At 70.8% G+C, this 57,427-nt stretch carries 52 protein-coding genes (1 of these 52 cut by a window edge); 28 read left to right on the forward strand and 24 right to left on the reverse strand.

Annotated elements, in window-relative coordinates:
• From CG723_RS25375 to glgB, 3 genes are all read left to right on the forward strand, one after another.
• The coding region (locus tag CG723_RS25375) for an alpha-glucosidase C-terminal domain-containing protein (RefSeq protein ID WP_199841891.1) at positions 1-184 on the forward strand (184 nt) is incomplete at its 5' end.
• Between the two features lie 152 nt (positions 185-336).
• A complete protein-coding gene (locus CG723_RS25380; RefSeq protein ID WP_159032544.1) occupies positions 337-1,764 on the forward strand; it encodes a maltokinase N-terminal cap-like domain-containing protein in 1,428 nt (475 codons plus the stop codon).
• Positions 1,761-4,001, forward strand: a complete 2,241-nt coding sequence (gene glgB / locus CG723_RS25385) for a 1,4-alpha-glucan branching enzyme (protein ID WP_100595796.1) — start codon at positions 1,761-1,763, stop codon at positions 3,999-4,001. Before CG723_RS25380 ends, glgB begins: the two co-directional genes overlap by 4 nt.
• Here glgB and CG723_RS25390 read toward each other — a convergent pair whose 3' ends face one another.
• The 4 genes from CG723_RS25390 to CG723_RS25405 all read right to left on the reverse strand — a co-directional run bounded on the left by CG723_RS25390 (position 4,002) and on the right by CG723_RS25405 (position 9,010).
• Positions 4,002-6,263 carry a HelD family protein gene (locus tag CG723_RS25390; protein WP_100595797.1) on the reverse strand — a complete coding sequence of 754 codons (2,262 nt, stop codon included), beginning with the start codon at positions 6,261-6,263 and terminating at the stop codon, positions 4,002-4,004. It abuts the gene before it with no gap.
• Positions 6,264-6,462: 199 nt separating this feature from the next.
• Entirely contained in the window at positions 6,463-6,789 is a 327-nt protein-coding gene (gene trxA, locus CG723_RS25395; protein WP_100595798.1) for a thioredoxin, read from the reverse strand.
• Position 6,790: 1 nt separating this feature from the next.
• On the reverse strand, positions 6,791-7,195 hold the full coding sequence (locus CG723_RS25400; RefSeq protein WP_100595799.1) for a MerR family transcriptional regulator: 405 nt from the start codon (positions 7,193-7,195) through the stop codon (positions 6,791-6,793).
• Positions 7,196-7,237: 42 nt separating this feature from the next.
• Positions 7,238-9,010, reverse strand: coding sequence for an MFS transporter (locus tag CG723_RS25405; RefSeq protein ID WP_100595800.1), 1,773 nt, complete (start codon positions 9,008-9,010; stop codon positions 7,238-7,240).
• A gap of 169 nt (positions 9,011-9,179) precedes the next feature.
• On the opposite strand from CG723_RS25405, the gene CG723_RS25410 reads away from it, so the two are divergent.
• The gene (locus CG723_RS25410; protein WP_234374511.1) at positions 9,180-9,776 is read left to right on the forward strand and encodes a TetR/AcrR family transcriptional regulator; all 597 of its coding nucleotides are present in this window, start codon (positions 9,180-9,182) and stop codon (positions 9,774-9,776) included.
• 79 nt (positions 9,777-9,855) lie between these two features.
• Here CG723_RS25410 and CG723_RS25415 read toward each other — a convergent pair whose 3' ends face one another.
• On the reverse strand, positions 9,856-11,283 hold the full coding sequence (locus tag CG723_RS25415; RefSeq protein ID WP_100595801.1) for a cation:dicarboxylate symporter family transporter: 1,428 nt from the start codon (positions 11,281-11,283) through the stop codon (positions 9,856-9,858).
• 145 nt (positions 11,284-11,428) lie between these two features.
• On the opposite strand from CG723_RS25415, the gene CG723_RS25420 reads away from it, so the two are divergent.
• From CG723_RS25420 to CG723_RS25440, 5 genes are all read left to right on the forward strand, one after another.
• Positions 11,429-13,060 (forward strand): sensor histidine kinase, encoded by a 1,632-nt coding sequence (locus tag CG723_RS25420; RefSeq protein ID WP_100595802.1) that lies wholly within the window; start codon positions 11,429-11,431, stop codon positions 13,058-13,060.
• Positions 13,057-13,755, forward strand: coding sequence for a response regulator (locus CG723_RS25425; RefSeq protein WP_234374512.1), 699 nt, complete (start codon positions 13,057-13,059; stop codon positions 13,753-13,755). Before CG723_RS25420 ends, CG723_RS25425 begins: the two co-directional genes overlap by 4 nt.
• A gap of 120 nt (positions 13,756-13,875) precedes the next feature.
• Positions 13,876-15,249 (forward strand): extracellular solute-binding protein, encoded by a 1,374-nt coding sequence (locus CG723_RS25430; RefSeq protein ID WP_199841892.1) that lies wholly within the window; start codon positions 13,876-13,878, stop codon positions 15,247-15,249.
• 47 nt (positions 15,250-15,296) lie between these two features.
• Positions 15,297-16,202, forward strand: a complete 906-nt coding sequence (locus tag CG723_RS25435; protein WP_442802589.1) for a carbohydrate ABC transporter permease — start codon at positions 15,297-15,299, stop codon at positions 16,200-16,202.
• Positions 16,203-17,033 carry a carbohydrate ABC transporter permease gene (locus tag CG723_RS25440; RefSeq protein ID WP_100595805.1) on the forward strand — a complete coding sequence of 277 codons (831 nt, stop codon included), beginning with the start codon at positions 16,203-16,205 and terminating at the stop codon, positions 17,031-17,033.
• Positions 17,034-17,085: 52 nt separating this feature from the next.
• On the opposite strand, the gene CG723_RS25445 is transcribed toward CG723_RS25440, so the two are convergent.
• Positions 17,086-17,772: a DUF2848 domain-containing protein gene (locus CG723_RS25445; RefSeq protein WP_100595806.1), complete on the reverse strand. Its 687-nt coding sequence runs from the start codon at positions 17,770-17,772 to the stop codon at positions 17,086-17,088.
• A gap of 135 nt (positions 17,773-17,907) precedes the next feature.
• Between CG723_RS25445 and CG723_RS25450 the strand changes: the two genes are divergently transcribed.
• Positions 17,908-19,263 (forward strand): MFS transporter, encoded by a 1,356-nt coding sequence (locus CG723_RS25450; RefSeq protein ID WP_199841893.1) that lies wholly within the window; start codon positions 17,908-17,910, stop codon positions 19,261-19,263.
• A gap of 47 nt (positions 19,264-19,310) precedes the next feature.
• The gene (locus tag CG723_RS25455; RefSeq protein WP_100595807.1) at positions 19,311-20,105 is read left to right on the forward strand and encodes a carbon-nitrogen hydrolase family protein; all 795 of its coding nucleotides are present in this window, start codon (positions 19,311-19,313) and stop codon (positions 20,103-20,105) included.
• 25 nt (positions 20,106-20,130) lie between these two features.
• Here the strand turns inward: CG723_RS25455 and CG723_RS25460 are convergent, their stop codons facing one another.
• Positions 20,131-20,757, reverse strand: coding sequence for a GntR family transcriptional regulator (locus CG723_RS25460; RefSeq protein ID WP_100595808.1), 627 nt, complete (start codon positions 20,755-20,757; stop codon positions 20,131-20,133).
• A gap of 129 nt (positions 20,758-20,886) precedes the next feature.
• Between CG723_RS25460 and CG723_RS25465 the strand changes: the two genes are divergently transcribed.
• Positions 20,887-21,582, forward strand: coding sequence for a helix-turn-helix domain-containing protein (locus tag CG723_RS25465; RefSeq protein ID WP_199841894.1), 696 nt, complete (start codon positions 20,887-20,889; stop codon positions 21,580-21,582).
• A gap of 14 nt (positions 21,583-21,596) precedes the next feature.
• Here the strand turns inward: CG723_RS25465 and CG723_RS25470 are convergent, their stop codons facing one another.
• Positions 21,597-22,622 (reverse strand): ATP-dependent 6-phosphofructokinase, encoded by a 1,026-nt coding sequence (locus CG723_RS25470; protein ID WP_100595810.1) that lies wholly within the window; start codon positions 22,620-22,622, stop codon positions 21,597-21,599.
• A 284-nt stretch (positions 22,623-22,906) separates the two neighbouring features.
• Here CG723_RS25470 and pta point away from each other — a divergent pair, with 284 nt between their 5' ends.
• The 3 genes from pta to pyk all read left to right on the forward strand — a co-directional run bounded on the left by pta (position 22,907) and on the right by pyk (position 27,743).
• Positions 22,907-24,982: a phosphate acetyltransferase gene (pta, locus tag CG723_RS25475; RefSeq protein WP_100595811.1), complete on the forward strand. Its 2,076-nt coding sequence runs from the start codon at positions 22,907-22,909 to the stop codon at positions 24,980-24,982.
• Between the two features lie 23 nt (positions 24,983-25,005).
• Positions 25,006-26,238, forward strand: a complete 1,233-nt coding sequence (locus tag CG723_RS25480; protein WP_100595812.1) for an acetate kinase — start codon at positions 25,006-25,008, stop codon at positions 26,236-26,238.
• Positions 26,239-26,312: 74 nt separating this feature from the next.
• Entirely contained in the window at positions 26,313-27,743 is a 1,431-nt protein-coding gene (gene pyk, locus CG723_RS25485; RefSeq protein WP_100595813.1) for a pyruvate kinase, read from the forward strand.
• Positions 27,744-27,859: 116 nt separating this feature from the next.
• Here pyk and CG723_RS25490 read toward each other — a convergent pair whose 3' ends face one another.
• The 4 genes from CG723_RS25490 to CG723_RS25505 all read right to left on the reverse strand — a co-directional run bounded on the left by CG723_RS25490 (position 27,860) and on the right by CG723_RS25505 (position 32,009).
• Positions 27,860-29,113: a hypothetical protein gene (locus CG723_RS25490; protein ID WP_100595814.1), complete on the reverse strand. Its 1,254-nt coding sequence runs from the start codon at positions 29,111-29,113 to the stop codon at positions 27,860-27,862.
• On the reverse strand, positions 29,103-29,660 hold the full coding sequence (locus CG723_RS25495) for a DUF6114 domain-containing protein (RefSeq protein WP_100595815.1): 558 nt from the start codon (positions 29,658-29,660) through the stop codon (positions 29,103-29,105). Before CG723_RS25495 ends, CG723_RS25490 begins: the two co-directional genes overlap by 11 nt.
• 136 nt (positions 29,661-29,796) lie before the next feature.
• On the reverse strand, positions 29,797-30,414 hold the full coding sequence (locus CG723_RS25500; RefSeq protein ID WP_100595816.1) for a DUF6230 family protein: 618 nt from the start codon (positions 30,412-30,414) through the stop codon (positions 29,797-29,799).
• A 626-nt stretch (positions 30,415-31,040) separates the two neighbouring features.
• Positions 31,041-32,009: a tetratricopeptide repeat protein gene (locus CG723_RS25505; protein ID WP_100595817.1), complete on the reverse strand. Its 969-nt coding sequence runs from the start codon at positions 32,007-32,009 to the stop codon at positions 31,041-31,043.
• A gap of 314 nt (positions 32,010-32,323) precedes the next feature.
• Between CG723_RS25505 and CG723_RS25510 the strand changes: the two genes are divergently transcribed.
• Entirely contained in the window at positions 32,324-32,950 is a 627-nt protein-coding gene (locus CG723_RS25510; protein ID WP_100595980.1) for a TetR/AcrR family transcriptional regulator, read from the forward strand.
• 17 nt (positions 32,951-32,967) lie between these two features.
• Here CG723_RS25510 and CG723_RS25515 read toward each other — a convergent pair whose 3' ends face one another.
• The 6 genes from CG723_RS25515 to CG723_RS25540 form a co-directional block, all read right to left on the reverse strand.
• A complete protein-coding gene (locus tag CG723_RS25515) occupies positions 32,968-34,056 on the reverse strand; it encodes an alpha/beta fold hydrolase (protein ID WP_234374513.1) in 1,089 nt (362 codons plus the stop codon).
• A gap of 100 nt (positions 34,057-34,156) precedes the next feature.
• A complete protein-coding gene (locus CG723_RS25520; RefSeq protein ID WP_100595818.1) occupies positions 34,157-35,857 on the reverse strand; it encodes an acyl-CoA mutase large subunit family protein in 1,701 nt (566 codons plus the stop codon).
• 93 nt (positions 35,858-35,950) lie between these two features.
• Positions 35,951-36,289, reverse strand: coding sequence for a DUF3817 domain-containing protein (locus tag CG723_RS25525; protein WP_100595819.1), 339 nt, complete (start codon positions 36,287-36,289; stop codon positions 35,951-35,953).
• A 43-nt stretch (positions 36,290-36,332) separates the two neighbouring features.
• Complete coding sequence (locus tag CG723_RS25530; protein ID WP_100595820.1) at positions 36,333-36,842, reverse strand: MarR family winged helix-turn-helix transcriptional regulator; 510 nt, start codon at positions 36,840-36,842, stop codon at positions 36,333-36,335.
• A 123-nt stretch (positions 36,843-36,965) separates the two neighbouring features.
• Positions 36,966-37,262, reverse strand: a complete 297-nt coding sequence (locus CG723_RS25535; RefSeq protein ID WP_100595821.1) for an MTH1187 family thiamine-binding protein — start codon at positions 37,260-37,262, stop codon at positions 36,966-36,968.
• Entirely contained in the window at positions 37,259-37,603 is a 345-nt protein-coding gene (locus tag CG723_RS25540) for a DUF3817 domain-containing protein (protein WP_100595822.1), read from the reverse strand. Before CG723_RS25540 ends, CG723_RS25535 begins: the two co-directional genes overlap by 4 nt.
• A 165-nt stretch (positions 37,604-37,768) precedes the next feature.
• Between CG723_RS25540 and CG723_RS25545 the strand changes: the two genes are divergently transcribed.
• From CG723_RS25545 to CG723_RS25560, 4 genes are all read left to right on the forward strand, one after another.
• A complete protein-coding gene (locus CG723_RS25545) occupies positions 37,769-38,407 on the forward strand; it encodes an AIM24 family protein (protein ID WP_100595823.1) in 639 nt (212 codons plus the stop codon).
• Position 38,408: 1 nt separating this feature from the next.
• On the forward strand, positions 38,409-39,059 hold the full coding sequence (locus tag CG723_RS25550) for an AIM24 family protein (protein WP_100595824.1): 651 nt from the start codon (positions 38,409-38,411) through the stop codon (positions 39,057-39,059).
• Positions 39,056-39,829 (forward strand): AIM24 family protein, encoded by a 774-nt coding sequence (locus CG723_RS25555; RefSeq protein WP_199841895.1) that lies wholly within the window; start codon positions 39,056-39,058, stop codon positions 39,827-39,829. The genes CG723_RS25550 and CG723_RS25555 overlap by 4 nt, the downstream gene beginning before the upstream one ends.
• Positions 39,830-39,945: 116 nt before the next feature.
• Positions 39,946-40,422: a MarR family winged helix-turn-helix transcriptional regulator gene (locus tag CG723_RS25560; protein WP_100595825.1), complete on the forward strand. Its 477-nt coding sequence runs from the start codon at positions 39,946-39,948 to the stop codon at positions 40,420-40,422.
• Between the two features lie 42 nt (positions 40,423-40,464).
• Here CG723_RS25560 and CG723_RS25565 read toward each other — a convergent pair whose 3' ends face one another.
• Both CG723_RS25565 and CG723_RS25570 read right to left on the reverse strand, forming a co-directional pair.
• On the reverse strand, positions 40,465-41,925 hold the full coding sequence (locus tag CG723_RS25565; RefSeq protein ID WP_100595826.1) for a sensor histidine kinase: 1,461 nt from the start codon (positions 41,923-41,925) through the stop codon (positions 40,465-40,467).
• Positions 41,922-42,587, reverse strand: a complete 666-nt coding sequence (locus CG723_RS25570; RefSeq protein WP_100595827.1) for a response regulator transcription factor — start codon at positions 42,585-42,587, stop codon at positions 41,922-41,924. Before CG723_RS25570 ends, CG723_RS25565 begins: the two co-directional genes overlap by 4 nt.
• A 140-nt stretch (positions 42,588-42,727) precedes the next feature.
• Here CG723_RS25570 and CG723_RS25575 point away from each other — a divergent pair, with 140 nt between their 5' ends.
• Positions 42,728-43,501, forward strand: a complete 774-nt coding sequence (locus CG723_RS25575; protein ID WP_100595828.1) for a PepSY domain-containing protein — start codon at positions 42,728-42,730, stop codon at positions 43,499-43,501.
• Positions 43,502-43,539: 38 nt separating this feature from the next.
• On the opposite strand, the gene CG723_RS25580 is transcribed toward CG723_RS25575, so the two are convergent.
• The 3 genes from CG723_RS25580 to CG723_RS25590 all read right to left on the reverse strand — a co-directional run bounded on the left by CG723_RS25580 (position 43,540) and on the right by CG723_RS25590 (position 47,232).
• Positions 43,540-44,793: an MFS transporter gene (locus tag CG723_RS25580; protein WP_100595829.1), complete on the reverse strand. Its 1,254-nt coding sequence runs from the start codon at positions 44,791-44,793 to the stop codon at positions 43,540-43,542.
• Positions 44,794-44,975: 182 nt separating this feature from the next.
• The gene (meaB, locus tag CG723_RS25585) at positions 44,976-45,932 is read right to left on the reverse strand and encodes a methylmalonyl Co-A mutase-associated GTPase MeaB (RefSeq protein WP_100595830.1); all 957 of its coding nucleotides are present in this window, start codon (positions 45,930-45,932) and stop codon (positions 44,976-44,978) included.
• A 97-nt stretch (positions 45,933-46,029) separates the two neighbouring features.
• Entirely contained in the window at positions 46,030-47,232 is a 1,203-nt protein-coding gene (locus CG723_RS25590) for an acetyl-CoA C-acetyltransferase (RefSeq protein ID WP_100595831.1), read from the reverse strand.
• Positions 47,233-47,369: 137 nt separating this feature from the next.
• Between CG723_RS25590 and mce the strand changes: the two genes are divergently transcribed.
• The 7 genes from mce to CG723_RS25625 all read left to right on the forward strand — a co-directional run bounded on the left by mce (position 47,370) and on the right by CG723_RS25625 (position 57,175).
• Positions 47,370-47,810, forward strand: a complete 441-nt coding sequence (gene mce / locus CG723_RS25595) for a methylmalonyl-CoA epimerase (protein WP_100595983.1) — start codon at positions 47,370-47,372, stop codon at positions 47,808-47,810.
• Between the two features lie 208 nt (positions 47,811-48,018).
• Entirely contained in the window at positions 48,019-52,053 is a 4,035-nt protein-coding gene (gene scy / locus CG723_RS25600; RefSeq protein ID WP_100595832.1) for a polarized growth protein Scy, read from the forward strand.
• Between the two features lie 183 nt (positions 52,054-52,236).
• Positions 52,237-53,172 (forward strand): cellulose-binding protein, encoded by a 936-nt coding sequence (locus CG723_RS25605; RefSeq protein WP_100595833.1) that lies wholly within the window; start codon positions 52,237-52,239, stop codon positions 53,170-53,172.
• A 74-nt stretch (positions 53,173-53,246) separates the two neighbouring features.
• Positions 53,247-54,248 (forward strand): ABC transporter ATP-binding protein, encoded by a 1,002-nt coding sequence (locus tag CG723_RS25610; protein ID WP_100595834.1) that lies wholly within the window; start codon positions 53,247-53,249, stop codon positions 54,246-54,248.
• A 3-nt stretch (positions 54,249-54,251) separates the two neighbouring features.
• Positions 54,252-55,022 carry an ABC transporter permease subunit gene (locus CG723_RS25615; protein ID WP_100595835.1) on the forward strand — a complete coding sequence of 257 codons (771 nt, stop codon included), beginning with the start codon at positions 54,252-54,254 and terminating at the stop codon, positions 55,020-55,022.
• A gap of 123 nt (positions 55,023-55,145) precedes the next feature.
• Positions 55,146-56,321 carry an ABC transporter ATP-binding protein gene (locus CG723_RS25620; RefSeq protein ID WP_100595836.1) on the forward strand — a complete coding sequence of 392 codons (1,176 nt, stop codon included), beginning with the start codon at positions 55,146-55,148 and terminating at the stop codon, positions 56,319-56,321.
• The gene (locus CG723_RS25625) at positions 56,318-57,175 is read left to right on the forward strand and encodes an ABC transporter permease (protein ID WP_100595837.1); all 858 of its coding nucleotides are present in this window, start codon (positions 56,318-56,320) and stop codon (positions 57,173-57,175) included. The genes CG723_RS25620 and CG723_RS25625 overlap by 4 nt, the downstream gene beginning before the upstream one ends.
• 14 nt (positions 57,176-57,189) lie before the next feature.
• On the opposite strand, the gene CG723_RS25630 is transcribed toward CG723_RS25625, so the two are convergent.
• Positions 57,190-57,427, reverse strand: partial view of an ATP/GTP-binding protein gene (locus CG723_RS25630; RefSeq protein ID WP_100595838.1) — the 3' portion only. Its footprint extends 104 nt past the window's final position; the window shows 238 of its 342 coding nt (coding positions 105-342); its start codon lies off the right edge, out of view — the gene reads right to left on this strand; its stop codon occupies positions 57,190-57,192.

Raw genomic sequence — 57,427 nt, forward strand, 5'->3', positions numbered from 1 at the left:
CCTGTGCGTGCACAACTTCTCGCGCTTCGCCCAGCCCACCGAACTCGACCTCCAGGCCTTCAGCGGCCGGCACCCGGTCGAGCTGATCGGCGGGGTGCGCTTTCCGGCCATCGGTGAACTGCCCTATCTCCTCACCCTCGCAGGTCACGGCTTCTACTGGTTCCGGCTGCGCAAGGACGCCTGAACGCCGCCCGGGGAGGGCCGGTTTCCGCCGCCCCTCCCTGGGCACCCATCACCACACACCCCGACACGTCCCGCTCGTTCTGCCTCTGCCGCATTTCCGGGACGCCGCCCCGCACCCAGTCGCGGCCCGCCCCGGGGAAAGGACGTGACGCCATGCCGGATGCCGTCACCCGAACCGGCTCGACCGCGCGACCCGAACTGCTCGCCTCGCTCGACCCGCTCCTGCGCGCGTGGCTGCCCCGGCAACGCTGGTTCGCGGGCAGAACGACACCCGCCCTCACCCTGCTCGCCGCGACGGACCTGCTGCCGGTCACGGCACGCCAGCCGGGCCTGATCCACGCCCTTCTGCGCGTCGAGCCCACCCAGGACACGTACCAACTCCTGCTGGGCGTGAGGGAGTCACTGCCCCCGTACCTGGCGCCGGCCCTCATCGGCCATGTCACGCAGGGTCCCCTCGCCGGACGCACGGTCTACGAGGCCCTGCTCGACCCCCGCCTGACGGACCTCCTCCTGGAGCGGCTGCGCCACCCGGGCCGCCTGGGCGGACTCCGCTTCGCGCACGACGGCGCGACCCCGATCCCGCCGGACCTCGCCCCACGCCCCCTCGACGCGGAGCAGTCCAACTCGTCGATCATTTACGGAGATACGTTCATCCTCAAGGTGTTCCGTCGTGTGACGCCGGGCCTCAATCCGGACCTGGAACTCCAGCGCGCGCTGGCCGACGAGGGCTGCGGTCGCGCGCTCGCCCCGGTGGCGTGGTTCGAGACGACGGACGACGATCCGCTCTCGCTGGGCCTGCTCCAGCCCTACCTCACGGGCGCGACGGACGGCTGGGACCTCGCGCTCGGCGAGCTGTCCAAGGGGCAGGACTTCCGCCACGAGGCCCGCGAACTGGGCCGCGCGACAGCGGAGATCCATCTCGCCCTGGCGCACGCCCTGCCGACGGTCACCCTGGGCCGCGCCCACACGGTGCAGCTGGCCCATTCGATGAAGGACCGCCTGGACAAGGCGGTCCAGGCCGTGCCCGCTCTCCATCCCTACGCGCCCGCGCTGCACACCGCCTTCGACGCCCTCGCGGCCGACACGACCCCCCGCACCGCCCAGCGCGTGCACGGGGACCTGCACCTGGGCCAGTGCCTGCGCTCGCCCGCCGGGGCCTGGTCGGTCATCGACTTCGAGGGCGAGCCGTCCCGCCCCCTGCCCGAACGCCGGCTGCCGCACCCGCCCGCCCGCGACGTGGCCGGCATGCTGCGCTCCTTCGACTACGCGGCCCGCACCAGCCGGCCCTGGGCGCCGGACTGGGCGCGCGGGTGCCGGGACGCCTACTGCGCGGGCTACGCGCAGGCCGCAGGCGACGATCCGCGGACGGACCCGGTCCTGCTGCGCGCCTACGAGACGGACAAGGCGGTCTACGAAGCCGTCTACGAGGCCCATCACCGCCCGGACTGGCTGTCGATCCCGCTGTCGGCGATCGACCGCCTCGCCACGGAGGCCTCCGGCATGCCGCGCCCCCGCACCGGAGACGCGGACGCGGCACCGCAGCACCCCATGTCGACCCCGAGCCAGGAGGCCACCCCGTGACGCACGACCCCTCCCGCTCCACACCGCCCACACCCGTCACCGCCGCCCCTTCCCCGACCTCCGCCGCCGACCGCGACCGCCTCCTCGCCGGCACCCACCACGACCCGCACTCCACCCTTGGCGCGCACACCACGCCCGCCGGGACGGCGTTCCGGGCGCTACGCCCATACGCCCGCGCGGTCACGGTCGTCGCGGACGGCCTCCGGGTCGTGCTGCACGACGACGGCGACGGCTTCTTCTCGGGCCTCGCCGACCTGCCCGCACCCCCGGCCGACTACCGCCTCCTGGTCACCTACGAGGGCGCAGCCGAGCACGAGACCCCGGACCCGTACGGGCTGCTGCCCGCGCTCTGCGAGTTCGACCTGCACCTGATCGGCGAGGGCCGGCACGAGCAGCTGTGGCAGGCGCTCGGCGCGCACCCCATGACGCACCAGGGCATCACCGGCACCCGCTTCACCGTCTGGGCGCCCAACGCCCAAGGGGTGCGCGTCGTGGGCGACTTCAACTACTGGAACGGCACGGGCTTCCCGATGCGCTCGCTCGGCTCCACGGGGATCTGGGAGCTCTTCGTCCCGGCCCTCGGCGAGGGTGAGCTGTACAAGTTCGAGATCACCCGCCCGGACGGCTCGAAGACGATGCGCGCGGACCCGCTGGCCCGCCGCACGGAGGTCCCGCCCGCCAACTCCTCGATCATCGACGCGTCGCACCACAGCTGGCACGACGCCGAGTGGATGGCCCGCCGCGGCACTCCGCCCGTGCACGAGGCCCCGTTCTCGGTCTACGAGATCCACCTCGCGTCCTGGCGGCCCGGCCTCACGTACCGTCAGCTGGCCGATCAACTGCCTTCGTACGTTGCCGACTTGGGGTTCACGCACGTAGAGCTGATGCCCGTGGCCGAGCACCCCTTCGGCGGGTCGTGGGGCTACCAGGTCACCGGCTTCTACGCCCCGACGGCCCGCATGGGCACGCCCGACGACTTCCGGCATCTGGTCGACGCGCTGCACCAGGCCGGCATCGGCGTCCTCATGGACTGGGTGCCGGCCCACTTCCCGCGCGACGACTGGGCGCTCGCCGAGTTCGACGGCCGCACCCTGTACGAGCACGAGGACCCGCTGCGCGCCGCCCACCCCGACTGGGGCACCCTCGAGTTCGACTACGGCCGCAAGGAGGTCCGCAACTTCCTGGTCGCCAACGCCGTGTACTGGTGCGAGGAGTTCCACATCGACGGCCTGCGCGTCGACGCCGTCGCCTCCATGCTGTACCTCGACTACTCGCGCGAGCACGGCCGGTGGACCCCGAACCAGTACGGCGGACGGGAGAACCTGGACGCGGTCGAGTTCCTCCAGGAGATGAACGCGACGCTGTACCGCAGGGTCCCCGGCGTCGTCACGATCGCCGAGGAGTCGACCGCGTGGGACGGCGTGACCCGGGCGACCCACCACATCGGACCGGGCGGCTTCGGGGGTCTCGGCTTCGGCCTGAAGTGGAACATGGGCTGGATGCACGACTCGCTCGGCTACGTGTCCCACGACCCGGTCCACCGCAGCTACCACCACGACGAGATGACGTTCTCGATGGTCTACGCGTACAGCGAGAACTACGTCCTGCCGATCTCGCACGACGAGGTGGTCCACGGCAAGAAGGCGCTGGTCTCCAAGATGCCCGGCGACTGGTGGCAGCAGCGGGCGACCCAACGCGCCTACCTGGGCTTCATGTGGTCCCACCCGGGCAAGCAACTCCTCTTCATGGGGCAGGAGTTCGCGCAGGGCGCGGAGTGGTCGGAGGCGCACGGCCCGGACTGGTGGCTGCTCGACCCGTCGTACCCGGCGGAGCCCGACCACCGCGGTGTCCGCGACCTCACCCGCGACCTGAACGCCGTCTACCGGAACGAACCGGCACTCTGGCAGCGCGACATGGACCCGGCGGGCTTCGAGTGGATCGTCGGTGACGCGGCGCAGGACAACGTCTTCGCGTTCCTGCGCCGCGCCGCCGACGGCAGCCCGCTCATGTCGGTGTCCAACTTCTCGCCGGTGGTGCGCCACGGGTACCGGCTCGGCGCCCCCGACGACGTACCGGCCTGGCACGAGGTCCTCAACACCGACGCCGCCCGCTACGGCGGCGGTGACGTCGGCAACCCGGACCCGGTCAAGCCGGACGCCCAGGGTGCCCATGGGCGTCCGGCCAGTGTCCGGCTCACGCTCCCGCCGCTCGCGACGGTGTGGCTCAGGCCCGCGTGATCAGGGCCTGTCCGGGGAACCCGGGACAGTCCTCAGCACGCCGCGCAGCGACTCGGGCAGCTCCCCGCCGTGCAAGACGCCGAGCGTCTGGGTGGCCCGGGTCAGCGCGACGTAGAGATCACTGACGCCGTACTCGCCCGGCTCCACGACCAGCACCCGGTCGAACTCGAGCCCCTTGGCCTGGCGGGGGTCGAGCAGCACCAGGTGCTTGGTGAGGTCGGGCTCGCCGCCCGCCACCACGTCCGGCAGCACGGCGGCGAGCGCCGCGTGCAGCCGGCGGGGGGCGATCACCGCGAGCCGCCCCTCCTCGGGAGTGGCGGCGACGGCCTCCTCGGCCACGGCCTTCACGACGTCGCCGGCCGCGCGCGCCCAGGGGCGCACTCCCGTCGAGCGGACCGAGGACGGCGGCTCGAAGCCGGGGTGCTCGGCGCGCAGCACCGCCGCCGCCACGTCCATGATCTCGGACGGCGTGCGGTAGTTGACGCCGAGCCGGGTGTGCTCCCAGCGGTCCGCGACGTACGGCGCGAGGATCTTCTCCCACGATCCGACGCCGGCCTCCTCGGCGGTCTGCGCGGGGTCGCCGACCAGCGTCATCGACCGCGTCGGCGAGCGGCGCATCAGCAGCCGCCACGCCATCGGCGACAGCTCCTGCGCCTCGTCGACGATGATGTGCCCGAACGCCCAGGTCCGGTCGGCGGCCGCGCGCTCGGCAGCGCTGCGGTGGTCCTCCTCCTCGTACCAGTCGGCGACCCGCTCGGCATCGACGATGTCGTGCGCGGCGAGGACCTCGGAGTCCTCCTCGTCCTCGAACTCGTATGTCTCGGAGCCGCGCGAGAGTTCGAGGACGCCCTGCGCGTAGGCGATCCGCTCCTGGCGAGCCGCCTCGGCCAGGGCGCGTTCGGCGCTGTCGTCGACGCCGATCAGCTCGGCGGCCTCGTCGAGAAGCGGAACGTCGGCGGGTGTCCAGTCCGCCGGCCCCGTCACGTCGCGCCGGATCGCCTTCGCGTCCTCGCCGGCCAGGTGCACAGGCTCGGCCAGGAAGTCCGCGACAAGGTCCTGCGGGGTGAGCCGGGGCCACAACTCCTCGATGGCGGCGTGCACTTCGGCGCTGGCGGCGACGCCCTTGCCGATCTGGGCGAGGTCGTCGGGGCCGAGGAAGTTGGGGCCGCCGTACGGGTCGGCGCCGATGCGCTCCGCGAGCTGGGCGGTGAGCGCGTCGATGATCCGGAAGGCGAAGTGGGGGCGGGCGAGGTTGTGCGGCAGGAGCGTGTCGCGGCCGGCCTGCCGGGCTTCGTAGGCGATCTCCCAGTCGAGGATGAGGTCACCGTCGTCGTGCCGGACGATCAACGGGGCGCCGGGCTCGGGGAGCTGCTGCCGGTCGCGGACGGCGAGCGCGAGCGCGTCCACCATGGCCTCGGCGCCCTTGACGGCGGCGGCGTGCGGGGTGTCCTCGGCGGTGGCGTGCACGCCGGGGAACAGCTCACCGAGCGAGGCGAGCAGCACGCCGGTCTCGCCGAGCGCGGGCAGGACCTCGCCGATGTAGCCGAGGAAGGCGGGGTTCGGGCCGACGATGAGGACGGCCCGCTTGGCGAGGAGCTCCCGCTGCTCGTACAGGAGGAACGCCGCGCGGTGCAGCGCCACCGCGGTCTTGCCCGTGCCGGGGCCGCCCTCCACCACGAGCACGCCGCGGTGCGAGTGGCGGATGATCCGGTCCTGCTCGGCCTGGATGGTCTGCACGATGTCGCCCATGCGGCCGGTGCGGGCCGAGTTCAGGGCGGCGAGCAGTACGGCGTCGCCCGTCGGGTCCTCGAACCCGGTGCGCTCCTCGTCATCGAGGTCGAGGATCTCGTCGTGCAGCTCGGTGACGGTGCGGCCCTCGGTGGTGAGGTGGCGCCGCCGCCTGATGCCCATGGGCGTGTGCCCGGTGGCGAGATAGAAGGGGCGGGCGACCGGCGCGCGCCAGTCGATCAGAATCGGGGTGTGCTCGCTGTCGTCCTCGCGAATTCCGATGCGCCCGATGTGATGTGTGGTGCCGCCCGCCTTTTCGGTGAGATCGATCCGGCCGAAGCACAGCGAACCGTCGACCGCGTTCAGCGCGGCGAGCAGGCCGGAACGCTCGACGACGAGGAGATCCCTTTCGAGCCGCGCCTGCTGCCCGGTGCCGACCGGTGTCAGGGCGTCCGAGACCGACTCTGCGGCGTCGCCGCGCAGCACATCGACGCGCGCGTAAAGCCGGTCGATGAATTCCTGCTCTTTCTGCAATTCAGCGATTTCACGCGCTTCACGGGTTGACAAAGCGGCTCCCTGCCAGGTACGATGTGTTTATTCGGCCCCTCGTGAGGGGCCTTTTCTGTGGGCACACAGAAACACCAAATATACCCCCTGGCAGGGTCCAATTGCACCCCGGGGATTTCACCGCCGCTATTCGGCCCGGTCAACGGCCTCCGCCGGACCGGCGTGATCAGACGACCTCCGCCAGTTCCTCCAGCAGTCGCCTCTTCGGGCGTGCCCCGACCCGCGTCCACACCGGCTCGCCGTCCTTGAAGACCATGAGCGTCGGCATCGACAGCACCCCGTATCGCACCGCGGTCCCCGGGTTGTGATCCACGTCGATCACCACGACGTCGAGCCGCTCCCGCTCCTCGTCCGCGATGGAGCGCAGCACCGGTGCGAGCTGCCGGCACGGCCCGCACCACTCGGCGGTGAACTCCACCAGGACCGGCCGCCCGGCTCCCAGCACCTCTGTGTCGAAGTCCGCGTCCGTGACGTCCCTCAGATCCGTACTCACTTCACCCTCCCAGTTCGCAGCGCGGCGACGGGTCCTCGCCCGCCAGCGCGTCCATGGCCTCCTCGGCGCGCTCCAGCTGCGCGCCGACCTTCTCCCGAACGGCGGTCAACTCGCCGATCAGCGCATCGAGTTCGCCGAGCTTGCGGCGGTACACCGCGAGCGAGGCGGGGCACGAGTCGCCCTCCGGGTGCCCGGCCCGCAAGCACTCCACGAACGGCCGGGTCTCCTCCAGCTCGAACCCGAAGTCCTGGAGCGTCCTGATCTGCCGCAGGGCCCGCAGGTCCGTCTCGTCGTACGTGCGGTAACCGTTGCCGCCGCGCCGCGCGGGCAGCAGCCCGCGCGACTCGTAGTACCTCAGCGTCCGCGTGGTCGTGCCCGCCCGCTCAGCCAGCTCTCCGATGCGCATGTCTTCGACGGTAAACGTTGACCCCGACGGAAAGGCCAGCGATTACGCGTTGCCCTGCGCGGCCGGCTCCCTCTCGGCGGCGTCCGGCTCGACGGCGGATGTCTCGGCTGCCGCGTCAGTCTCAGCTGCAACGCCAGGCTCACCGGCAATGTCGGGCTCGCCGACAACGTCAGCGGCAGCGTCCGCCCCCGCCGTCCGCTCCCCGTGCCGCGGCAGCAGTACCGCCACCAGCACCGTCCCGACGCCGAGGATCACCGCGCCGACGACGCTCGTGTGGGCCACCGCGTCCGAGAACGCGGAGCCCACCGCGTCGGCCATCTGCCGCGCGCCGCCCGCGAGCTGCTCGGCCTGCGCCTTGAGCTGCGCCGCCTGCTCGGGGCTGGTCGCGCCCGCCGCCTTCTCGGCCACCTTGTGGGCCTGGTCCCCGATGCCCTGCGCCACCGCGTAGCCCGCGCCGACCGAGTCCTGCGCGGTGCCCAGTGCGTCGGCGGGCAGCTTCGAACCGGCCGTGTTGTCCGCCAGCTGCGACGAGTACGAGCCGGCCAGGACCGAGCCCAGGATCGCGATGCCGAGCGAGCCGCCGAGTTCGAGCGACGTGTCGTTGACCGCGCCGCCCACGCCCAGCTCCGACTCGGGGAACGAGCCCATGATCGCGTCGGTGCACGGCGAGAGGGCGAGGCCGATCGCGAGGCCGAGGATGACCAGGGGCAGCACGAAGTCCCCGTACGCCGACGAGGCGTCGATGCGCGTGAGGAGCGCGAGGGCCGCGGTGCCGCCGACCATGCCGGCCGTCACCGTGATCTTCATGCCGATGCGCGGGGTGAGGTACCCCGTGAGCGCCGAGCCCACGAAGACCGCTCCGGCGAGCGGCAGCATGCGGACGCCGGTGGCCAGCGCGTCGTAGCCGAGGACGAACTGGAGGTGCTGGGTCAGGTAGTAGAAGGCGCCGAAGACCGCGAGGAAGAAGAGGGCGACCGCGAGGTTCGAGCCGGAGAAGCGGCGGTCCGTGAAGCGGCGGACGTCCAGGACCGGGCGCGGGTGGCGCAGCTCCCACAGGACGAAGGCCACCAGGGCCAGGCCCGCGACGACCGCGGCGCCGATCGCCTTGGCTCCCCAGCCGAAGTGCGGCCCCTCGATGATCATGTAGACGAGGGCGCCGACCCAGACGACGGAGAGCAGTCCGCCGACGTAGTCGATGCGGTGCCGGTGCGCCGCCTTGGACGGCGGTACGAGGACGAGGGCGCCGACGAGGGCGACGGCGGCCACGGGCACGTTGATCAGGAACGTGGACGACCAGCCGTGGTTGCGCAGGAGCGCGCCGGCGACCAGGGGTCCGGCGGCGATGGCGAGTCCCGCGGTGGCGGTCCACAGCACGATGGCCTTGGCGCGCTCGGCGCGCGGGAAGGTGGCCGCGAGCAGCGACAGCGTGGCGGGCATGATCATGGCCGCGCCTACGCCCATCACCGCGCGGGCCGCGATGACCCCGGTGGAGCTGTCGACGAGCGAGCCCGCGACGGCGCCGCCGCCGAAGACGACGAGGCCGAGGATGAGTGCTCCGCGCCGGCTGTACTTGTCGCCGATCGCCCCGAGCAGCAGCATCAGGGCCGCGTACGGGACGGTGTAGCCGTCGATGACCCACTGGAGGTCGGCGCTGGTCAGGCCGAGGTCCTTGGTCATGTCGGGCGCTGCGACGGTGAGCGCGGTGTTCGCCATCACGATGATCAGCAGGCTCAGGCAGAGCACGAGCAGGGCCCACCAGCGGCGGGCGTACGGCCGGTCCATCCCCTCGACCGGTTCCTTCATGACGAGGCGCATTCCCCTGCCACCCTCCGGGGCCCTCGGCCCCCGCAGTCCACGAGTCCATGTGTCCACGGACATTGCACAGCACTGTGCAATTACACAACGCTGTGCAATTTACGTCATTGCACAGCACTGTGCAAAACCACACGTGAACGGGGTCGGGAGCGGGGTGCAGAATGAGCGCGTGACTTCAGGACGAGCCGACACCAACCGCCGCCGCATCCTCGACGTCGCCCTCGCCGAGCTGCTGCGCGACCCGGACGCGTCCATGGACCAGATCGCCAGGGCCGCGGGCGTCGTCAGGCGCACGGTCTACGGGCACTTCCCCAGCCGCGAGGCGCTCGTCGCCGCGCTCGTCGACGACGCCGTCGTCGCGGTCGAGGCCGCGCAGTCCGCGGGGCGCGCCGGGGTGACCGACCCGGCCGAGGCCGTGGCCCGCTCGCTGCTCGCCGTATGGGAGGTCGCCGACCGCTACCGCCTGCTGGTCGCCCTCGCGCAGCGCGCCGTCACCGTCGAGGGCATCCGCGCCCGGCTGACCCCGGTCCGCGACAGCTGCGCCGAGCTGCTCCAACAGGGCCTGGAATCGGGCGAGTTCGCCTCTCCCCTGCCGGCGACGGCTCTCGCGTACGTCCATGAGCAGGTGCTGTTCGGACTGCTCGAAGCGGTCAACGACGGGCTGATCCCAGCAGAAGAGGCGGGCCACTCCGCCGCGGTCACCGTACTGACCGCAGCGGGCGTACCCGCCTCACGCGCCACCGAACTGGTGGCAGGACTCACCTAGGGCGCCGCGTCAGGGGCGCGGGGAACTGCGCGACCAGCCCCCACCGACCCTCAGATTCCAAGCGAACCCGGCGGGGCGCTCAGGCCTTCGCCAGCTCCTTGTCGCCCTCACCCCGCTGATCAGGAACAGCGGCAGCGTCACCGCTCCCGTTGTCCACGAGCGTGCGCTCGTCGAAGGGCAGGTCACCGGCGAGCACGCGCGTGACGCGGTCCTTGTCGACCTCACCCGTCCACGTACCGATGAGGAGCGTCGCCACCGCGTTGCCCGCGAAGTTGGTCAGGGCGCGGGCCTCGCTCATGAAGCGGTCGATGCCGATGATCAGGCCGACGCCGTCGACGAGCGCGGGCTTGTGCGACTGGAGTCCGCTGGCGAGCACCGCGATACCGGAGCCCGAGACACCCGCGGCGCCCTTCGACGCGACCATCATGAACAACAGCAGGCCGATCTGCTGGCCGATGGCGAGGGGCTGGTCCATGGCGTCCGCGATGAACAGCGAGGCCATGGTCAGGTAGATCATCGTGCCGTCGAGGTTGAACGAGTACCCGGTCGGCACGGTGATGCCGACGACGGGACGGCTGACGCCCAGGTGCTCCATCTTCGCGATGAGCCGCGGCAGCGCGGACTCGGAGGACGAGGTGGACAGGATCAGCAGGAACTCGCGGCCCAGGTACTTCAGGAGCGCGAACAGGTTGTAGCCGGTGGCCAGACGCAGCAGGGTCCCGAGGACCACGACGACGAACAGGACGCAGGTCACGTAGAAGCCGAGCATGATCGTGGCCAGCGCCTTCAGGGCGTCCACGCCGGTCTCGCCGATGACGGCCGCCATCGCGCCGAACGCGCCGACGGGCGCGGCCCACATGATCATGCCGAGGACGCGGAAGACCAGCTTCTGGATGTGCTCGACACCCTTGAGGACCGGCTCACCGGCGCGCCCCATGGCCTGGAGCCCGAAGCCGACGAGCAGCGCGACCAGCAGCGTCTGGAGCACCTCGCCCTCGGTGAACGCCGACACGAGGGTCGTCGGGATGATCCCGAGGACGAAGTCGACCGGGCCCTCGGCGGCGTCCTTGGCCGCGGTGTGGCCGACGTCCTTCACGGCCTGCGTGAGGTGCATGCCGTCGCCCGGGTGCAGGATGTTGCCGACGACCAGGCCGATGGCGAGCGCGACCACGGACATCACCAGGAAGTAGCCGAGGGCGAGGCCGCCGACCTTGCCGATCTTGGCGGCCTTGCGCACGGAACCGACGCCGAGCACGATCGTGCAGAAGATGATCGGCGAGATCATCATCTTGATCAGGTTCACGAAGCCGGTGCCGACCGGCTTGAGCTCCTTGGCGAAGTCCGGCCAGATGAAGCCGACCGCGATGCCGAGAAGGACGGCACCGATGACGGCGATGTACAGATAGTGGGTGCGGTCTCTCCTGGCGGCGGGTGCCACCTTGGTCTCGGCCACGAGTGCCTCCTGACGACGATGTCGGGCGTACGGGAACCTGCACGTACGCGCCATGCGTGCGGCTCACGTCTGGCGAATCACGGTGACTATCTCCCGCCTTGTGAAGGCCGTCACCCTTCCGTTCATTTAGTTCGCGCTTATACGTTCAAGTAGTTCACGCTTGAACGTATCCGCCAGTACCGAGAGGCAGACTGGGCCCATGCGCCTCCCCCTCCTGCCACGCGCCCGCAGCCTGGCCGGCCAGCTCTTCGCGATGCAGGTCGTCCTGGTCTTCGTCGTGGTCGCGGGGTGCGCGCTGTTCACGTACATCAGCGACGGCAACCAGGCCGAGCAGGCCGCCACACGCCAGGCGACGGCCGCGGCCCGCGCGGTCGCGGACGCGCCCTCCGTCCGCGGGGCGATCACGGGGGACGGCGACCCGACCCGCACGCTCCAGCCCTACGCGAGCGACGTCCAGCGCCACACCGGCGTGGACTTCGTCACGATCATGGATCCGCACGGCATCCGCTGGACGCACCCCGACGAGCGGCGCATCGGCGAGCGCTTCCTCGGCCACATCGGGCCCGCCCTGCGGGGCGGGACCTTCTCGGAGACATACACGGGCACGCTCGGCCCGTCCGTGCGCGTGGTGACCCCGATCATGTCGGGGCAGCGGATCGTCGGCCTGGTCAGCGCCGGCATCACGGTCGAGGAGATCAGCGCGCAGGCGCGCGGCCAGGTAATGGCGGTGGCCGGCGTCGCGGCCGGCGCTCTCGTCCTCGGCGGCATCGGCACGTACGTCATCAACGCCCGGCTGCGGCGGCACACCCACGGCATGAACGCGACCGAGCTGAGCCGCATGCACGCCTATCACCAGGCGGCCCTGCACGCGGTGCGCGAGGGTCTGGTGATGCTCGACGGGCAGCGCAGGATCGCGCTCATCAACGACGGGGCGCGCGAGCTGCTCGGCGTCGGCGACGAGACGGTCGGGCGCAATGTCGCGGAGCTGGGCCTGCCCACCCCGCTCACGGGCGCGCTCCTCGCGGCGGAGCCCCGCGTCGACGAGGTGCACCTGACCACCGACCGCGTGGTCGTCGTCAACACCTCCCCCGTCTCCAGCGGCGACCGGCGCGGCACCGTGGTGACCCTGCGCGACCACACCGAACTCCAGGCGGTCATGGGCGAGCTGGACTCCGAGCGGGGCTTCACACAGGCGCTGCGCTCGCAGGCCCACGAGGCCGCGAACCGGCTCCACACCGTCGTCTCGCTGATCGAGCTGGACCGGGCCGGCGAGGCGGTCGACTTCGCGACGGCCGAACTGGAGCTGGCGCAGACCCTCACCGACCAGGTCGTCGCCGCCGTGAGCGAGCCGGTGCTCGCCGCACTCCTGCTCGGCAAGACGGCGCAGGCCAACGAGCACGGCGTGGAGCTGGAGATCTCCGGGGACAGCCGCATCGACGACGGCCTGGTGCCGCCCAGCCTGCCGGCCCGCGACCTGGTGACGATTCTCGGCAACCTGCTGGACAACGCGGTCGACGCCGCCCAGGGCTCCCCGCACGCGAAGGTGACGGTCACGGCCCGCGCGCAGGACGACACCCTGCTGCTGCGGGTCACGGACACGGGCCCGGGTGTCGCCGACGGCCACGCGGACGCGGTCTTCGAGCGGGGCTGGTCCACCAAGCCGGCCGGTCCCGGCGGGCGCGGCCTCGGTCTCGCGCTCGTCCAGCAGTCCGTCGCCCGTAACTCCGGCACCCTGACCCTGGCCGAGTCCCCCACGGGCGGCGCACAGTTCACTGTCGTCCTGCCCCTCCAGCGCACGAGCGCGACCACGCCCACGGGAGGCACCGCGTGACAGATCCCGACGCCACCAGCGGCACCATCCGAGTGCTGATCGTCGAGGACGACCCGGTCGCCGCCGACGCCCACGTCCTGTACGTGAACCGGGTCCCCGGCTTCACCGCGATCGGCAAGGCGCACACGGCCGCCGAGGCCCACCGGGCGCTTGAGCGCACCCAGGTCGACCTGCTCCTTCTCGACCTGCACCTCCCCGACGGCCACGGTCTCCAGCTGGCGCGCTCGCTGCGGGCGGCCGGCCATCACACGGACGTGATCGCGGTGACCTCGGCCCGCGATCTCACGGTGGTCCGCGAAGGGGTCTCGCTCGGCGTGGTGCAGTACGTACTGAAGCCCTTCACGTTCCCGACGCTGCGCGACCGCCTCGTGCGCTACGCGGAGTTCCGGGCGGCGGCGGGCGAGGCGGGCGGCCAGGACGAGGTCGACCGCGCCCTGGCCACGCTGCGCGCACCGAGTCCGGCCGCCCTGCCCAAGGGCCTGAGCGCACCGACCCTGGAGCGCGTCACGCGAACGCTGCGCGCCGCTCCCGAGGGTCTGACCGCCGCGGCGGCCGCCGAGTCCGTGGGCATCTCACGCATCACGGCCCGCCGCTACCTGGAGCATCTCGTCGAGTCGGGCCGCGCCGCGCGCAGCCCCCAGTACGGCCAGGTGGGCCGACCTGAGCTGCACTACCGCTGGCTCACGACGGTCTAGACCATTGGCCAACCGCCCACTCCTGCACGGGGATTGACCTTGGTCCGACCCCGCCCGTACGTTCACCGGGCAGCCCCGCTCGGCAAGCCGGCCGGCGGCGGCCCGTAGGAGGTCGTGCCCGTGCGCCCCACCGCTCCAGTGCTCCTCAGCGCCACTCTGCTCATCGCCGCGACCGGCCTGACGGCCTGTAGCAGCGGCTCCGGGGACGACCCGGACACCGTCAGGATCTCCTTCAAGCAGTCGACCGACAATCAGATACGTGTCATGGACGACTACCTGGCGTCGATGAAGACGCAGTTCGAGAAGGATCATCCGGGCAAGAAGGTGAAGCTGATACCGATCAAGGCGCCGGACTCCGAGTACTACACCAAGCTCCAGCAGATGCTGCGCTCCCCGAAGACGGCACCCGACCTGGTCTACGAGGACACGTTCCTCATCAACTCGGACATCACCAGCGGTTATCTCAAGCCCCTCGACCCGTATCTCGCCAAGTGGCCCGACTGGAACCAGTTCATCGACACGGCGAAGAACGCGGCCAAGGCCCAGGACGGCAAGACGTACGGCGTCCCGGACGGCACCGACACCCGCGGACTCTGGTACGACAAGGGCATCTTCGCGAAGGCCGGCATCAAGACGCCCTGGCAGCCGAAGAGTTGGGACGAGGTCCTCGACACGGCCCGCACGATCAAGAAGAAGGTCCCCTCCGTCACCCCGCTCAACGTCTACACGGGCAAGCCCGGCGGCGAGCAGTCGGCGATGCAGGGCTTCGAGATGCTCCTGTACGGGACGGGCACCGGGACGGGCACCGCGGACCCGCTGTACGACAGGTCGTCCGACAAGTGGATCACCGCGGGCAAGCCCTTCAAGGACGCGCTGAACTTCGTGAAGACGGTCTACGGCGAGAAGCTCGGCCCCGACGTCTCCGACGCCCTCGACCCGAACATCGGCACCCGGGTCCGCGGCGAGCTGCTCCCCAAGAGCAAGCTGGCGATCAACCTCGACGGCTCCTGGCTCCCGCAGGACTGGCTGAAGGGCAGCGGCCACGAGTGGCCCGAGTGGTCACAGAAGCTGGGCCTCGCGCACATGCCGACGCAGAACGGCCAGGCGCCGGGCAAGGTCAGCATGTCGGGCGGCTGGACCTGGTCGATCCCGTCGAAGGCGTCCAACCCCGACCTGGCCTTCGAGTTCATCAAGACGATGCAGACCAAGGCCAACGCCCAGAAGTGGTACATCGCCAACTCGGGCATCGCGGTCCGCAAGGACGTCGCGGCCGACCCGGCGTACGTGAAGGCGCAGCCCGGCATCAAGTTCTTCACGGACCTGGTGGCGTCGACCCACTACCGGCCCGCATACCCCGCGTACCCGAAGGTCTCCACGGCGATCCAGGAGGCGATGGAGTCGGTCACGACGGGCGACAGCTCGGTCGAGAAGGCGGCGAGCACGTATGACGAGCAGCTGAAGACGGCGACGGACGGCAAGGTGATCACCAAGTGAAGGTGGGGCCGAGCGGTGTCCGCCGCCCCGTGACACAGCCCCTGCCCCTGCCCCCTTCACGAGGTGATCACCAGGTGAAGCCGGGGCGGGGCGGTGTACGGCGCCCCCTGACACGCGCCCTGCCCCTGGCCCCTTCCCTGGTCCTGCTGCTGCTCTTCCTGGCCGGCCCGATCGCGTACTGCGCGTACATCGCCTTCACGGACCTGCAGCTGACGGGCCAGGCCCACTCCTCCTTCGTGGGCTTCGACAACTTCACGGCCGCGTTCAGGGATGACGCGTTCCTGAACGCGGTCTGGCTCACGCTCGTCTTCACGGTCCTGTCCTCGCTCATCGGCCAGAACACGCTGGGGCTCGCGCTGGCCGCGCTCATGCAGCGCGCGTCGAAGACGGTCCGCACGGTCACGGGCGCGGTCGTGGTCTGCGCGTGGGTCCTGCCGGAGGTCGTCGCCGGCTTCCTCCTCTACGCGTTCTTCCGCCGCGAGGGCACGCTGAACGCGATCCTGGACTGGCTCCATCTCCCCACCCAGAACTGGCTGTTCACGCTGCCGATCCTCGCGGTGTCCTTCGCGAACGTGTGGCGCGGGACGGCGTTCTCCATGCTGGTCTACTCGGCGGCGCTCGCCGAGATACCCAAGGAGATCACCGAGGCTGCGGAGATGGACGGCGCGGGCGGCTGGCGCCGCATGTGGCACATCACGCTCCCGATGATCCGCCGCTCCATCGGCACGAACCTCATGCTGAACACCCTGCAGACGCTGTCCGTGTTCGGCCTGATCTGGGTGATGACGCGGGGCGGCCCCGGAAACCGCAGCCAGACCCTGCCCCTGTTCATGTACGAGCAGGCCTTCCAGAAGAGCATGATCGGCTACGGCACGGCGGTCGCCCTGCTCCTCCTGGTCGTCGGCTCGCTGTTCTCGCTGGTCTATATGCGCCTGCTGCGCTCGGAGGCCTGAGTGTCCTCACCCCGCACCGTCCGCCACCGCCTCGCGGCCGACGCCGGACTCCTGGTCGTCGCCGCGGCGTTCGTCCTGCCGCTGGCGTGGGTGGTGCTCTCCGCGCTCGACCCGCACGCGAACCTCCAGGTGAAGATCCCCGACGGGGTCACCCTGGACAACTTCGACGCGGTCCTCACCCCCGACATCACCTTCACTCCGCTCCTCAACAGCCTTCTGCTGTGCGGCGGGGCGACCCTGCTGACGGTGGCGAGCGCGGCGCTCGCGGCGTACCCGCTGTCCCGCTACCGCTCCCGCTTCAACAACCCGTTCCTGGCGACGGTCCTGTTCGCGACGTGCCTGCCCATCACGGCGATCATGGTCCCGGTCTACGCGCTCTTCGTGCAGGTCAACCTGATCGACACCATGCAGGGCACGATCTTCTTCTTCGCGGCGTCCCAACTCCCGTTCGCCATCTGGCTGATGAAGAACTTCATGGACGGCGTCCCGAAGGAACTGGAGGAAGCGGCCTGGACCGACGGAGCGTCCTCGTTCCAGTCCCTGATCCGCATAGTGCTCCCCCTGATGGGCCCGGGAGTGGCAGTGGTCACGGTCTTCTCGTTCGTCATGATGTGGGGCAACTTCTTCGTCCCCTTCATGCTCCTGCTCACCCCCGAACAGATGCCGGCCTCGGTGAGCATCAACGACTTCTTCGGCAACCGGGGCACAGTGGTCTACGGCCAGCTCGCAGCCTTCTCGATCATCTACTCGACACCGGTGATCCTGCTGTACGTCCTGGTGGCCCGGCGCTTCGGCGGGGGGTTCGCGCTGGGGGGTGCGGTCAAGGGCTGAACGGCCGCACCCTCGCGCACAGCATTGATCGACCGGCGAACCGGCCGCCCGATCAGCCGATCGGCACCGGCATCCTCACCACGTCGTACGCCAGGTCGATCGCATTGCCCGTGGCCGGGTCGGTCATTTCCACGCGCCAGTGGGGGGCGAACTGGTCGACGCCCTCGGCCATCGGGATGGTGCCCGAGATCAGGACCGTGCCGGGCACCAGGTCGCCGCGCTCCCGGAGGACGTCCGCCCAGTAGGCGGGCGTGAGCAGCTCGGCCAGGGTGCCGTCCTGGATGAGGGTCTCCTGGCCGTCGTGGGTCACCCAGGCGCGCAGGGTCAGGTCGTCGAGGCGCTCCTGCACGTCGGCGAGGCGCCAGGCGCGGCGGGCGAGGACGTCGGGGCTCGCGTTCTTGCTCCATGCCACGCCGTGCACCTCCAGCTCACGGTCGGTGTGGTCGCAGGCGGCCGTCAGGAGCAGGTCGCCGTCCCGGTCGACGACCAGCGCCCACTCGGCCTCGCCCGAGGTGCGGCCGTGCTGGACGCGGACCTGCTCGGTGTGCTGGGCGAGGTAGGGGGAGACGGGGTAGAGCGCGGGGGTCACGGAGGGTGCCGGCACCCCCAGCTCGGCGAGTTCCGCCACGTGGGCGGCCACGTCGTCCTGGCTGCGTCCGGCGTACCCGGCGTTGAGCACCTGCACGACATCGACCTCGCGGGTGGTGCCGTCGGGCAGTTCGAAGGTCAGCAGCGCCATGGGGTTTCTCCACATCGTTCGCGATATCAGGGAGGTTAACTTTGCGCGGAAGGCTTGCGCATACGACCTGTATACAAGAAGTATGCCGGAAGGTCGACAGCTAACCTCACCCAAGGAACCTCAGGGACGGACGTCGTGAACCACACCAGCACGAGCACGGAAAAGACCCCGATCGGCGGGTCCGCGGTCCGCCGCGCCTTCTTCGCCAGCCTGACCGGCACCGCACTGGAGTGGTACGACTTCGCCATCTACTCCGTGGCGGCGGCGCTGGTCTTCGGCGATGTCTTCTTCCCCTCGAAGGACCCCGCCACCGGCACCCTCCTCGCGTTCTCGACGTACGCCGTCGGCTACGTGTCGCGCCCGCTCGGCGGTTTCGTCTTCGGCCGCCTCGGCGACAAGCTCGGCCGCAAGAAGGTCCTGATCGCGACCCTCGTCCTGATCGGGGCCGCGACCCTCGCGATCGGCCTGCTTCCGTCCTACGCCACGATCGGCGTGGCCGCGCCGATCACCCTCGTGATACTCCGCTTCGCCCAGGGCGTCGGCGTCGGCGGCGAGTGGGGCGGCGCGGTGCTGCTGTCCAGCGAGTTCGGCGATCCGCGCCGGCGCGGCTTCTACGCCTCGGCCGCACAGATCGGCCCGCCGGTCGGCAACCTCCTCGCCAACGGCGTACTCGCGGCCCTCGGCGCTCTCCTGACGGAGACTCAGTTCACATCCTGGGGCTGGCGCGTGGCGTTCCTGCTCTCCGGTGTGCTCGTCTTCTTCGGCCTGTGGATCCGCGCGAAGCTCGAGGAAACCCCGGTCTTCAAGGCGATGGAGGCCGAGCAGAAGCGCCCCGAGGCCCCGATCCGCGAGGTCTTCACGACGCACCCGCGCGCCCTGGCGGCCGCGATCCTCAGCCGCGTGGCCCCGGACGTCCTGTACGCGCTGTTCACCGTCTTCGTCCTGACCTACGCGACCGGCGAACTCGGCATGTCCCGCGGCTCCGCCCTGGCCGCCGTCCTCATCGGCTCTTCCCTCCAGGTCTTCCTGATCCCGCTGGCCGGCGCCCTGTCCGACCGCGTCAACCGCCGCGTCCTGTACGGGGTCTCGGCCGCGGCCGCCGGCGTGTGGCCGTTCCTGTTCTTCCCGATGATCGGCGGCGGGAGCTGGCCGCTGCTCGCCCTCGGCGTAGTGGTGGCCCTGGTCTTCCACTCCGCGATGTACGGGCCGCAGGCGGCCTTCATCGCCGAACAGTTCTCCCCACGGCTGCGTTACACCGGCTCCTCGCTCGCGTACACGCTGGCCGGTGTCATCGGCGGCGCCGTCGCGCCCCTGCTGTTCACCGCGCTGCTCGACGCGTACGACTCGTGGATCCCGCTGGCCCTCTACGTCGCGGGCACCGCGATCGTCACCATCGCCGGACTGTGCCTCGGCCGCGACGGCGACCGGAGCGACGAGGAGCTGCTGAGCGGCGAGCCGGTCCGCTCCCCCGCCGCGTCCACGGCGTCCTGAACCCCAGACCACGCATTCCCGAACCGCCACACGAGGAGGAACGTCTCATGCGTATCGCGCTGAGCCAGATCACCACCGGCCCCCGCCCCGAGGAGAACCTCGCGCTCCTGCGCGAACAGGCCCGTCTCGCGGCGGACGCGGGCGCCCGCGTGGTCGTCTTCCCGGAAGCCGCGATGGCCTGCTTCGGGACCCCGCTGGCGCCGCTGGCCGAACCGCTCGACGGCCCCTGGGCCACGGCGGTCCGCCAGATCGCCAAGGAGGCCGGACTCGTCGTGGTCGCGGGCATGTTCACCCCCGCCCCGGACGGAAAGGTGGCCAACACCCTGCTCGCCACCGGCCCCGGCGTCGAGGCGGCCTACGACAAGATCCACCTCTACGACGCCTTCGGCTTCGCCGAGTCCGACACGGTGGCGCCCGGGTCCGAGGTCGTCACCTTCGAGGTCGACGGCACCCGCTTCGGGCTCGCGACCTGCTACGACGTCCGCTTCCCCGAGCTGTTCAGGGCCCACGCCGACGCGGGCGCGGTCGTTTCCGTCCTGCCCGCCTCGTGGGGCGCGGGTCCCGGCAAGCGTGAGCAGTGGGAGCTGCTGATCCGCGCCCGCGCGCTCGACGCCACGCTCTGGCTCGCCGCCGTGGACCAGGCGGACCCGGCGGCGTCCGGCGTCCCCGCCGCGTCGAACGCCCCCACCGGCATCGGCCACAGCGCCGTCGTCGGCCCCGACGGAACCGTACGGAAGCACCTCGAAGAGGGCCCGGGGCTGCTCATCGCGGACCTGGACCTCGACGAGGTCACCTCGGTCCGCCGCTCCATCCCGGTACTGGCCAACCGCAGGAGCCTGTGACGGGCGGGCGGGCCACCGGCACGCCCTAACCCGCGAGCAGCACCTTGAGCGTCGACTCCAGGTGGCTGTCGATCGCGGTGCACGCGGCCTGCCGGTCGCCTGCGGCGATCGCGTCGAGGATCGCCTCGTGCTCGTGGAGGACGGACTCCTGCCGGCCGTGCTGGTTGAACAGCGCCACCACCCCGGCCCGGATCTGGCGGCTGCGGAGCCCGTCGTAGTGGCGGTCGAGCAGGGCGTTGCCCGCGGCCGCCACGATCGTCGCGTGGAAGAGGTGGTCCACCGCGATGAACTCCTTGGCGTGCTCGGCCCCGCTGAGCGTGCGCTGGCGTCCGAGCAGTGCGGTCAGCTCGGACACCGGGGCCTTGCCCTCGGCGATGACCCGCTCCGCCGAGTACCGCTCGACGATGCCGCGCAGCTCCATCAGCTCGGTGATCTCCCGCCCCGACAGCGGCACGACCTGCGCCCCGCGCTTGGGGACCAGCCGCACGAGGTCCTCGGCGGCGAGCAGCAGGAGCGCCTCGCGGATCGGGGTGCGGGAGACGCCGATACGGTCGGCGAGCTCCTGCTCGGAGAGGAACTCCCCTTGCCTGTCCGGGTCGGCGAGCACGTTCTCCTTGAGAAACGCGTAGGCCTTGTCCCGTCCCGACGTCACGACTGCCCCCAGAGTTGCATACAAGGAGTATACGGATCTGGTTACCGGGAGTCCCGTCCCCGTAGCTTCCTACGACAAGTAACGCAGTGCGAACAGACCGTAGCCCCCGGCCTCACCCGCCCCTACCGTGTGCCCGTGCACCCAAGCGACTCCGCCCCGCCGTTCAACGCTCCCGCCGCCCGACGCCTCCGCGAGGCCCTGGGCATGGCGCCCGGGCATGTCGCTTACGGCATGCGTGCCTCGTACGGCCAGCATCAGGTCACGCCCGACACGATCATCGCCTGGGAGCGTGGTCTCGCCTCGCCGACGGCGGTGGAAATCACCGCTCTCGCGGGCGCCTTGTGGTGTTCGCCGGGGGATCTCATAGGCGCGGCGCGGACGCTGCGCGAGCACCGGATGGCCCGTGGCATGGCGCCTGAGGACGTGGCACGCACGGTGGGGGTGGAGATCCACTCGTATCTGCGGATGGAGGAGACCGGCGAGTGGCGCGGCAACGAGCGCCAGTCGGCCACCCTCGCCGAGGTGCTCGGTCTGACGCCGCCCGACTTCGCGACCGTCACCGGCCGCAATGACCAGCTGGCGGATCTCCTGCGCAGCGCGGTGACCACGCGCTGGCAGGCCTACACACGCCCGATCGCCAAGCTCGTCCCCGTGCACAAGGGTCAACTGGAGGAAGTGCTCCAGGAGATGCAGCTCGAGTACCAGGCGCTGATGGCCGCGACGCTCAGCTGGGGCGGCGGTTCGGGACGCGAGTCGGGCGAGGCCGGGCGGGAGCTCCTCGACGGGATCCTCGACGAGTTCTGGTCGAGGATGCACACGTCGTAGGACAGGCCGTCCCCCTAGAACACGGATTCCGCCTCGTCCATGCGGTCCTTCGGCACCGTCTTCAGTTCGGCGACGGCCTCGGCGAGCGGGACCATCTCGATCTCCGTGCCGCGCAGCGCCGTCATGCGGCCGGAGACGCCCCGGTGCGCGGCCTCGACCGCGTGCCAGCCGAAGCGCGTGGCGAGGACCCTGTCGTACGCGGTCGGGGTGCCGCCGCGCTGGACATGGCCGAGAATGACCGGCTTCGCCTCCTTGCCGAGGCGCCGCTCCAGCTCGAACGCGAGGGCCGTGCCGATGCCCTGGAAGCGCTCGTGGCCGAACCGGTCGATCGCGCCGGTCTGGTAGTCCATCGTGCCCTCGGCGGGGTGCGCGCCCTCGGCCACGCAGATGACGGCGAACTTCTTGCCGCGCGCGAAGCGTTCCTCGACCATCTTGACCAGGTCGGCCGGGTCGAAGGGCCGCTCGGGCAGGCAGATGCCGTGCGCGCCGCCCGCCATGCCGGACTCCAGGGCGATCCAGCCGGCGTGCCGGCCCATCACCTCGACGACCATGACGCGCTGGTGGGACTCGGCGGTGGTCTTCAGCCGGTCCATGGCCTCCGTGGCGACGCCGACGGCGGTGTCGAAGCCGAAGGTGCGGTCCGTGGCGGAGATGTCGTTGTCGATGGTCTTCGGGACGCCGACGACGGGCAGGCCCGCGTCGGCGAGCATGCGGGCCGCGGTCAGCGTGCCCTCGCCACCGATGGGGATGAGGACGTCGAAGCCGATCTCGGTGGCGAGTTCCTTGGCGTTCTCGCAGGCGGCGCGGAAGCGGTCGCGCTCCAGCCGGGAGGAGCCGAGGATGGTGCCGCCGCGGGCGAGGATGCCGCTCACGGCGTTCAGGTCGAGCGTGCGGTAGCGGCCGTCGAGCAGTCCCGCGTAACCGTCCTCGAAGCCGATCACCTCGTCGCCGTGGTGCGTCACGGCGCGGTGCACGACCGACCGGATCACTGCGTTCAGGCCAGGACAGTCGCCGCCGGCGGTGAGAACTCCGATACGCATCGTGCGTGTCTCCTGCTCGCTGTTGAGACTTGTGAGCCGTTCCGATTCTTTCACGGCCGTGAGGGCGATGGCGGTCAGCGCCGGACGCGGAGGCCCGTGGGGCTTGTGTTCCAGGGCCTTTCGACCCCCGGACCAGGGCCTTTGTCCGGCGGGCGACTTAGCTACCCCCGGAGGTATTGTCAAGGGGGCACGGCTACGACTTTCATCAGGGGCCGGTTCAGCGGCCGAATCACTGCGGCAGAGGCCCCTTCTCTGCTGCCCGTCCAGCGAAAGGGAGAGCACGCGTGACGCGCAGCGTGTACGTGACCGGGATCGACCGGGGTGACGGCCGGCAGGTCGTGGAGCTGGGAGTCATGGAGCTCCTGACCCGGCAGGTCGACCGGGTGGGCGTCTTCCGCCCGCTCGTCCACGACGGTCCCGACCGGCTCTTCGATCTGCTGCGGGCGCGCTACCGCCTCTCCCAGGACCCGGCGACGGTCTACGGCCTCGACTACCACGAGGCGTCGGCCGTGCAGGCCGAGCAGGGCACCGACGAACTGGTCTCGCGCCTCGTGGACCGCTTCCACCAGGTCGCCCGCGACTACGAGGTCGTCCTCGTCCTCGGCACGGACTTCGCCGACACACAGCTCCCCGACGAACTGGCCGTCAACGCCCGCCTCGCCAACGAGTTCGGGGCGTCCGTCATCCCGGTGGTGGGCGGCCGCAAGCAGACCCCGGAGTCCGTGCACGCCGAGACCCGCAACGCGTACCGCGCGTACGAGGTCCTCGGCTGCGACGTGCTCGCGATGGTCGTGAACCGGGTGGCGGCGCAGGACCGCGAGGAGATACGCGACCGCCTCGAGGCCCATCTCCCGGTACCCACCTACGTACTGCCGGACGAGCCCGCCCTGTCCGCGCCGACGGTCTCGCAGATCGCGCAGGCGCTCGGCGGCGAGGTGCTGCTCGGCGACGACGCGGGCCTCGCGCGCGACGCGCTCGACTTCGTGTTCGGCGGCGCGATGCTGCCGACGTTCATCAAGGCACTGACGCCGGGCTGTCTCGTCGTGACGCCCGGGGACCGCGCCGACCTCGTGGTGGGTTCGCTCGCCGCGCACAGCGCCGGCACCCCGCCGATAGCGGGCGTCCTGCTGACCCTCGACGAGCGGCCGGGCGAGGAGATCCTGACGCTCTCCGACCGCCTCGCGCCCGGCACGCCGGTGGTGGCGGTGCAGGGCGGCTCCTTCCCCACCGCGGGTGAACTGTTCTCCATGGAGGGCAAGTTGAACGCGGCGACGCCCCGCAAGGCGGAGACGGCGCTCGGCCTCTTCGAGCGGTGGGTCGACACCGCCGGCCTGCTGGAGCGCGTCTCGGCGCCGAGCAGCGACCGCGTCACCCCGATGATGTTCGAGCACAAGCTCCTGGAGCGGGCCCGCGCCGACAAGCGCCGTGTCGTGCTGCCCGAGGGCACCGAGGAGCGCGTCCTGCGCGCGGCGGACGTCCTGCTGCGCCGCGGGGTGTGCGACCTGACGCTGCTCGGCCCCGTGGAGCAGATCCGCAAGAAGGCCGCCGACCTGGGCGTCGACCTGGTCGACACACAGCTCATCGACCCGGACACGTCCGAACTGCGGGACCGGTTCGCCGCCGAGTACGCGCAGCTGCGCGCCCACAAGGGCGTCACCGTCGAGCTCGCGTACGACGTGGTGGCGGACGTCAACTACTTCGGGACGCTGATGGTGCAGGGCGGCCTGGCGGACGGCATGGTGTCGGGTTCCGTGCACTCGACGGCCGCGACGATCCGCCCCGCCTTCGAGATCATCAAGACGAAGCCGGAGGCCGACATCGTGTCGTCCGTCTTCTTCATGTGCCTCGCCGACAAGGTTCTCGTGTACGGCGACTGCGCGGTGAACCCGGACCCGGACGCGCAGCAGCTCGCCGACATCGCCGTCCAGGCGGCCGCCACCGCCGAGCAGTTCGGCGTGGACCCGCGGATCGCGATGCTGTCGTACTCGACGGGCACGTCGGGTTCGGGCGCGGACGTCGACAAGGTGCGCCGGGCCACGGAGCTGGTGCGCGAGCGGCGCACCGATCTGAAGATCGAGGGCCCCATCCAGTACGACGCGGCCGTCGAGCCGTCGGTGGCGGCGACCAAGCTGCCCGGCTCGGAGGTCGCGGGCCAGGCCAGCGTGCTGATCTTCCCCGACCTGAACACCGGCAACAACACGTACAAGGCCGTGCAGCGTTCGGCAGGCGCCATCGCCGTCGGTCCGGTCCTGCAGGGGCTGCGCAAGCCGGTCAACGACCTGTCGCGCGGCGCGCTCGTGCAGGACATCGTCAACACGGTCGCCATCACGGCGATCCAGGCCCAGACGCCGGCCTCCTGACCCCTACGAAGAGGTAAGCACCTGTGACCGCCACGCCCAGCCGAGTTCTCGTCCTCAACTCCGGTTCCTCGTCGCTGAAGTACCAGCTGCTCGACATGGAGAGCGGCGCCCGGCTGGCCGTTGGCCTTGTCGAGCGCATCGGCGAGGAGACGTCCCGCCTCAAGCACACGCCGCTGACCGGGGACGTCGGCGCGGCGCGCGAGGTGAACGGCCCGATCGCCGACCACGACGCGGCCCTGAAGGCGGTCGCCGCGGAGCTGGCCCGCGACGGGATGGGCCTGGACTCCCCCGAACTCGCCGCGATCGGTCACCGGGTGGTGCACGGCGGCATGTTCTTCACCGAGCCGACCGTCATCGACGACGCGGTCCTCGCGGAGATCGAGCGGCTGATCCCGGTCGCGCCGCTGCACAACCCGGCCAACCTCACGGGCATCCGCACCGCGATGGCGCTGCGCCCCGACCTGCCGCAGGTCGCCGTCTTCGACACGGCGTTCCACACGACCATGCCGGAGTCGGCGGCGCGCTACGCGATCGACGTGAAAACCGCCGACGAACACCGCATCCGCCGCTACGGCTTCCACGGCACCTCGCACGCGTACGTGTCCCGCAAGGCGGCCGAGCTCCTGGGCAAGGACACCGAGGAGGTCAACCTCATCGTCCTGCACCTGGGCAACGGCGCCTCGGCGTCGGCGGTGCGCGGCGGCCTGTGCGTGGACACCTCCATGGGCCTGACGCCCTTGGAGGGCCTGGTGATGGGGACGCGTTCGGGCGATGTGGACCCGGCCGTCATCTTCCATTTGATGCGGGTGGGCAACATGTCCGCCGACGAGATCGACGTACTGCTCAACAAGAAGAGCGGTCTGGTCGGTCTCTGCGGCGACAACGACATGCGGGAGATCCGCCGCCGTATCGACGAGGGCGACGAGGAGGCGCGGCTCGCCTTCGACATCTACGTCCACCGTCTGAAGAAGTACATCGGCGCGTACTACGCGGTGCTCGGCCGGGTGGATGCGGTGGTGTTCACGGCGGGGGTCGGCGAGAACGCGGCGCCGGTGCGCGAAGCTGCCGTGGCGGGCCTGGAGGAGCTGGGTCTCGCGGTCGACGGCGAGCTCAATTCCGTACGTTCCGACGAACCGCGGCTGATCTCGCCGGAGTACGCGCGGGTGGCTGTCGCAGTCGTCCCGACCGACGAGGAACTGGAGATCGCGCAGCAGACCTACGCCCTCGTGCACGACTCCGCGTCCCGCAACGACTGAGCGCACCACCGCCCATTTGTAGATTCCACCAGACGGAATATTCCGTAGCGAAACAAACCGATAGGATCGCCCCCATGCGCCGTTCCAAAATCGTCTGCACGCTGGGCCCCGCCGTCGACTCCGAAGAGCAGCTCGTTGCGCTGATCGAAGCCGGCATGAATGTGGCCCGCTTCAACTTCAGCCATGGCACGCACGCCGAGCACCAGGGGCGGTACGACCGTGTCCGGGCCGCCGCGGAGAGCACCGGCCGCGCCGTCGGCGTCCTCGCGGACCTCCAGGGCCCCAAGATCCGTCTCGAGACCTTCGCCGAAGGCCCCGTCGAGCTGGTGCGCGGTGACGAGTTCACCATCACCACCGACGATGTCCCGGGCGACAAGTCGATCTGCGGCACGACCTACAAGGGTCTGCCCGGCGATGTCTCCAAGGGCGACCAGATCCTCATCAACGACGGCAACGTCGAGCTCCGCGTCATCGAGGTCGACGGGCCGCGCGTGAAGTCGATCGTCGTCGAGGGCGGTGTCATCTCCGACCACAAGGGCATCAACCTGCCGGGCACGGCCGTGAACGTGCCCGCGCTGTCCGAGAAGGACGTCGACGACCTGCGCTTCGCCCTGCGGATGGGCTGCGACATGGTCGCCCTGTCCTTCGTGCGCGATGCCGACGACGTCCAGGACGTCCACAAGGTGATGGACGAGGAGGGCCGCCGGGTCCCCGTCATCGCCAAGGTGGAGAAGCCGCAGGCGGTCGACAACATGGAGGGCGTCGTCGCGGCGTTCGACGCCGTGATGGTGGCCCGCGGCGACCTCGCCGTCGAGTACCCGCTCGAGAAGGTCCCGATGGTGCAGAAGCGCCTCGTGGAGATGTGCCGCCGTAACGCCAAGCCGGTGATCGTCGCGACCCAGATGATGGAGTCGATGATCACCAACTCCCGCCCCACGCGCGCCGAGGCGTCCGATGTCGCCAACGCGATCCTGGACGGCGCGGACGCGGTCATGCTGTCCGCCGAGTCCTCCGTGGGCGCCTACCCGATCGAGACCGTGAAGACGATGTCGAAGATCGTCGTCGCGGCCGAGGGGGAGCTTCTGTCCAAGGGGCTCCAGCCGCTCGTGCCCGGCAAGAAGCCGCGCACGCAGGGCGGTTCGGTCGCCCGCGCCGCCTGCGAGATCGCCGACTTCCTGGGCGCCAAGGGCCTCGTGGCCTTCACCCAGTCCGGCGACACGGCCCGCCGCCTGTCCCGCTACCGCGCGGCCCAGCCGATCCTGGCCTTCACCACGGACGAGGGCACCCGTAACCAGCTGACGCTGAGCTGGGGCGTCGAGTCGCACATCGTGCCGTACGTCGACAACACCGACGCGATGGTCGACCTGGTCGACGCCGAGATGGTGAAGCTGAACCGCTTCAACGACGGCGACACCGTCATCATCACGGCCGGTTCGCCCCCCGGCGTCCCCGGCACCACCAACATGGTCCGGGTGCACCACCTGGGCGGCGGAGAGCGCGACTGACGCCTCGTCAGGCCCATCAGCCCCGTACGACACACTGAGGGCGCCACCTGAATCAGGTGGCGCCCTCAGTGGTGTGCGGCTCCCGGACTGGTCCGTGGGTGCGCGGGTCGGCAGGCTCAGCCGGTGAGGTACTGGTGGAGACCCGGCACGTGCAGGTCGCCGCCGAACTGACCGGCCTGCTTGACCTTCACGTTCGTGAAGTAGATCAGGGGGATGTTCAGCGGCGGCGGGTGCTCGGCGTCGAACGTGATCGGGATCAGCCCCAGGAGGTTGCCCGAGATCGACTCCGTGTACATGGTGGTCGTCCCGCCACGGATGGTGGACGTGGTGCCCTTGCCGGCCTGGACGTGGTACGTCTTGCCGTCCGGACCGTCGACCGTCTGGTGCAGGTCGCCGATGTCGGTGCCGTTCGAGATGACGTACTTCAGGACCTTCTTGACCGTGCCGTTGGGCGTGCGCACGTTCACGACGCCCTGGTAGTCCGCGCCCTTGAGGGTCAGCGAACTGGCCTCAAGATGCCACGAGTCGTTCGGGACCTGAGCGGGGGTCTGCTCGTTGTCCCCCTCGGCGTCCGTGGCGACCGGGCAGTTGTCCGGCACGCCGGTCTCGCCCGACGACGGCGTGGGGACCACCTTGGTGGCCTTGTCCGCGGTGTCGTCGACGGCCTTTCCGGCCTTGTCCACCGTGTCCTTGACCGCGCCCCCGGCCTTGTCCGCCGTGTCCTTGACGGGCTCGGTGACCTTGTCGACGGTGTCCTTGACGGTGCCGCCCACATCCGTGGACTTGGACGCCGAGGGGGTCGGGGTCGCCGACTCCTTCTGATCCGGCGTCAGCAGGTCCTTGAGCGCGTCGCCGACACCCAGCGGGTCGAGCGGGTTCTTGGTCTCGGAGGGCGTCGGGGTCGGCGTGGCCGTCTTGCTGCCGGCCGTGCTGTCACCCGAGGGCGTGTCCGTGGACTTGGACGCGGAGGGCGACGGGGTGGGCTCGGCCTTGTCGCCCGAGTCCTCCTTGCCGTCCGAAGCGTCCTTGCTCGCGGACGCCGAGGGCGACGGCGTCGGGGTGGGCGAGGCGGACTCGTCCCCCTTGCCGTCGGTCGCGTCCTTGCCGTCCTCGGAGGCCTTGATCGCGTCGGCGCACGCCTTGTAGTCGTCCGCCGAGAACTTGGTGGGGTTGTCCTTGGCCTGCGCGAGCGTGGGGGTCAGCCCCATGCCCATGAGCACGGCCGTCGGCATCGCCGCAATGGCAATGGCTTTGCCCGCGGGCATGTGCAGCCTGTTGAACAGCGGCTTTCTGGGGGCTGCATGCCGCGGCCCGGTTCTCTCACGGAACTCTGCCGCAGAGTTCTCGTGGCGCACCTCGTCAGCCGGCACGGTGCCTCCCGTTCGTCCCGTCGTTACCGTTGGGGCTCGTTCCTGACAGATCGTCCGACGCGCCACCGAAGGCATCGAAGGCCGCCGTCTCGCCCTTCGGGGAGTCGGCGTCGTCCGCGGACTTCACGCCGCCGGTCTCCGTCTTCGCAGCCCGCGAGGGCCCCCAGGAGATGCCGAGAGCACCGCCGAGCAGCGCCAGCAGGAAGCCGATGACAAAGCCACCGAAGTTGGAGACCACCAAGGAGACCAGGGCGAGCAGGATCGCCGCGACGCCCGCGAAGACGCGGGACATCGGCTGGAACCAGAGCGTCAGGCCGAGCACCACAAGCAGGACGCCGATGATCAGCGAACCGGCACCGGCGGTCGTCGACATCCGGATGGTCATCGAGCCGAGCGTGAGATTCGCGTACGGGAAGTACATGATCGGAATGCCGCCCAGCAGCGTCAGCAGACCACCCCAGAATGGGCGCTGACCGCGCCACCCTCGGAACGATCGGCGCGTCTGGCCGAGCCTGTCGCCCAGCCCTGCTTGCGCTTCGGCGCTCATGTCGTACAGCTCCTCGGGAATGGCGTTGTTCTGTGGTGATGGTGCGTGTCGGATACGGGCACGGGGACGTCACGGAGCTTCCCGTTCGCCCCCGCGCCCGGCCGTTCAGCGCTGCGAGTGAGCTAGACCCTGGGGCCTAGTAGCACTCGTGTGCGCCCTTCTGCACCTGCATGTGCAGGCCGGAGAGCTTGAAGGTGCCGGCCGTGGTCGCCCACGCGCGCTGCTTGACATCTTCGAAGTGCACCGAGTCGGCCTGCTGCGAGAACGAGTCCGGGACGTACTTGTCGCCCTTGGACGGACCCGGACCCTTGGTGGTCGAGTCGATTCCGACGCCGATGTCGATGTTCTTGAACGTGGCGTTGGTCGACAGGTCGTCGGCGTCGATGTAGAGCTTCTTCGCCTCGACGCGGGGGCCGCCCGCACCGCCCGCGCTGAGCTTCATCGACACGTCACCGAAGACCGGCACCGGCACGACGACCGACTGGCACAGGTTGGTGATCTTCGCCTCGTTGAGGCCGACGACGGCAACCGGGTGCGCACCCGACTTACCGCTGTCGAGCGCCCCGTACTGGACGAATCCCGTACCGTCGAGCGAGTCGGCCGTCACCTTGAACGACTGACCCGAAACACTGAACGATGCCGCAAGCGCACCCTGCGAGAGGGCGACGCCTATCACGGCTGTCGCCGCGACGCTCGGCACCATGACTACGGCGAACCGCTTCCATCTGGTTCCGCCACGAGCCACGGACTCCATGACTTTCCTCCTTCTCGGACGTACATCTCCGGCCCTGACAGCACCCCTTGGGGTGCTCAGCCGGGCAGGGATGGGAGAAGTGCTACGTCCTCGGGAAGGAGAGCGCCCGCATCGGGGGCGCGATGGCACCCGAATCACCGGCGATCACCCCCGAGCGACAACCACTGGTCGCACCTGACAGTCACGCGCAACCTGCTGGACAGGCCCTGCCGGTAAGCAGAGACCCCCCTGCCCAAGGCCGGCGGCACTGCTACCGGCCTGCTCGGTGGGGACCCTGAAACCCCGCGACCCGATTGGCTGTCGGACTGCGGGATGAGGACCGAGCGTCGCCGATCGTGGTGCATTCTCGGCTGGCGCACAAGGGGGTTCGTTACTCGCTAGTAACGGACGGATAACCGAACGGCGACCCGATGGTGTCACCCGACAACGCAGGGTGGTGTCAAGCAAGTTACCAAAGCAGAGAAAGCAGGGGCGTAACCGGACAGAAGATGGCCCCTGACTTACTCCAAGTAACAGCGGCCGCCTTTACCAAGTTTTGGTAAAGCGCGACCGCTGTGTACCCGTGGCGACAGAACTTTCACCTGGGCACCACATCGCCCGGCGTTTAGGAACTGGTCAGAAACGGCTCAGAAGAGAACCCGGGCCAGAGCCGCACGGCCCGTAGTCACGCGCGGATCGTCGGAGCCGACGACCTCGAAGAGTTCGAGCAGCCGCACGCGCGCGGCGTCCCGGTCCTCGCCCGCCGTGACCTTCACCGTGTCGACAAGTCGGCTGAACGCGTCCGCGACATGGCCTCCGACCAGGTCGAGGTCGGCCGCCGCGATCTGCGCCGCCACGTCGGAGGGCCGGTCCGCGGCGTCCTGACGGACCTTCTGCGGATCGAGATCCTGCACCCGCAGGAGCAACTCGGCCTGCCCCAGGCCCAGCTTGGCCTCGGTGTTGCCGGGGTCGTCGCTCAGCACGTTCTTGTACGCCTGGACGGCTCCGGCGAGGTCGCCGGCGTCAAGAGCCTGGACGGCGGCTTCGAGCAGAGCGTCGTAGGGGCCGGCCGGAGCCTCCACGACCGGTGCAGATCCCTCCGCATCGGCGTCGACCGTGATGCCGATCAGGCCGAAGCGCTCCTCGGCGACCTGGATCAACTGGTCGAGCGTCCCGCGGATCTGCTCGACCGGCGCGGCTCCCTGGAAGAGCGGCAGGGCCTGTCCCGCGACCACCGCGAAGACCGCCGGGATCCCCTGGACCCCGAACTGCTGCATCAGCATCTGATTGGCGTCGACATCGATCTTGGCGAGCACGAACCGGCCGTTGTACTCGGCCGCGAGGCCTTCGAGCAGCGGGCTCAGCTGCTTGCACGGCTCGCACCACTCGGCCCAGAAGTCGATGACGACGGGCACCTCGGCCGAGCGCTGGAGGACGTCGCGCTCGAAGCCGGCCTCATCGACGTCGATGACGAGGCTCGACGGGGAGACGGCCCCGCCGCCGCCCTGCCGCGCGGACTCGGCACGCGCCTGCTCCGCCTTCGCCTTGGCCTCCTGGGCCGCCTTCACCGCGGCGAGGTCGACGACTCCGCTCATGGACATGTTCCGTGGCTGCATGAGTACATCCTCCCCCTTCCGCGGTGCGTTGTGGGCCGGGACCGCCCGTCGCGGCCTCCCGCCGGACTGCGGGCGCCGCCGAGGAGGCGGTCGCGGACCTGGTCCACGGCCCCAAGAGGGGCTGTTCTGCGGCCCGAAGGGGCCTGTTCGGCGCCGGGTCCCCACCCGGTGCCTCGTGGTTGTCGCAAGGCTCACTGAGCTTTCGCTACGGGTCGTAGCGTAACTCTCGCGGGGGCCGCGTGGGGAGGGTCCCGGTGATCTTCGCTGTGGTCTGCCTCACGGCGCTATCCCTACCGGCCGGTATGGTCCTTTTCATGCAGAGCCGCATTCCCCCGCCCCTCCCGAGAACGGGCCGCCCGCGAAGTGCCACCGCCGACGCGGCGATCCTCGAGGCGACCCGTGCGGCGCTGGTGGACCTCGGCTGGTCCAAACTCACGATGGGGGACGTGGCGACGCGCGCGGGGGTCGCCAAGACGACGCTCTACCGGCGTTGGGCGAGCAAGAACGAGCTCGTCGTGGACGCGGTCGCGGTCCTCTTCGACGAGCTCGAACTCCCGGACAACGGCAGTCTCGCCGCGGACATCGGGGGTGTGGTCCTCCAGTTCGCGGCGCTCCTGAACCGCCCGGAGACCAAGACGGCGCTGATGGCGGTGGTCGCCGAGTCGACGCGTGACGAACCGCTGCGCGAGCGCATCCGCACCTCGATCGTGGACCGGCAGAAGCGCCTGGTTCTGGAGGGCCGCGCCCGCGCCCACGCGCGCGGCGAACTCCCCCTCGAGGCCGACCCGGCCGCCGCCGCCCGCACCGCCGACCTCATCTTCGACGTGGTCGCGGGAGCCGTGGTGCACCGCACGCTGGTGAGCGCGGAGCCGGTGGACGAGGAGTGGGTCGACCGGTTCACGACGCTGCTCCTGGGCGGACTCGCCTCCGTACAGGCGTAGGGTCCGCCCAGGTTCCGTCACTTCTGCCAGGCGCAACTGCCCAGCGTGGCACGCTTCCTGGCGACCTGGCGGGCCGCCTCGTCCGCGGGCAGGACGCGGGTGTGCGAGCCCCGGCAGACGACCGTGCGGTCCCCGTGTCCGGCGAGGTCCACGAGGATCTGGTCCCAGTGGCGGTACTGCACGTCGTGCGCGGAGTCGGTGTACGTGCGGACCGTGACGCGGTCCGGGGAGAACTGCCGGCGCCAGGTCGCGAGCGTGGCCGGCGGGACCGTGGTGTCCTTGTCGCCGCCGTACAGGTACACGGGCGCCGTCAGCTTCGACAGGTCGGGGCCCGGCCGCTCGCAGTACAGCCTCTGCTCGTGGACCTGCGGCGCCGGATCGGCCTGCTGGCCGCGCTGGTTGTAGGTGCGGGCGCCGTCCTCGTACGCCGTGTCCGCGAAGCCCGGGATGGACTTGACGGGGCTGTCGTCGGGGAACGCCCACCACTTGCGGGGGTCGGTGATGGAGTCCTTCAGGGCCGCGGCGAGCGCGTCGTCGGACATCGAGCAGTACGCGGGCTTCTCGCCGTACGGCGGCAGGGCGGCGGCCAGGTGCAGGGCGGAGACGCGGCCGGGCGCGCGGGCGGCGAGTTCGGCGGCGTAGGGGCCGCCTCCGGAGATCGCGACGATCCTGAACTTCTCGACGCCGAGGCGGTCGAGGACGTCGAGGGCGTCCCGCGCGAAGTCGGCCTTGCCGAGGGCGGGGTCGTACGCGGTGTCGCCGAAGCCGTTGCGCTCGACGGAGATCAGCCGCAGGCCCAGGTCCGCTCGCGTGGTGCGGAAGAAGTCGGTCATGTGGACGGCCCGCGCGCTGGTCCCGGTGCCGCCTATGTAGAGGACCGGGACGCCGTCGCGCGGGCCCGAGTCGGTGTAGTGGGCCGTACGTCCGGAGGGCAGCTTCGCGGCGCGCACGTCGGGGCCGAGCGGGTCGAAGGTGTTCTGCACCTTCGGCTCGGCCGGCGGGCTCGCGCTCACCGCCCCGGATCCGCCGAGGACCATCCCGCCGAGGAGCGCCAGGGCGGCGCATCCGACGGTGGTGGTGGTGCGGTTGAGTCCGGACAGGTGCACGGGAACTCCAGGGGCAGGCGACGATCGACGTGCCCGCGCCTACCCCGGCCGCACCGGGTGACACCTGTCAGTCCCCAGGTGCCACCGGCGCGAACTCCCGTCAGAACCCGGCGGGTTCGGTGTACACGCCCCACTCGTCGCGCAGGACCCCGCAGATCTCGCCCAGGGTGGCCTCGGCGCGTACGGCGTCGAGCATCGGCGGGATCATGTTGCCGCCGTTGCGGGCGGCCTTCAGCATGTCGTCGAGGGCGGAGCGCACGCGGGCGTCGTCCCTGGCCGCCTTGCGGACGCCGAGCTCGCGCACCTGCTCGCGCTCGACCTCGTGGCTGACGCGCAGGATCTCCAGGTCGCCGGTGACGGACCCGTGGTGCGCGTTGACGCCGACGACCCGCTTGTCGCCCTTCTCCAGCGCCTTCTGGTACTGGAACGCGGACTCGGCGATCTCGCCGGTGAACCAGCCGTCCTCGATGCCGCGCAGGATGCCCGAGGTCATGGGCCCGATGGGGTGCTGCCCGTCCGGGTGGGCGCGCAGGCCGCGCTCCTTGATCTGCTCGAAGATCTTCTCGGCGTCGGCCTCGATGCGGTCCGTGAGCTGCTCCACGAACCACGAACCGCCCAGCGGGTCCGCGACGTTGGCGACGCCGGTCTCCTCCATGAGGACCTGCTGCGTGCGCAGCGCGATCTCGGCGGCCTGCTCGGAGGGGAGCGCCAGGGTCTCGTCGAGGGCGTTCGTGTGCAGCGAGTTGGTGCCGCCGAGCACGGCCGCGAGAGCCTCGACGGCGGTCCGCACGACGTTGTTGTACGGCTGCTGCGCGGTCAGGGAGACCCCGGCGGTCTGCGTGTGGAAGCGCAGCCACTGCGCCTTGTCGGTCTTCGCCCCGTACACGTCCCGCAGCCAGCGGGCCCAGATGCGGCGCGCGGCGCGGAACTTGGCGATCTCCTCGAAGAAGTCGAGGTGTGCGTCGAAGAAGAAGGAGAGGCCGGGCGCGAAGACGTCCACGTCGAGCCCGCGCGACAGGCCGAGCTCCACATAGCCGAAGCCGTCGGCGAGCGTGTACGCCAGCTCCTGCGCGGCCGTGGAGCCGGCCTCGCGGATGTGGTACCCGGAGACCGAGAGCGGCTTGTACGCGGGGATGCCCGCCGCGCAGTGCTCCATGAGGTCGCCGATCAGGCGCAGATGTGGCTCGGGCTGGAAGAGCCACTCCTTCTGCGCGATGTACTCCTTGAAGATGTCGGTCTGGAGCGTGCCGTTGAGGACGGCAGGATCGACGCCCTGCCGCTCGGCGGCCACAAGGTACATGCAGAAGACGGGCACGGCGGGGCCCGAGATCGTCATGGACGTCGTGACGTCCCCGAGCGGGATGTCCTGGAACAGGACCTCCATGTCGGCGGCGGAGTCGATGGCGACGCCGCAGTGCCCGACCTCGCCGAGCGAGCGCGGGTCGTCGGAGTCGCGCCCCATGAGCGTCGGCATGTCGAAGGCGACGCTCAGCCCTCCCCCGCCGGCGGCGAGGATCATCTTGTAGCGCTCATTTGTCTGCTCGGCGTTCCCGAACCCGGCGAACTGGCGGATCGTCCACGTACGGCCCCGGTACCCGGTCGGGTACAGGCCGCGCGTGAACGGGTACTCGCCGGGCCATCCGATCCGCTCGAAGCCGTCATAGGTGTCCCCGGGACGTGGCCCGTAGACCGGGTCGACCGGGTCTCCCGAGAGCGTCGAGAAGTCGGCGTCCCGCTTGCGGGCGGAGTCGTACCGGGCCTGCCAGCGGCGGCGGCCCTCTTCGATGGCGTCAGCGTCCATGCTTCCCATGCCTTCAAATTTACTAGGACGTCCTAGTAAATGTCGATGGCAAACCGCCCGCACATCGTGCGGGCGGTTCAGTGGCGCGGTTCGTCAGGCCTTGGCGACGGCGGGGGCGCCGTCGGCGACCTTGGAGTCCAGCTCGCGGGAGATCTTCCGCTCGACAAAGAACGCGGCGGTGGGGATCGTGCCGGCGATCAGGACCCACAGCTGCTTGCCGACCGGCCACTTCGCCTTGGAGCCCAGGTCGAAGGCGAAGACCAGGTAGACCACGTACAGCCAGCCGTGCGCGATGGCGACGACGCGCGTGACGTCCGCCGCGCCGTCGATGCCGAGCACGTACTTGGCGATCATGCCGAGGCACAGCAGGACCAGCAGGACGCCCGTGACAAAGGCCATCACCCGGTACCGGGTCAGCACGCTTCGTTTCATGGATACGAGCGTAACGGCCCGTTTTGCGCGATCTTCGCGCGGGTCAGCCCTCGTCGAAGTCGTGCGCGGCGACCCGCAGCGGCCGCAGCATCGCGAAGATCTCGCCGCACTCCTCGGCGTCGTACGCCCCGAGCCCGAAGTCCATCGCCATCAGGTCGCGGGTGGCGGCGTCGCAGACCTCGCGGCCCTTGGCCGTGATGGAGGCGAGCGTTCCGCGGCCGTCGTTCGGGTTGGGCCGCTTGTCGACGAGCCCGGACCGCACGAGGCGGTCGACGGTGTTCGTCACCGAGGTCGGGTGCACCATGAGCCGCTCGCCGATCTTCGACATCGGCAGCTCGCCGGCCTTGGAGAAGGTGAGCAGCACCAGCGCCTCGTAGCGCGCGAAGGTCAGTCCGTACGGCTTCACGACCGCGTCGACCTCGGCCAGGAGGATCTGGTGCGCGCGCATGATCGAGGTGATCGCGCCCATGGACGGCACTGATCCCCAGCGCTGCTTCCAGAGTTCGTCTGCGCGGGCGATGGGATCGAAGGCAAGGCTGAGCGGCTTCGGCACGCCCAAGACCTTACCGGCCGGTCATATGCTGGTCAGCCCCGTCTCGCCCTTCGGTCCCGGCCCACGCGAAAGCCCCGGCCCGCCCGGGCCGGGGCTTTCCACGGAAGACGGTTCGCAGGGGTGTCACTCCCCCGCGAGGTGCCGCTCCACCGTCGCGACCTTCGACGTCATGCCGTCCGTCACACCGGGGCGGATGTCCGCCTTGAGGACGAGCGATACGCGCGGGGCCCGCGCCTCGACGGCGGCGACGGCGCGCTTCACTACGTCCATCACCTCGTCCCACTCGCCCTCGATGGACGTGAACATGGCGTCGGTGCGGTTCGGGAGCCCGGATTCGCGCACGACGCGGACGGCGTCGGCCACGTACTCGCCGACGTCCTCGCCGACGCCGAGCGGGGAGACCGAGAAGGCGACGATCATGCGTTCACGGCCTTCTCCTGGCGGGCGCGGGACGCGATGACCGCGGCCTCCGCCTCACGCTTCAGCTTGCGCTCGGCGAAGAAGCCGCCGGTCGGCAGGACGGAGAGGACGAAGTAGAGGGCGCCGGTCTTGAAGCCCCACTTCGTACGGTTCCACGCGTCGAGCCAGAAGAGCACGTAGAGGATGAACAGGACGCCGTGCACCATGCCCATCACCGGGACGGCGTCGAACTCCGTGGTCCGCTTCAGCACCGAGCAGACGAGGAGCAGCAGGAAGGAGACCGCCTCGGGGGCGGAGACCAGGCGGAGTCGGCGGAGTGCGGAGGCGGTCTTGATGTCCACGGGGCACCTTCGGCAGAAGCGGTGAGGGGGCGGGGCGTTCGATCTTGTGAACGCAAGCACAAGCGCTGCCCATTGTGGCATCGGGGATGCCCCGGGGTTCGCTCAGGGTTCGTTCAGGGCCGGGACCCCTGTCCCAGGGGGCATCTCGCCCATTACCGTCACATCGTGGCTACGTTCCGACTTCAAGGCAGCAGAGTGCTCGCCGTCGACATGACGGGCGACAGCGTCAAGGCGAAGAACGGCTCGATGGTCGCGTACGACGGCCGGATGGCGTTCAAGAAGATGACGGGCGGCGGCGAGGGCGTCCGCGGGATGGTGACCCGCCGCCTGACCGGCGAGGAGATGACCGTGATGGAGGTGAAGGGGCAGGGCACGTGCTGGTTCGCGGACCGGGCCGGCGAGATCAGCGTCGTGAACCTGCGGGGCGACAAGCTCTTCGTCGAGTCGAGCAATCTGCTCTGCACGGACGCGGGCCTGCGCACCGGCACGTCCTTCACCGGCGTGCGCGGCGCCTCCCAGGGCAACGGCCTGTTCACGACGATCGTCGAGGGCCACGGCCAGGCGGCGATCATGAGCGAGGGCCCCGCCGTCGTGCTCCGCGTCAGCCGCGACCACCCCCTCACCGTCGACCCGGGCGCGTATGTCGCACATCAGGGGAATGTGCGGCAGTCCTTCCAGTCGGGCGTCACGTTCCGCACGTTCATGGGAGAGGGCGGCGGCGAGGCCTTCCAGATCCGCTTCGAGGGCGACGGCCTGGTCTACGTACAGCCCAGTGAGCGCAACACGATCGCGGGGGATGTGTGAGATGCCCTTCCGTGAGATCAACTCGAAGATGGTCGAGGCGACGGTCGTCCCCGGCCGACGGATCTACAGCCAGCGCGGCGCGATGCTCGCCTACAAGGGGGACGTGACCTTCACGCCCAGCATCCAGGGCGGCCAGGGCGGGGTGATGTCGATGCTCGGGCGCCGCGTGGCGAACGAGGCGACGCCGCTGATGACCGTGGACGGCAGCGGCACCGTCCTCTTCGGGCACGGCGGCCATCACGTCCAGGTGATAGCCCTCTCCGGAGACACCCTCTATGTGGAGGCGGACCGGCTGCTCGCCTTCGACGGGAGTCTTCAGCAGGGCACGATGTTCATGGGCTCGCAGGGCGGCGTCATGGGGATGGTGCGCGGCCAGGTCACCGGACAGGGCCTGTTCACCACGACCCTCAAGGGACACGGCGCGGTCGCCGTCATGGCGCACGGCGGCGTCATCGAGCTGCCGATCACCCCGGGCCGCCCCGTCCATGTCGACCCGCAGGCGTACGTCGCGCACCACGGCGACGTACGGAACAAGCTGTCCACGGCCCTCGGCTGGCGCGACATGGTGGGGCGCGGCTCCGGCGAGGCGTTCCAGCTGGAGCTCAGCGGCAGCGGCGCGGTGTACGTCCAGGCCTCGGAGGAGAAGCTGTGAGCACCCCGGTGATCTTCGACCCGGCCACCCTGCCGGCCGACGACAACGTGAACGCGTACACGTTCTGTGTGGAGCTCAAGGGCAGCAGCTGGTTCCTGCAGAAGGGCAAGATGATCGCCTACTACGGGCGCATCGACTTCAACGGGATCGGGCACGGCCGCCTGGACCGCCTCGTGCGGACGTCCTTCCACTCCCCGCTGCACGCGAGCGACTGGGTCGTGGCGGAGGGTTCAGGCAAGATACTGCTCGCCGACCGGGCCTTCGACGTGAATTCGTACGACCTGGAGAACGGGAACCTGACGATCCGCTCGGGCAACCTGCTCGCTTTTCAGCCAACTCTCGCGCTGAAGCAGTCGATCGTTCCCGGCTTTCTGACACTCATTGGCACGGGCAAATTCGTGGCGGCCTCGAGCGGCCCGGTGGTCTTCATGGAGCCGCCCATCCGCGTCGATCCACAGGCGCTGGTCGGCTGGGCTGACTGCCCGTCACCTTGCCACCACTACGACCACTCCTATCTGACGGGCGTGATCGGCGGTCTACGTGCGATGACGGGCGTCGGAGGCGTCTCCGGGGAGGAGCACCAGTTCGAGTTCGTGGGCGCCGGAACGGTATTGCTGCAGTCCACGGAGACGTTGATGGCCGAACAGGCGACGGGCGCGGCGCCGCAGCAGGCGGGCGTACCGGGCGGTCATGGGGCACCCGGACAGCAGCCGGGGGTACCGCGTCTTCCCGGACAGCTCGGCGACCTCCAGCGTCGCTTCGGACTGTGAGCGGTAATCTGCGGAGTGTGACGTCGAACGCGTGACCCCTTTGCGTCACGAGGGGGTGGGAGGCGTCACACTCCCCACTTTCGTTCGCATTTCAACTTCTTAGGTAGAATCAATACATGGAGACCGAGACTGCCACACGCTGGCTGACCGACGAGGAACAGTGCGCCTGGCGCACGCACGTAGAGGTCAACAGAATGCTGACTTACCAGCTCGAGAAGGACCTCCAGCCGTTCGGCCTGACGATGAACGACTACGACATCCTCGTGCATCTCTCCGAGACGGACGACCACCGGATGCGCATGAGCGATCTCGCGACCGCCACCCTGCAGTCCAAGAGCCGGCTCTCCCACCAGATCACCCGCATGGAGAACGCCGGACTCGTCCGCCGCGAGAACTGCGAGTCCGACCGCCGCGGCCTCTACACCGTCCTGACCGAGGACGGCATGGCGACCATGAAGAAGGTCGCCCCTCACCATGTGGCGTCCGTGCGGCGGCACTTCGTGGACCTGATCCCCTCCGAGGAGCTCGACGCCCTCCACAAGGCCCTGACCCCGATCGCCGAACACCTGCGTTCGCAGCGCGGCAAACCGTGACCATTGCGAACGGGGAACGCCGACCTTCCCCGTTCGCCGGCCTCAGGCCCCCGGCGCCACCGGCAGTCTGAGTTCGAAGAGCGCTCCGCCCGCGGGCGACGAGCGGACCGTCAGGGCGCCGCCGTGCCGCACGGCGACGTCCCTGGCGATGGCGAGTCCCAGACCCGCCCCGCCGTCGTCCCGGGCCCGCGCGTCGTCCAGGCGCACAAACCTCTCGAAGATGCGCTCCCGCTCCGCCTCCGGCACGCCCGCGCCGTCGTCGCCGACCTCGACGACCGCCCACGGCCCCTCGGCCCGTACGGCGATGTCCACGCGGGACCGCGCGTGACGCTGCGCGTTGTCAAGGAGGTTCCCGACCACCCGCGCCAGCTGGCTGCGCGAGCCCGCGACTTCGACGGGTTCGAGGCGCGTGCGAACCGCGACGCGGCCCGGCGGGCGCTGCGACAGCTCCTCGCCGGCCAGCGCGGCCAGATCGACCCGCGCCTCCCCCGGCCGCTCCCCCGCGTCGAGCCGGGCGAGCAGCAGAAGCCCCGCGGCGAGTTCCTGGAGCCGCACCGTGTCGGCCACCGCCCCGTCCACGTCGAGCAGTTCGGGGTGGGCGGCGCCCACTTCGAGCTGGGTGCGCAGCGACGCGATGGGGCTGCGCAGCTCGTGCGAGGCATCGGCGACGAACCGGCGCTGGCGCTCCACGGACGTCTCCAGCGCGGCGAGCGTCTCATTCGTCGTCCGCGCGAGGCGCGCCACCTCGTCGTGCGTGCCCGGCTCCGGCACCCGGCGCGCCAGGTCCTGCGACGCCGTGATCGCGGACATCTCCCTCCGGATGCCCTCGACGGGGCGCAGCGCCCTGCGGGTCACCAGCCAGGTGACCGCGGCGACGACACCGAGCAGCACCGGGAAGCCGATCAGCATGACGGTCAGCGCGGTGCCGACGGCGCTCTGTTCGGCGGACAGCGAGGCACCCGCGTACACGGTGAGGTCGCCCTGCCGGGTCTTCTTCACCTCCAGGGAGGCGAACCGGTAGTCCCGGGTCTCCCCGTCGACGGTGGCCGATCCCTCGCTCCGCTCGGCGTCGTCGGCGATCTCCCCGTACGCGTACGAGTCGTCCTCGCCGCCCTTGCCCCCATGGCGGTCGGAGCCGCCGTCGTCGTCATCGCCACCGTCGTCGTCGACCGGCGGGGTCACCGGCCTGACGGCGGGCGAGCCGGTCCCGCTGATCCGCTCCAGGTCCTCACTGGCCGCCAGGAGCCGGCCGTCGCCGTCGACGACCTGGACCGGGGTGTCGTCGCCGTCCGGGAGGTCGAGGCCGTTGGGCGCGGTGCCCGTCGCGATCGACACGGCGACCTTGCGGGCGGAGGACTCCGCCTCGCTCGACGCCTGGTCGGTGAGGTTGGACCGCAGCGCGAGCAGCACGGAGGCGCCGGCGGCGAGGAGCGCCACGGCGACGACGAGGGTCGCGCCGAGCGTGGCTCTGGCCCGTACGGAACCGAACAGCCGTCGCCTCATCGCGGCGCCTCCAGGCGGTAGCCCGCGCCGCGCACCGTCCTGATCAGCCCCGCGCCGAGCTTCTTGCGCAGGGTGCTGACGTACACCTCGACGATGTTCGGGTCGCCCTCGTAAGCGAAGTCCCAGACGTGCTCCAGGATCTCCGCCTTCGAGACGACCTCGCCGGGCCGCACCACCAGCTGCTCCAGGACCGCGAACTCCTTTGTCGTGAGCGGCACTTCGGTCTCGCCGTGCAGGACGCGGCGCGCACCGGTGTCGACCCGCAAGGGGCCGAGCGTGTGGACGGACGAGCCGCCGCCGGAGCCGCGCCGCCGCAGGAGCGCCTTCACGCGCGCGACGAGCACGACGTACGAGAACGGCTTGGTGAGGTAGTCGTCGGCGCCGGTGTCGAGCCCCTCCGCCTCGTCGTACTCGCCGTCCTTGGCGGTGAGCATGAGGATCGGCACGTCGTGGCCTGCGGCGCGCAGGGCGGCGCAGACTCGGTAGCCGTTCATGCCCGGCAGCATGATGTCGAGAACGACCAGGTCGTACGCGCCCTCGCCCGCCCGGTGAAGCCCTTCGAGGCCGTCGTGGACGACGTCGACGGCGAACCCCTCGGCGGTCAGGCCCCGGGCGAGGGAGAGGGCCAGACGCTTTTCGTCTTCCACGATGAGCAGGCGCATGGGGGCAAGGGTCGCAAACGGAACCTGAAGAAGTCTTCAGGGTCCTTCAGCGGGGCTTCAGCCTCCGTCGGCCACTGTGGTCCTCGTCGAAGCGCACCGGATGTCCGGTGGGCCGGGAATCGTCTCGGGGAGGATCCCTCATGAAGCGCAACATCGTGATCGCCACCATCGCCGCCGTGGCCCTGATCGGCGGCGGCACCGCGACCGCCGTCGCGGTCTCGGGCGGCGACGACAGCACGGCGGCGGGCACGTCGACCGCGTCGCGGGGTACGGGGTCGACGGGGTCGGCGGCCGGGCACGACGACGACCGCGCGGAGCACGTGACCGAGCTGAAGACCGCGAAGGTGACGGCTTCGGACGCCATCGCCGCCGCCCTCAAGTCGGTGCCCGGCACGGCGGTCTCCGCCGAGCTGGACGACGAGAACGACCGGGTGGTCTGGGAGGTCGAGGTCCTGAACGGCACGACGTGGCACGACGTCCTCGTCGACCCCGCCTCGGGCAAGGTCACCGGCTCGCACACCTCACGCCACGACGACACGGCCCGCGTCACCGCCGTCCTGAAGGACGCGAAGACCACGGCGCAGGACGCGGCAAGGGCCGCCGCCGTGAAGGGGACGGTCACCGAGATCGACCTCGACGACGACGGCACGGCCCACGCCTGGGAGGCCGAGACCACGGCGGCGAACGGCACCGACGCCGACTGGCGCGTCGACCTCCGGTCCGGCGCGGTGACCCCGGACCGCTCGTCCCACGACGACGGGGACGACGACCACGCGACGCGCGCCCCGCACGACGCGGGCGACGACCACGGCCACGACAACACCGCCACACACGACGCCGGTGACGACCACGGCAACCACGGCCGGGGTCACGACTCCGACGACGACCACGGCCACCACGGCGACGACGACTGAGGTCCGTCGCCGACAAACCCGGCTCGGCGCACGCCGGTTCAGCCCGCCGCCGAGCCCGTCTCCTGAGCCGCGTCCGGGGCACCGTCCCCGGGCGCGGCTTCCGGCGTTGTACGGGCGGCGCGTCGCACACCCCGTACGCCCCACACCGCCGCCGCGACCGGCGCCGCCGCGGCCACCGCGAAGCAGGCCGCGAGCGGGAGGCGGGCCACCAGGAGGCCCGCGCCCGCCGTGCCGGCCGAGATACCGGCGTTCACCGCCGTGTTGACCCAGGCCCCGGCCTGGGTGCGGAACGCCGGGCCGGCCGTCTCGTCCGCCACGAGATACGCGGTCGTCAGGGCGGGTGCGACGAAGAGGCCCGCAACGACGGCCGCCGCGCCGAGCGTCACCAGGCCCGGCGCGAGCGCCGCCGCCCCCAGCGCGGCGGCCAGCCCCGCGGCCAGGAACGGCAGCCGGACGCGGGCGGGAGCGGACCAGGAGATGGCGCCGTTCGCGAGGCCGCCGACCGCGCTGCCCGCCGAGAGCGCGGCCATCACCCAGGCCACGGCGTCGGCGTGCTGCCGGGCATCGGCGAAGGCGAGGACGAGCAGGTCGAGGGCACCGAGGGCAAGACCGACCCCCACCGCGACGACCACCGGCTGCGCGAGGCCGCGCGCCCGCGAGATCCCGCCGGACCGCCCGCGCCGCCCCGCCTCCCGGCCGGCGATGCCCCGTACGGCCGGGGACGCCACGAACGCGGCGGTCCCCGCGGCCACCAGAGCCGCGCTGATGGCGACGCCGAACGCCGCGGGGGCGAACTGCACGACCACGCCCACGATGAGCGGACCGGACACGAACAGCAGCTCCTCGGCCACCCCGTCGAGGCTGTACGCGCGCTGCAGCAACCCCTCGCGCCTGCCGACGAGTTCGCTCCACACCGTCCGCATGGTCGGGCCGAGGGGCGGGGTGCACGCGCCCGCGGCGAGGGCGGCCGCTGCGATCAGCAGGCCGGAGGCCCCCGGCCGCCAGGTCAGTGCGGCGAGCACGCCCAGCAGGACCGCGTACGCCCCCGTCATCGGCGGGAGCGCGCGCCGCGGCCCGTACCGGTCGATGAGGAGCGCCCTCAGGGGTGAGAGGAAGACGCTCGCGGCGCCGAAGAGCGCCATGGCCGTGCCCGCGACGGCGTACGAGCCGGTGGCGGACTTCACCGCGAGCATCAGGGACAGGGACACGGTCCCGTAGGAGAGCCGCCCGAGAAGGGCGGCGCCGAAGGTACGGCGGGCATGGGGAACCCGCAGCAAGGCTGCGTACGACATGGGTGGGAGTTCCTCAGAACGAAGGGCACACGGACGCCGAGGACCGCGACATCACCGTTCGACGGTGGCCGCGGCCGGGTCGTGCCCTACGCACAGAGAGAGAACATGCGTCCAACGTAACAGCGGGGAGCGGGAGTTGGCCACGTATGACACCGCGGCGCAGCCCCGCCCCCACCGTCCGCTCAGGCCTCCGTCAGGCCCTCCACCAGGGAGTCCGCCGCCCGGTACGGGTCGAGCTCACCCGCCACGATGCGCTCGGCCAGCGAGCTGAGGCGGCGGTCGCCGTGAAGGTCCGCGATGCGCTCGCGCAGGGCCGTGACGGCGATCGTCTCGACCTCGCGGGAGGCGCGGGCGAGGCGGCGTTCCTGGAGGACACCGCGCTCCTCCATCCACGCCCGGTGCTTCTCGAGCGCCTCGACGACCTCGTCGATGCCCTCGCCGCGGGCGGCGACGGTCTTGACGATGGGCGGGCGCCAGTCACCGGCGCCCCGGGACTCGCCGAGGCCCAGCATGTGGTTGAGCTCGCGGGCCGTCGCGTCCGCGCCGTCGCGGTCGGCCTTGTTGACGACGTAGACGTCGCCGATCTCCAGGATTCCGGCCTTGGCCGCCTGGATCCCGTCGCCCATGCCGGGGGCGAGCAGGACCACGGACGTGTCGGCCTGCGAGGCGATCTCGACCTCGGACTGGCCGACGCCGACCGTCTCCACGAGGACGACGTCGCAACCGGCCGCGTCGAGCACCCGGATCGCCTGGGGCGCGGCCCACGCGAGGCCGCCCAGGTGCCCGCGCGTGGCCATGGAACGGATGTACACGCCGGGGTCGGACGCGTGCTCCGACATGCGGACGCGGTCACCGAGCAGGGCGCCGCCGCTGAACGGCGACGACGGGTCGACGGCGAGCACACCGACCCGCTTCCCTGCCCGCCGGTACGCACTGACCAGGGCGGACGTGGACGTGGACTTGCCGACGCCCGGCGACCCGGTGAGCCCGACGACGTACGCGTGCCCCGCGAGCGGGGCCAGCGCCGCCATCACCTCACGCAGCTGCGGGGACGCCCCCTCCACCAGGGAGATCAGCCGGGCCACGGCCCTGGGCCGGCCTTCCCTGGCCTGGGCCACCAGGGTGGAGACGTCCTGCATCACAGCTCCGTTCACTCGGTTTCGTCCGACATCCGTACCGACGTACGTCCCGGCACACGTACAGATACCCGCACCGGCATCCGTACCGGCGGAAGGGTTACGCCTTGGGTACCCGCACGATCAGTGCGTCGCCCTGGCCGCCGCCGCCGCACAGCGCGGCCGCGCCGATGCCGCCGCCGCGCCGCTTCAGCTCGAGCGCGAGGTGCAGGACGACACGGGCGCCGGACATCCCGATCGGGTGACCCAGCGCAATCGCCCCGCCGTTGACGTTCACCTTTTCCGAGGACACGCCGAGGTCCTTCATTGACTGCACCGCGACGGCCGCGAAGGCCTCGTTGATCTCGATGAGGTCGACGTCCTCGACGCCCAGGCCCTCCTTCTTGAGGGCGTGCCGGATGGCGTTCGACGGCTGCGACTGGAGCGAGTTGTCGGGCCCCGCCACGTTCCCGTGGGCGCCGATCTCGGCGATCCACTCCAGGCCGAGCTCCTGCGCCTTCGCCTTGCTCATGACGACGACCGCGGCGGCGCCGTCGGAGATCTGCGAGGACGTGCCGGCCGTGATCGTGCCGTCCTTGGTGAACGCGGGCCGCAGCTTGCCGAGCGACTCGGCGGTCGTCTCGGCGCGGATGCCCTCGTCCTTGCTGAACAGGACCGGGTCGCCCTTGCGCTGCGGGATCTCCACGGGGGTGATCTCCGCCTCGAAGAGGCCGTTCTTCTGGGCGGCGGCGGCGCGCTGGTGCGACTGGGCGGCGATCTCGTCCTGCTCGGGGCGCAGGATCCCGAGGCGGGTGTTGTGCTTCTCCGTCGACTCACCCATCGGGATGTTCTCGAAGGAGTCGGTCAGGCCGTCGTACGCCATCGCGTCGAGCATCTCGACGGCGCCGTACTTGTAGCCCTCACGGGACTTGGGGAGCAGGTGCGGCGCGTTCGTCATGGACTCCTGGCCGCCCGCGACGACGATGTCGAACTCGCCGGCGCGGATCAGCTGGTCGGCGAGCGCGATGGCGTCGAGGCCCGAGAGACACACCTTGTTGATGGTCAGCGCAGGCACGTTCATGGGGATGCCGGCCTTGACGGCCGCCTGGCGCGCGGGGATCTGCCCTGCCCCCGCCTGGAGCACCTGGCCCATGATCACGTACTGCACCTGATCTCCGCCGATCCCGGCCCGGTCGAGCGCCGCCTTGATGGCGACCCCTCCGAGGTCGGCTCCGGAGAAGGACTTCAGCGAGCCGAGCAGCCGGCCCATGGGCGTACGGGCGCCCGCGACGATCACTGAGGTGGTACCGGTCGTTCCAGACATGAGGCACGGCCCCTTGGAGATGAGGAGTGAACGAGGGTTTACTCGAATGTACTGAGCAGTACCTCCCACGTCACCGGCCGAACGGTGTGATCGCGCGCACGTTGCGTAACCACCTCCGACCGCGCTGCACTTACAGCATGCTGACGCGAATCGACCACATCGGAATCGCCTGTTTCGACCTCGACAAGACCGTTGAGTTCTACCGCGCTACCTATGGCTTCGAAGTGTTCCACTCCGAGGTGAACGAGGAGCAGGGTGTGCGCGAGGCCATGCTCAAGATCAATGAGACGAGCGACGGCGGGGCCTCCTACCTGCAGCTCCTCGAGCCCACCCGGGAGGACTCCGCGGTCGGGAAGTGGCTGGCCAAGAACGGCGAGGGCGTCCACCACATCGCCTTCGGCACGGCGGACGTCGACGCCGACTCCGCGGACATCAGGGGCAAGGGCGTACGCGTCCTGTACGACGAGCCGCGCATCGGTTCGATGGGGTCGCGCATCACCTTCCTGCACCCCAAGGACTGCCACGGCGTACTGACCGAACTCGTCACTTCCGCACCGGTTGAGTCACCTGAGCACTGACCTCCGTATATCTGGGCCGGTAGGGTTGGGGGCGGCCGTCCGTCACACGGACGGCCGCGGGCCGGGGTCCGGGTTTCGGGGGGCGAGCGACGGGGCAGCAGCCCATGCTCCGCCGTTGATCTGACACCATTCCCCGGGGGCCCCGTTCGGCGGATGGACGGTGCTCGTTTGGAGAGACTTGCGACCAGGGGACGGATGGGACCGCGCAGTGCGGGGCTACGAGAGCCAGGACAGCCGGCGGCCGGCTGAGACCGACCATCTCTCGCGGTTCGAGGCCGAGATGGACCGGCTGAAGACCGAACGGGAGAAGGCGGTCCAGCACGCCGAGGACCTGGGCTACCAGGTCGAGGTGTTGCGCGCCAAGCTGCACGAGGCGCGCCGCAACCTCGCGTCCCGTCCTGCCTACGACGGCGGGGACATCGGGTACCAGGCCGAGCAGCTGCTGCGTAACGCGCAGATCCAGGCCGACCAGCTGCGCGCCGACGCCGAGCGCGAGCTGCGCGACGCCCGCGCCCAGACGCAGCGCATCCTCCAGGAGCACGCCGAGCAGCAGTCCCGGCTCCAGTCCGAGCTGCATGCCGAGGCCGTCTCGCGCCGCCAGCAGCTCGACCAGGAGCTGGCCGAGCGCCGACAGACCGTCGAGGCACACGTCAACGAGAACGTGGCGTGGGCCGAGCAGCTGCGCGCCCGCAGCGAGCAGCAGGCCCGCCGGCTCGTCGACGAGTCCCGCGCCGAGGCCGACCAGGCGCTCGCCGCCGCCCGCGCCGAGGCCGAGCGGGTCGCCACCGAGGCCCGCCAGCGCCTGACGTCGGACGCCGAGACGGCCCGCGCCGAGGCCGAGGCACTGCTGCGCCGCGCCCGTACCGACGCCGAGCGCCTCCTGAACGCCGCGTCGACTCAGGCGCAGGAAGCCACCGACCACGCCGAGCAGCTGCGCTCGTCCACGGCCACCGAGTCGGACACGGCCCGCCGCCAGTCCGCCGAGCTGAGCCGCGCCGCCGAGCAGCGCCTGTCCGAGGCCGACACGGCGCTGCGCGAGGCGCGGGCGTCGGCGGAGAAGGTCCTCACCGAGGCGAAGGACGCCGCGGCCAAGCAGCTCGCGAACGCCGAGTCGGCGAACGAGCAGCGCACGCGCACTGCCAAGGAACAGGTCGCCCGGCTCGTCTCGGAGGCCACCAAGGAGGCCGAGTCCACCAAGTCGGAGGCCGAGCAGGTCGTCACCGACGCCAAGGAGCAGGCCGAGAAGATCCTCGCCGAGGCCGGCGAGAAGGCACGCAACGTCACGGCCGAGGAGACCGCCTCCCAGCTCGCCAAGGCCGCCCGTACGGCCGAAGAGGTGCTCAACAAGGCGTCCGAGGACGCCAAGGCCACCACGAAGGCCGCCTCCGAGGAGGCCGAGCGGCTGCGCAGCGAGGCCGAGGCCGAGGCGGACCGCCTGCGTGGCGAGGCGCACGACATCGCGGAGCAGCTCAAGGGCGCCGCGAAGGACGACACCAAGGACTACCGCGCCAAGACCGTCGAGCTCCAGGAGGAGGCGCGACGGCTGCGCGGCGAGGCCGAGCAGCTGCGGGCCGAGGCGGTCGACGAGGGCGAGCGCATCCGCAGCGAGGCGCGGCGCGAGGCCGTCCAGCAGATCGAGGAGGCGGCCAGGACCGCCGAGGAGCTGCTCGCCAAGGCGAAGGCGGACGCGGACGAGCTGCGGGCCGGTGCGCAGACCGAGAGTGAGCGGGTCCGCACCGAGGCCATCGAGCGCGCCACGAACCTGCGCAAGCAGGCCGAGGAGACCCTGGAGCGCACCCGCGCCGAGGCCGAGCGGCACCGCGAGGAGGCCGCCGAGCAGGCCGAGGCCACCAAGACGGAGGCCGAGCGGGCCGCCCAGGAGCTGCGCGAGGACACCGAGCGCGCCGTCGCGGCCCGGCAGTCGGAGGCCGCCGACGAGCTGACCCGGCTGCACACCGAGGCCGAGCAGCGCCTGACGGCGTCCGAGACCGCGCTCACCGACGCGCGGGCCGAGTCGGAGCGCATCCGCCGCGAGACGGCGGACGAGACGGAGCGGCTGCGCGCCGAGGCCGCCGAGCGGATCCGTACGCTCCAGGCGCAGGCCGAGACGGAGGCCGACCGGCTGCGCACGGAGGCCGCGGCGGACGCGTCCGGGACCCGCGCGGAGGCGGAGAACGTCGCCGTACGGCTGCGGTCCGAGGCCGCGGCCGAGGCCGAGCGGCTCAAGTCGGAGGCTCAGGAGAGCGCGGACCGGGTGCGCGCGGAGGCCGCGGCCGCGGCCGAGCGGGTCGCCACGGAGGCCGCCGAGGCGCTCACCGCCGCCCAGGAGGAGGCCGCCAGGCGGCGCCGCGAGGCCGAGGAGACCCTCGGTTCCGCCCGCCAGGAGGCCGACCAGGAGCGCGAGCGGGCCCGCGAGCAGAGCGAGGAACTCCTCGCGGTCGCCCGCGCCCGTGTCGAGGAGGCGCAGGCAGAGGCCGTACGCCTCGTGGAGGAGGCCGACCGGCGCTCCACCGAGATGGTCGGCGCCGCCGAGCAGACCGCGCAGCAGGTGCGCGACTCCGTGTCCGGGCTCCAGGAGCAGGCGCAGGAGGAGATCGCGGGCCTGCGCAGCGCCGCGGAGCACGCGTCCGAGCGCACCAAGCGCGAGGCGCAGGAAGAGGCCGACCGGGTCCGCGCCGACGCGTACGCGGAGCGCGAGCGCGCCACCGACGACGCCAACCGCGTGCGCGGCGAGGCCGCCGCCGAGTCGGAGGCCGCCAAGTCCCTTGCGGAGCGCACGGTTTCGGAGGCGATCGCCGAGTCGGAGCGGATGCGGTCCGAGGCGTCGGAGCACGCCCAGCAGGTCCGTACGGAGGTCTCCGAGCGGCTCACGTCGGCCGAGCAGGACGCCTCGCGCACCCGGGCCGATGCCCGCGAGGACGCCAACCGGATCCGCTCGGACGCCGCGACGCAGGCGGACACCCTCATCACGGAGGCCACGAGCGAGGCCGAGCGCCTCACCCAGGAGACGAACACCGAGGCGGAGCGCGTCCGCGCCGAGTCGACGGCCGCGGCCGAGCGCCTCACGAACGAGACCAACACCGAGGCGGAGCGCGTCCGTTCGGAGTCCGTCGCGCGCGCCGAGCAGCTCGTCGGCGGCGCCACGACCGAGGCCGCCAGGCTGCACGCGGAGTCCACCGCGGCGGCCGAGCAGCTCACGAACGAGACCCGCGCCGAGGCCGAGCGGGTGCGCGCCGAGTCGGTCGCCAAGGCCGAGCAGCTCATCGCGGACGCGGCCGGGGACGCCGAGCGGCTGCGCGCCGAGGCGGCCGAGACCGTCGGGTCCGCCCAGCAGCACGCCGAGCGGATCCGCAGCGAGTCGGAGCGCGTCAAGGCGGAGGCGGCGGAGGAGGCCGAGCGGCTCACCTCCGCGGCCCTCGACGAGACCCGCAAGGACGCCAACAAGCGCCGCTCGGAGGCCGCTGAGCAGGTCGACAAGCTCATCACGGAGGCGAGCGCGGAGGCCGAGAAGCTGACGTCCGAGGCGCAGCAGTCCGCGCTGAAGGCGACCACGGACGCCGAGTCGCAGGCCGACATGATGGTCGGCGCGGCGCGCAAGGAGGCCGACCGCCTGGTCTCCGAGGCGACCGTCGAGGGCAACTCCCTGGTGGAGAAGTCCCGTACGGACGCGGACGAGTTGCTCGTCGGCGCGCGCCGCGACGCGACGGCGATCAGGGAGCGCGCCGAGGAGCTGCGCGAGCGCATCACCGGCGAGATCGACGAACTGCACGACCGGGCGCGGCGCGAGTCCGCCGAGGCCATGAAGACGGCCGGCGAGCGGTGCGACGCGCTGGTGAAGGCCGCCGAGGAGCAGCTCGCCGAGGCGCAGGCGAAGGCCAAGGAGATGGTCGCGGAGGCGGGTTCGGAGGCGAGCAAGGTCCGGATCGCCGCCGTGAAGAAGGCCGAGGGTCTGCTCAAGGAGGCCGGGGCGAAGAAGACCGAGCTGACCCGCGAGGCCGAGCGCGTCCTGTCCGAGGCGCAGGCGGAGGCGGAGCGCACGGTCGACGAGGGCAAGCGCGAGCTGGAGGTCCTGGTCCGCCGCCGCGAGGACATCAACGCCGAGATCTCCCGCGTCCAGGACGTTCTGGAGGCGTTGGAGTCCTTCGAGGCCCCGTCCGCCGGCGGCGGGACCAAGGAGGGCGCCGTCAAGGCGGGAGCCGCAGCGGGCGCTACCCGATCGGGTGGCAAGGGGTCGGAAGGGTAGCCAGGACGGCAACGGGCGTGCTTGGTAAGGACCTTCGACGCTGCCGCTGGCAAGCCATCCTGCGGTTAGCCACTCAAAAGGGGTGTCATTCTCCAGATCAAACGGGCATCTGCTCGATGACACGCCGCTTTGACCCCTAGGATTCCCCCTATCACCTCACCGGTCTCATTCGACAGGAACCCCATGAGCGACACTTCCCCCTACGGCTTCGAGCTTGTGCGGCGTGGGTACGACCGCGCTCAGGTGGACGAACGCATTTCCAAGCTCGTCTCCGACCGTGACAGCGCTCTCGCTCGTATCACTGCTCTGGAAAAGCGCATCGAGGAGCTCCACCTCGAGACGCAGAACGCCCAGGCGCAGGTGAACGACGCCGAGCCGTCGTACGCCGGCCTCGGCGCGCGCGTCGAGAAGATCCTCCGCCTCGCCGAGGAGGAGGCGAAGGACCTGCGCGAGGAGGCCCGGCGCGCCGCCGAGCAGCACCGCGAGCTCGCCGAGTCGGCGGCCCAGCAGGTGCGCAACGACGCAGAATCGTTCGCTGCGGAGCGCAAGTCCAAGGCCGAGGACGAAGGCGTCCGGATTGTCGAGAAGGCCAAGAGCGAAGCGGGCACGCTGCGCGCCGAGGCCCAGAAGGACGCTCAGTCGAAGCGTGAGGAGGCGGACGCCCTCTTCGAGGAGACCCGCGCCAAGGCCGCCCAGGCCGCCGCGGACTTCGAGACGAACCTGGCGAAGCGCCGCGAGCAGTCCGAGCGCGACCTGGCCTCGCGTCAGGCGAAGGCCGAGAAGCGTCTCGCGGAGATCGAGCACCGCGCGGAGCAGCTCCGCCTGGAGGCCGAGAAGCTGCGCACCGACGCCGAGCGCCGCGCCCGCCAGACGGTGGAGACCGCGCAGCGCCAGGCCGAGGACATCGTGGCCGACGCCAACGCCAAGGCCGACCGGATCCGCTCGGAATCGGAGCGCGAGCTCGCCGCGCTGACGAACCGCCGCGACTCCATCAACGCGCAGCTCACCAACGTGCGCGAGATGCTGGCGACGCTCACCGGTGCGGCCGTCGCCGCCGCGGGCGCGCCCGCGGAGGACGAGCCGATCTCGCGTGGGGTTCCCGCCCAGCAGACCCGCTGAACAACCGAAGTCGGACACCGAAGCCCCTTGCCGCTCCAGTGGCAGGGGGCTTTGTCCCGTTCTAGCGTTGCCGCATGATCGAGCTCGAGGGGCTGACCAAGCATTACGGCGAGAAGCTGGCCGTCAACAACCTCACGTTCACCGTCAGACCGGGCATCGTCACGGGCTTCCTCGGCCCCAACGGTGCCGGCAAGTCCACGACGATGCGGATGATGCTCGGTCTCGACAACCCCTCAGCAGGCGACGTACGCATCGACGGGAAGCACTACGCGCAGTTGAAGGACCCGCTGCGGTACATCGGCGCGCTCCTCGACGCCAAGGCCATGCACGGCGGCCGCAGCGCCTACAACCACCTGCTGTGCCTGGCGCAGAGCAACGGCATCCCGCGCACCCGCGTCGTCGAGGTCCTCGACACGGTGGGTCTGACGCCCGTCGCCAGGAAGAAGGCGAAGGGCTTCTCGCTGGGTATGGGCCAGCGCCTCGGCATCGCGGGCGCGCTCCTCGGCGACCCGCGGATCCTGATGTTCGACGAGCCCGTCAACGGGCTCGACCCCGAGGGCATCCACTGGATCCGCAATCTGATGAAGTCGCTCGCCGGCCAGGGCCGTACGGTCTTCGTCTCCTCGCACCTGATGAGCGAGATGGCGCTGACCGCGGATCACCTCGTCGTCATCGGCCAGGGCCATCTCCTCGCCGACACCTCGATGTCCGACTTCATCCAGCAGAACTCCCGCTCGTACGTGCGGCTGCGCTCGCCGCAGCAGGAGCGGCTCCTCGATGTGCTGCACGAGGCCGGGATCACCGTCGTGGAGGCGGGCAACGGCACGCTCGAGGTGGACGGCGTCAGCCCCGAGCAGCTCGGTGACCTCGCGGCCGCCCACCATCTCGCCCTGCATGAGCTGAGCCCTCAGCAGGCCTCGCTCGAGGAGGCCTTCATGCAGCTCACCGCGGAGTCGGTGGAGTACCACGCGCACACGGACGAGCTCGGGGTGCCGCCGCCCGCCCAGCTGCCACCACCGACACAGCAGCAGGGCTGGGGCGAGGGCTGGGACCGTACGAAGAACAAGGGAGCCTGACCGATGGCCACGACTCAGGTTCTCCGGTCCGAGTGGACCAAGATCAGGTCCGTCGCTTCGACGGTGTGGACGCTCGGCCTCGCGGCCGTCCTGACGATCGCGCTCGGCGTGCTGATCTCGATCCTGTCGAAGAACGAGTTCAAGAACATGGGCCTGAAGGAGCGTCTGTCCTTCGACCCCACGTTCATCAGCTTCGCCGGGATGAGTCTCGGACAGCTCGCGATGATCGTCTTCGGCGTCCTCGTCGTCTCGAACGAGTACAGCACCGGGATGATCCGCACCTCGCTCGCCGCGGTCCCCCAGCGCGGCACGTTCCTGTTCAGCAAGGTCGCCGTGGCCACCGTCCTGGCGTTCGTCGTGGGCCTCGCCACCAGCTTCATCGCGTTCTTCCTCGGGCAGGCCGTCCTCGGCGAGTACCGGGCGCAGATCGGCGACCCGGGCGTCCTGCGCGCGGTCATCGGCGGCGGCCTCTACATGACCCTCATCGCCATGTTCTCGATGGGTGTCGCGTCGATGCTGCGCAGCCCGATGCTGTCGCTCGGCATCCTGATGCCGTTCTTCTTCCTGATCTCCAACATCCTGGGCAACGTCTCGGCGACGAAGAAGATCGGCCGGTACCTGCCCGACCAGGCCGGCAGCAAGATCATGCAGGTGGTGACGCCGATCGACGACGACACCCCGTACGGGCCGTGGGGCGGCCTCGGCATCATGGTGATCTGGGTGGTCCTGGCCCTGATCTTCGGATATGTGCTCCTCAAGAAGCGGGACGCGTAGGGGCCGCGGGCAGGCCCAGGGGCTTTGCCTTGTCTTGGCCGGAACCGTCAGCGCCCCGATATCCTCCTAACCCTTACGGGGGCGTGTGCCCCGATGTCCTGAACCTTTCGATGGGTGCGGAGAATGATCGAGGCAGTCGGCCTGACGAAGCGCTACGGCGCCAAGACAGCCGTGTACAACCTTTCCTTTCAGGTCCGGCCGGGCACCGTGACCGGCTTCCTGGGTCCGAACGGGTCCGGCAAGTCGACGACCATGCGCATGATCCTGGGTCTCGACCAGCCGACGACGGGCCAGGTGACGATCGGCGGCTACCCGTACCGCAAGCTCCCCAACGCCCCGCGCCAGGTCGGCGCCCTGCTCGACGCCAAGGCGGTGCACGGCGGTCGGCACGCCCGTAATCACCTGCTCTGTCTCGCGCAGCTGTCCGGCATCCCGGCCCGCCGCGTGGACGAGGTGCTCGGCGTCGTCGGCCTCCAGGACGTGGCGAAGAAGCGCTCCAAGGGCTTCTCGCTCGGCATGGGCCAGCGCCTCGGCATCGCGGCCGCGCTGCTCGGCGACCCGCAGGTGCTCCTCTTCGACGAGCCGGTCAACGGCCTCGACCCGGAGGGCATCCTCTGGGTCAGGAACCTGATGAAGTCGCTCGCCGCCGAGGGCCGCACCGTCTTCGTCTCCTCGCACCTGATGAGCGAGATGGCGCTGACCGCCGAGCACCTGATCGTCATCGGCCGCGGCCAGCTCCTCGCCGACATGAGCGTGCGGGACTTCATCTCGCACAACTCGGCCGACTTCGCGCGGGTGCGCACGCCCGAGACGGAGCCGCAGCAGCGCGAGAAGCTGACGGCGGCGCTGACCGAGGCGGGCGGCCAGGTGCTGCCCGAGCAGGACGGCGCGCTGCGCGTCATGGGCCTGCCGCTCCCCCGCATCAGCGACCTGGCGCACGGCGCCGACGTACGCCTGTGGGAGCTCTCGCCGCACCAGGCCTCGCTGGAGGAGGCGTACATGCGGATGACGCAGGGCGCCGTCGACTACCGCTCGACCGTCGACCAGCGTGCCGGTCTTCAGCAGCAGCTCCCGCCGGGCGCGATGCCGCAGCAGCAGTTCCCCGCGCCCGGCCAGGGCCAGCCGGACTGGTACGCGCCGCCGCCGCCCCAGCAGGGCGGTCAGCCGTTCGCCCCGCCGCAGGCCGCGCCCGGCGGGCCGAACCCGTACGCCGCGCCGCCGCAGCAGCCGCCTGCCGCGCCCGCGGCCCCCGCAGCCCCTGTCCCCGCCGACCTGAACAAGCCCGAGGACCCCCGATGACGACGCCGCCCCCGCAGCCGGCTCCGCAGGCCTACGCCCAGCAGAGCGCGCCCAACTGGCAGGGCGCGCCCGGCACTTCGTACACCTCGCCCATCCCGGTCACGCGCACGCACCTGGGGCACGCCCTCGCCTCGGAGTGGACGAAGATCAAGTCCGTGCGCTCCACGATCTGGACGCTCGGCATCTTCCTGTTCCTGGTCCTCGGCGGCGGCCTGTTCGTCTCCGCCCAGACCGAGGACCTCAACTACCAGGACGTGCCGTTCACGTTCCCGGCCTTCATCGGCCTGCTCCTCGGCCAGATCTGCCTGATCACGCTGGGCGTCCTCGTGACGTCGTCGGAGTACGGCACCGGCATGATCCGCACGACGTTCACCGCGTCGCCGCAGCGCTACCGCGTCTTCGCCGCCAAGATCCTGGTGTTCTTCGCGGTCTCGTTCATCATCTCCGCGGGCTCCATCCTCCTGGTGGGCCTGCTCACGTCGTCGATGCACAGCGGCCCCGACGCGGGCGACCTGAGCTGGGGCGGCACGGTCCTCAAGGGCGGGCTCTACGTGTCCCTGCTCGGCGTCCTCGGCCTTGCCGTGGGCTCCATGCTGCGGCACTCGGCGGGCGCGATCACCGCGATGCTCGGCATCGTGCTGCTGCCGTCGATCCTGCCGGTCTTCCTGATGATCTCGCGCAGCACGCGGACGCTCGGCGAGAAGATGCAGGAGTACAACGCCATCAACGCCCTCGCCAAGATTTTCGGTGCGGACGGCGGGAGCTCGGGCGGGTCCCAGGTGTGGCTGCTCGTCGGCGTCACGGCCGCGGCCGTGGCCGGCGCGTTCGTACTGCTGGAGCGGCGCGACGTGTAGGGCGCCGTCAGTGCCTAGTAACGAGGCGCGTTCCTGGACCGCTGCACCCGTGTGGTGCGGCGGTCCTTCGCGTTCCAGCAGGCCTTGTGCCAGTGCCGGCGCTCGTCCACGCCCGAGTACGCGGGCCAGGCCACCACGTGCGCGACCCCGGAGGGGATCTCCTGGTCGCAGCCGGGGCACCGGTACGTCTTGCCGGCGGCGCTCGCGCCCGCTACCTGGCGTACGCTCCACTCCTCGCCCTGCCAGCTCTCC

Origin of the sequence: Streptomyces sp. CB01635 (assembly GCF_002803065.1) — a bacterium.
Classification (GTDB): domain Bacteria; phylum Actinomycetota; class Actinomycetes; order Streptomycetales; family Streptomycetaceae; genus Streptomyces.

Coding starts and splice junctions, on each gene's coding strand:
- CG723_RS25380 (WP_159032544.1), top strand. CDS start 337: ATGCCGGATGCCGTCACCCGAACCGGCTCGACCGCGCGACCCGAACTG.
- CG723_RS25400 (WP_100595799.1), bottom strand. CDS start 7,195: ATGCGCATCGGAGAGCTGGCTGAGCGGGCGGGCACGACCACGCGGACG.
- CG723_RS25405 (WP_100595800.1), bottom strand. CDS start 9,010: ATGCGCCTCGTCATGAAGGAACCGGTCGAGGGGATGGACCGGCCGTAC.
- CG723_RS25415 (WP_100595801.1), bottom strand. CDS start 11,283: ATGGCGCGTACGTGCAGGTTCCCGTACGCCCGACATCGTCGTCAGGAG.
- CG723_RS25420 (WP_100595802.1), top strand. CDS start 11,429: ATGCGCCTCCCCCTCCTGCCACGCGCCCGCAGCCTGGCCGGCCAGCTC.
- CG723_RS25445 (WP_100595806.1), bottom strand. CDS start 17,772: ATGGCGCTGCTGACCTTCGAACTGCCCGACGGCACCACCCGCGAGGTC.
- CG723_RS25455 (WP_100595807.1), top strand. CDS start 19,311: ATGCGTATCGCGCTGAGCCAGATCACCACCGGCCCCCGCCCCGAGGAG.
- CG723_RS25470 (WP_100595810.1), bottom strand. CDS start 22,622: ATGCGTATCGGAGTTCTCACCGCCGGCGGCGACTGTCCTGGCCTGAAC.
- pyk (WP_100595813.1), top strand. CDS start 26,313: ATGCGCCGTTCCAAAATCGTCTGCACGCTGGGCCCCGCCGTCGACTCC.
- CG723_RS25495 (WP_100595815.1), bottom strand. CDS start 29,660: ATGAGCGCCGAAGCGCAAGCAGGGCTGGGCGACAGGCTCGGCCAGACG.
- CG723_RS25500 (WP_100595816.1), bottom strand. CDS start 30,414: ATGGAGTCCGTGGCTCGTGGCGGAACCAGATGGAAGCGGTTCGCCGTA.
- CG723_RS25505 (WP_100595817.1), bottom strand. CDS start 32,009: ATGCAGCCACGGAACATGTCCATGAGCGGAGTCGTCGACCTCGCCGCG.
- CG723_RS25510 (WP_100595980.1), top strand. CDS start 32,324: ATGCAGAGCCGCATTCCCCCGCCCCTCCCGAGAACGGGCCGCCCGCGA.
- CG723_RS25520 (WP_100595818.1), bottom strand. CDS start 35,857: ATGGACGCTGACGCCATCGAAGAGGGCCGCCGCCGCTGGCAGGCCCGG.
- CG723_RS25525 (WP_100595819.1), bottom strand. CDS start 36,289: ATGAAACGAAGCGTGCTGACCCGGTACCGGGTGATGGCCTTTGTCACG.
- CG723_RS25535 (WP_100595821.1), bottom strand. CDS start 37,262: ATGATCGTCGCCTTCTCGGTCTCCCCGCTCGGCGTCGGCGAGGACGTC.
- CG723_RS25550 (WP_100595824.1), top strand. CDS start 38,409: ATGCCCTTCCGTGAGATCAACTCGAAGATGGTCGAGGCGACGGTCGTC.
- CG723_RS25560 (WP_100595825.1), top strand. CDS start 39,946: ATGGAGACCGAGACTGCCACACGCTGGCTGACCGACGAGGAACAGTGC.
- CG723_RS25565 (WP_100595826.1), bottom strand. CDS start 41,925: ATGAGGCGACGGCTGTTCGGTTCCGTACGGGCCAGAGCCACGCTCGGC.
- CG723_RS25570 (WP_100595827.1), bottom strand. CDS start 42,587: ATGCGCCTGCTCATCGTGGAAGACGAAAAGCGTCTGGCCCTCTCCCTC.
- CG723_RS25575 (WP_100595828.1), top strand. CDS start 42,728: ATGAAGCGCAACATCGTGATCGCCACCATCGCCGCCGTGGCCCTGATC.
- CG723_RS25580 (WP_100595829.1), bottom strand. CDS start 44,793: ATGTCGTACGCAGCCTTGCTGCGGGTTCCCCATGCCCGCCGTACCTTC.
- meaB (WP_100595830.1), bottom strand. CDS start 45,932: ATGCAGGACGTCTCCACCCTGGTGGCCCAGGCCAGGGAAGGCCGGCCC.
- CG723_RS25590 (WP_100595831.1), bottom strand. CDS start 47,232: ATGTCTGGAACGACCGGTACCACCTCAGTGATCGTCGCGGGCGCCCGT.
- mce (WP_100595983.1), top strand. CDS start 47,370: ATGCTGACGCGAATCGACCACATCGGAATCGCCTGTTTCGACCTCGAC.
- CG723_RS25605 (WP_100595833.1), top strand. CDS start 52,237: ATGAGCGACACTTCCCCCTACGGCTTCGAGCTTGTGCGGCGTGGGTAC.
- CG723_RS25610 (WP_100595834.1), top strand. CDS start 53,247: ATGATCGAGCTCGAGGGGCTGACCAAGCATTACGGCGAGAAGCTGGCC.
- CG723_RS25615 (WP_100595835.1), top strand. CDS start 54,252: ATGGCCACGACTCAGGTTCTCCGGTCCGAGTGGACCAAGATCAGGTCC.
- CG723_RS25620 (WP_100595836.1), top strand. CDS start 55,146: ATGATCGAGGCAGTCGGCCTGACGAAGCGCTACGGCGCCAAGACAGCC.
- CG723_RS25625 (WP_100595837.1), top strand. CDS start 56,318: ATGACGACGCCGCCCCCGCAGCCGGCTCCGCAGGCCTACGCCCAGCAG.